This window comes from Vibrio sp. MMH1-50 (genome assembly GCF_022347645.1).
Lineage (GTDB): Bacteria > Pseudomonadota > Gammaproteobacteria > Enterobacterales > Vibrionaceae > Vibrio > Vibrio harveyi.
In genome coordinates, this window is the sequence record NZ_JAKRGG010000026.1 from 1 (window position 1) to 57671 (window position 57671).

The window sequence follows — 57671 nt, forward strand, 5'->3', positions numbered from 1 at the left end:
CAAGCCAAGGCAGCTCGCCCTTTGGGAGCGTGTCATTGACCCGATTGCTGCGTCAAACAACTTGGAAAGAGCTAGCTATTACACTGCGTTGTTTTCCTTGCTCTCGAATCAATGACAACGCTCTGAATCCTGCATCTTGAAGTCACTTGGGTATATACTTTAAATAGCGTTTTCAATAAGTCCCAGTGGTAACACAAGGAGGGCTGTATGAAACAGATACGATTGTGGCTTCTTCCCCTACTCTTGTTTGCCAGCCAAGCGCTAGCGAGCACCGTTTGGGTATTGCCTGTCAAAGGCGCGATTGGTCCTGCCCTGAGTGATTATCTGTCGCGAGAGATTGAAGAAGCTCAACAAAACGGCGTTGACCTCGTCATCCTAAAAATGGACACACCGGGCGGGCTTGATAGTTCAATGAGGGACATCATTCACGCCATCACTACATCCACTGTCCCTATCGCGACTTGGGTCGGTCCTTCAGGCTCTAGGGCAGCCAGCGCTGGCACCTACATTCTGCTGGCTAGTCATGTTGCCGCGATGGCAGAAGCCACTAATTTAGGCTCAGCTACGCCCGTTTCTCTAGGGGGGGCACCGCAACAGCCTTCTAGTGCCGACGACAAAGACAATGACGAATCGAATGATGAATCATCAGGCAAAAACTCCGACGAAGTACCTGCCAAAACCGCAATGGAAAAGAAAGTCATTAATGATGCCAAAGCGTACATCAAAGGCTTAGCGCGTTTGCACGATAGAAACGCCGAGTGGGCAGAAAAAGCGGTCAGCATGGCGGCTAGTTTGGACGCCACCGAAGCATTAGAACTCAACGTCATCGACTTCATAGCCAACTCACCGGAAGATTTGGTTTCAACGATTAATGGCATCGAAGTCAAACTCAACGGCAAACCGTATAAGCTGACGTTAGATAATCCAACGTGGGTGGAACGCGTCCCCGACTGGCGTGCAGAAATGTTGGCGGTGATCACCAATCCCAACGTGGCTTATATCCTGATGCTGATTGGTATTTACGGTCTGTTATTAGAGTTCTACAACCCTGGCATCGGCTTACCAGGTGTGCTCGGTGGGATATGCTTGTTACTCGCCATGTATGCTCTACAAATGATGCCCGTGAATTACGTTGGTTTAGGGTTACTGTTGCTCGGTATTGCTCTGATGATTGCAGAAGCCTTTAACCCGAGCTTTGGCATACTCGGGTTAGGTGGCGTCGTTGCGTTTGTTCTCGGCTCGATCTTCCTAATGGACAGCGACATCCCCGGCTTCCAAATCGCTCTGCCATTGATCATTGGTATCGCTATTTTCTCTGTTGGGTTAATCGTGATTACCGTTGGCTTGCTGCTTAAAATTCGCAGCAAAAAAGCCACTACTGGACTAGAAACCTACCCGGGCAAGCTCGCAGTTGTGAGCGATGATTTTGTTGATGGAACGGGGCTTGTCCAGCTGGATGGTGCTTTGTGGCAAGCCAAGGCTGACGCCCAGCTCAAACAAGGAGACCACGTCACCGTGGTAACAATTAAAGGGTTGACCTTAACCGTGAAACCCAGTGACCGCCCTAAGGAATAGGAGGCGCTTATGATGCTCTACACTGTTGCCGTTATCATTGTTTTATTGGTTGCACTGGCAACGCAAATGTTCAAGGTGCTGCGTGAGTACGAGCGCGGCGTGGTGTTCTTCCTCGGTCGCTTCCAAGAAGTAAAAGGACCGGGCTTGATCATCTTGATCCCTTTCATTCAACAAATGGTTCGTGTTGACTTACGTACCATTGTGCTAGATGTCCCAACCCAAGATCTAATCACCCGTGACAACGTATCGGTCCGAGTCAACGCCGTGGTTTACTTCCGAGTTGTGGACCCACAAATGGCAATCAACAATATTGAAAGCTACAGCGATGCCACCAGCCAGCTTGCGCAGACAACGCTGCGTTCTGTGCTTGGTCAGCATGAACTGGATGAGTTGCTTTCTGAACGTGAACGCCTCAACAAAGATCTGCAATCCATACTCGACCAACAGACCGACGATTGGGGTATCAAGATCGCAACGGTTGAAGTGAAACATGTCGATCTTAACGACAGCATGGTGCGCGCCCTTGCCCGCCAAGCCGAAGCAGAGCGTAACCGCCGTGCGAAGATCATCCACGCAACCGGTGAATTAGAAGCTTCCAACAAGCTAAAAGAAGCGGCAGAAATGCTTAACGAAGCACCCAATGCGTTGCAACTTCGATACATGCAGACGCTCACTGAAATCACCACAGACAAGACATCGACCATCATCTTCCCGATGCCGATTAATCTCGTCGAAGCGGTCTCTGATATCGCCAAAGCTGTGAAGAACAATCAAGGCGAAAAAGAGGAAGGAAAAGAGTAAACTTGAGCAACAAAATGAAAGGGAGTAGCCGCCGTCTACTCCCTTTGTTATCTCTTTAAGCGTTAGCACACTCTTTTTTCATTATGGCTAATCCCGTCTCAAAGCAGTGACGCCACGCGTACTCCACCCTTTCATCAAAGTCAGAATCACATTGGGCGACGGTTTCTAACAGGCTTTCAAACCAGACATCGATATCTTCAGGGGCGACGCCAATATTGTTGTGTCCGTGCTTATTACCATATTTCCTCATCATGTCACGAGCATCTACAGAGGTATCCGCCATCATCACAAACACGATAGACCCTTTAAGCATCCGGATTTGCTTCTTCATATCTACGCCATCGAACTTCTGTCTGAAGTTTTCGCCTTTCGACCAAAAGTTCTCATAGAACAAATCAAAGAAGTCCTCATGGGTAACACAGCGTTCATAGCTGTCGTTAAAAACTTCGATTACGTTCATCCCCTAGCCTCCAACCAACTTATCTATTTTCATTATGAATGTAATTTGATAATCCTACCAAGCTCGTTGGGACGGTTTTGTGGTTTCTGAACGTCGGCATACGAAGAATGCCAACCTGCCCTTCAGCCGTTCAAATTCGATTTTCAATAAAAAATAGAAAGTGATTTAAACGAAACACGTATTATCAATTCGATAAAAGTCGATATTATGGACTCACTTTCGAGGTACGCATGGTTGTCGATGCTAAGCGCATCCTCATTTGTCTAATAATATTAAGAGGATATAAACGTGTCTCATCAAATCATTACAGACCTAAACAACCGTTACACAGCTAAAAAATACGACGAAGAGAAACGCATCTCTCAAGAAGATATGGCAATCATCAAAGAAGCAATCCGCCTATCTGCGTCTTCTATCAACTCTCAGCCTTGGAAATTCATCGTAATTGAGAGCGACGAAGCGAAACAGCGTTTCCATGACACGTTTGCTAACATGCACCAGTTCAACCAACCGCACGCGAAAGCAGCATCCCACACTATTCTGCTAGCGTACGATCCAAAATTCACTAAAGAGAAATTTGCGAAGCGTGTTGATGCTGAAGTAACTTCTGGTCACCTACCAGCAGACATGTACGACATGTTCATGGGTGCTTACGCATTTGCTGAAGCAAACACAGATGAAAACGGCTACAACGGCGGCTGGACGAAAGCGCAAGTTTACATCGCGCTTGGTAACCTACTGCACACACTAGCGCGTCTAGGTATCGACTCTACTCCAATGGAAGGTGTTGACCCAACACTGATCGGCGAAGAGTTCAAAGCAGAACTAGACGGTCACGTATGTGAAGTTGCATTAGCAATCGGCTACCACAAAGACGGCGAAGATTACAACCACGGCCTACCTAAGGCGCGTCTAAACATGGATGACGTAATTACTACTCTTTAATGAGTATCGTCTCCTAGCTCCTTGGTTCCTAGCTTAGAGCCTAGCTATCTAAATCATTGTTCAAATTGAAAGAGCCGTACTTCTTAGTGTCTTAGTCTAAGAGTACGGCTCTTTTTTGTTTTGCTGAGGGGGAATCAACAAACGTTTGAGATAAGAAACAGCTACGCCACTTGCTTGGACTTAAAATTACCAAGCAGCGCATCGTACAACTCGTTATCACTCAATACGCCCACTAACTTGTTCTCTTCTACTAGCAAGATAGGTTGATTGCTGCGTTGCTTCAGTTCAATCGCCTCACGCATGCTGATATCTGGATTGGCTTGAACGACGGTGCTTTCGCCGATGTCGTCGAGCGTGGTTGAATCGCTTTCCCAATTCACCAATGACTTATCGGAATCCACCAGCGTTAAGCCTTTCGGCTCTTGCTCGACCCAAATCTGTTTATCTGCACACACCAACACGCGGTCATTCTGCTGCTTAAGCTCGGCACTAGCTTGCATCAATGAACGACCTTTCAACACGTTGAGCGGATTCGTGTGAGCCACAAAATCTGCTACATATTCGTTTTCTGGTGCAAGGATGATTTGCTCAGGCTTGCCGTGTTGAATCAGTTTGCCCGACTCCATAATGGCAATGTTGTTACCGATTTTCAGCGCTTCATCTAAATCGTGGCTCACAAACAAAATCGTCTTGTTGAGCTTCTCTTGCAGTTGAATCAATTCATCTTGAAGCTGAGCGCGAATCAGTGGATCGAGCGCAGAGAACGGTTCATCCATTAGTAGGATGTCGGTATCCATAGCAAAGGCGCGAGCCAAGCCAACACGCTGCTGCATACCGCCAGAAAGCTCATGCGGGAATTTACTCTCCCACTCGCTTAGCCCAACCATTTCAAGTTGTTCACGCGCTTTTTTACGACGTTCCGCTTTGCCAATGCCCTGCATCTCAAGACCAAATGCCACGTTATCCAATACCGTTAACCACGGCATCAGCGCAAACTTTTGGAACACCATCGATACACGGTGAGTACGCAAGTTACGCAGAGTCTGCTCGTCACAATTGGCAAGCTCTACCATGTCTTCACCATCTTTGATTTTGAGTGAGCCGCGAGAGATCTCATTCAAACCATTAACGGCACGAAGGAGGCTGGATTTACCCGAACCGGAAAGCCCCATCAATACACAGATCTCACCTTGTTTGACGCTCATTGAGACCTTATCAACACCAACCACTTGCCCAGTTTCATCAATGATCTCTTGGCGAGACTTGCCTTGGTCTAATAGCGCCAATGCTTGCTCTTGCTGCTGACCAAACACAACGTCGAGGTTTTCAATCGTAATTGCGTCCATGTTATGCCTCCTTTTGGTTTGGTGCTTTGCATAGGCGATCGAGAATAATCGCGACCAAAACAATCGCTAAACCCGCTTCAAAGCCTTGAGAAATGTTCACGGTGTTCAATGCCCGTACGACGGGTTTACCCAGACCATCAGCACCGACTAGCGCAGCAATCACCACCATAGAAAGCGATAACATAATGCACTGAGTAACACCTGCCATAATGCTTGGCAATGCTGCTGGGAGTTCGACTTTGAATAGCAATTTCATGCGGCTTGCACCAAAGGCTTTACCCGCTTCAATCAACTCTTCTGGCACTTTGGTGATGCCAAGGTAAGTCAGACGAATTGGCGCGGCGATGGCAAAGATAATGGTGGAAATCAGCCCCGGAACGATGCCCAAACCAAACAGTACCAATGTTGGGATCAGATACACAAACGTTGGTACGGTCTGCATTAAATCGAGTATCGGGCGCAATAAGGTATACAACCACGGGCGATGCGCCGCCATGATGCCAAGCGGCACGCCAATTAATACGGAAATCGTTGTCGCAGCGAAGACGAGAACAAAGGTTTCCAGCATTTCTTGCCAGTAGCCGAGGTTAAGGATAGTCAGCAACGCCAGCACGATAAACACGACTAAAGGTATGCTGCGGTGTAGGAACCACGCAATCGCTGCGGTCATGATGATTGGTGCTGCCGGTGGCATCCATTTGAAAATATCCACCACGAATAGAATGATGGTTTCGAGAAAAATAGAGATAGCATCAAAGAAACCCGACGCGTTCATGGTTAACCAATCCACGCCCGTTTCCATCCATTCGCCCAACGGAAGTTTGTTGTCCGTAATAAAATTCACAATAAAACCTTTGTGTTAAAAGGCGGGCATCTCTACCCACCTTTTCCTAAAGAGAGGAATGATTAAGCGTTTGTTTTTAGGTAAGAAGTAATCGCTTGTTTTGCGTCTTTGCCGTCCAGCGTCTTCACGCCCTCTAGCCACGCTTCAAATTGTTGTGGGTTGGCATTCAACCATTCTTGTGCTGCTTTCGCTGGCTTCTGCTTTTGGTTTAGAATCGCTTCCATCAACTGGTTTTCCATCTCTAGGCTGAACTCTAGATTCTTAAGCAGTTGACCCACGTTTTGACACTCAGATAGGTAATCTTGGCGCACGTTGGTGTAAACATTTGCACCACCATAGTTAGGTCCAAAGAAGTCGTCACCACCAGATAGGTACTCCATCTCAACATTGCTGTTCATTGGGTGTGGTGCCCAACCTAGGTAAACGATCCATTGGTTACGACGCACAGCACGAGACACTTGAGACACCATGCCCGCTTCGCTTGATTCCACGAGGCTGAAGTCTTTCAAGCCGAATGCATCGCTGTCAATCATATCTTGGATAAGGCGGTTGCCATCGTTACCCGGCTCAATGCCGTAGATGCGATCTTTAAATTTATCAGCATGTTTTGCCAAATCAGCAAAGCTTTTCACGCCTGCGTCATATACGTACTTTGGTACAGCTAGTGTGTATTTTGCGCCTTCTAGGTTTGCGCGAACTGTTTCCACTGTGCCAGCTTCACGGTATTTGGCGATATCGCCTTCCATGGTTGGCATCCAGTTACCTAGGAATACGTCAATGTCACCGTTTGCCATTGAAGAGTACGTCACAGGTACAGACAGAAGATCGGTCTTGGTTTTGTAGCCCAAGCCTTTTAGCAATTCAGAGGTAACAGCAGTAGTTGCAGTAATGTCTGTCCAGCCTACATCGGCAAATCGAACAGTTTCACATTGGTTAGCGTAAGCACCTGTCGCCACTGCACTCAGCGCGATAGATGAAAAGATTTTTGTCATCGTAGACATGTTTAAATTCCTTGTAATTACTGACTTTATGAGATTGAGCTTAAGTCTCTTTTTGGCGGACGCATTCGTTGCGTCTCTTGCCAGTTCGGAGCAATCCAAACCGGTGTGTTATTCGATTCTTCGAGTACGTTCCCCAAGATCATGTCCGCAGCACGCTCTGCGACCATGATGGTTGGTGCGTTTAAGTTGCCATTCGGAATGGTTGGGAAGATGGATGAATCCACCACGCGCAAGCCTTCAATGCCGCGCACTTGGCAGGCTTCATTCAGAACTGCCATTGGGTCATCATCTGCGCCCATTTTGCAGCTACACGATGGGTGGTAAGCACTTTCCACGTTTTGCTTTACCCATTCATCAATCGCGTCATCGCTGGTGATGTTCAGACCCGGTTGAATCTCTTCACCACGGAACGCATCCATTGCTGGTTGGTTGAGGATTTCACGCGTTAGACGAATACAGTCTCGCCAATCCTGCTTATCTTGTTCCGTCGAGATGTAGTTGAACTCGATTTTTGGTTTGTCATTTGGGTTGGCAGAAACCACTTCGACACTGCCGCGACTCTCCGGCTTATTTGGACCAACATGCACTTGGAAGCCATGACCATCAAACGCAGCACGACCATCATAACGCATTGCCGCAGGCAGAAAGTGATATTGAATGTTTGGCGATTTCAAGCCTTCACGAGAACGGATGAACGCACACGATTCAAAGTGGTTGGTTGCGCCCAGACCTTTGCGCGTCAGAATCCACTCGGTACCAATCAAACCTTTGCTGATCAAACCTAACTTGCTGTTGAGCGTGATCGGCTGTTTGCAGTGATATTGAAAGTACACTTCAAGGTGGTCTTGCAGGTTCTTACCCACGCCTTCTAGTGCGTGTTTCACTTCGATACCTGCTTTCTCAAGTACAGACTTGGGACCAATACCCGAAAGTTGCAGCAGTTGTACCGAGCCGATGGAGCCTGCGCTCGACACCACTTCTTTGTTAGCAAAGCACTGTTTGATCTTGCCGGATTGCTCAAACTCAATGCCGACTGCTTTCTTGCCTTCAAGCAAAATGCGATGAGCGGTCACGCCTTTCATCAAGGTGAAATTACTGCGCTTTTTTGCACGGCTTAAGTAAGCGTTAGAGGTAGAAGCGCGCACGCCTTTATTTACCGTCATGTGCATCGGACCGAAGCCCTCTTGCTGATAACCGTTGTAATCTTGCGTTTCTGGGTAGCCCGCATCTTTACCCGCTTCGATAAACGCTTGGTAAAGTGGATTCAGCTTCATGTCGTTGCCATTGCACGTCCCTACCGGACCGCTGTCGCCACGGTATTCGTCTGCGCCGCCAGTCCACGTTTCCGCTTTACGGAAGTACGGCAGACACGCTTGGTAGTTCCAGCCTTTTGCACCTTCCGCTTCCCATTCGTCAAAATCACAAGCATGACCACGAACATAAACCATGCCGTTGATCGAAGAGCTTCCACCCAGAACTTTGCCGCGTGGACAATGCAGTTGGCGTCCGTCTAGTCCATCTTCCGCAACAGTTTCGAACTGCCATGCGTACTTTTCGGTGTTCATTGGGTAAGACAGCGCCGTTGGCATTTGAATGAAGATGCTCCTGTCTGAGCCACCCGCTTCCAGCAGTAAGACTTGGTGCTGACCGCTTTCACTCAGGCGATCCGCCAAAACACAACCTGCCGAGCCAGCACCAACGATGATGTAATCGTAGCGTTGTTGCATTACAAATCCTCCTGACTGATTAGGCGTAAGGGCTGTCGAAATCACCCAAATGCACTAACACGCTCTTGGTTTGGGTGTAATGCTTAAGGGTCTCGACACCATTTTCACGTCCAATGCCAGACAGTTTGTAACCGCCAACTGGCATTTCAGCTGGGGAGTCACCCCAGGTGTTAATCCAACAAATGCCAGCTTGGATTTGATGAATGACGCGGTGTGCACGAGAGAGGTTTTGCGTGAACACGCCAGCTGCAAGTCCGTAATCGGTGTTGTTAGCGCGTGCAATCACTTCGTCTTCGTCACTGAACTTAAGCACTGACATTACGGGACCAAAGATCTCTTGCTGCACGTGCGACATGTCGTCTTCGCAATCAGTGAAAACCGTTGGCACAACAAAATTGCCGCTCGCCAAACCGTTTTCTGTGACTTTGTAGCCGCCGGTTAGTAGCGTTGCTTTGCTTGCTTTCGCTTGTTCAATTGCGGAAAGGACTTTTGATTCGTGCTCTTTGGAAATTAGCGCGCCAATTTGGGTTTGCTCATCAAGCGGATCGCCAACCACCAGCAGTTCGGTACGTTTCTTAAGTTGAGCGACAAACTCATCATAGATACCTTCATGAACGAACACGCGTGTACCGTGCGTACAAACCTCACCTTGGGTGTAGAAGTTTGCAACCATTGCAGCAGAAACCGCGTCGTCTAGCTTGGCATCATCAAAAATGATCATTGGCGATTTACCGCCAAGTTCCATAGTGACTTGCTTTAGTGTATTGGCGCTGTCACCCATCACGACTTTGCCCGTACCCGATTCACCCGTGAAAGAGACTTTAGCGATGTCAGGATGCGCGGTGAGCATTTGCCCTACTCGGTAATCACCTTGAATAACGTTGAACACGCCATCTGGCAATCCCGCTTCGCTGTAGATTTCTGCTAGTTTGAGTGCAGTTAACGGAGTTTCTTCTGATGGCTTAAAGATCATCGCATTACCCGCAGCAAGTGCAGGGGCAGATTTCCACATCGCGATTTGAATTGGGTAGTTCCACGCCCCAATGCCCGCACAAATACCCAGAGGCTCGCGGCGAGTGTAAAAAAACTGTGATTCATTCAGTGGTTGCTGTTCACCATGCATGCTAGGCGCAAGACCTGCGTAGTACTCGATCACATCTGCGCCCGTTGCTATGTCTACGCAATTCGCTTCTTGAATCGGTTTGCCCGTATCCGCGACTTCTAATGCTGCCAGTTCGTCGTTTCTTTCACGAAGTAGCGCCACCGCTTTAAGCAAAATGCGACTGCGTTCTGTCGCCGTCATGGCAGACCAAATCGCAAAGCCGCGCTTGGCAGATTCAATTGCCGCTTGCATATCTTGCTGGTTAGCCTGCTTCACATTTGCAAGCGGTTCACCATTGGCTGGATTGTATGTGGTGAAGTGTTCTTCTGAGCATCCTAGGTGCATGGCACCATCGATGTAGTGTGCTTTCATATCCATTTGAAGGTTTGACTCTTTATTTTTGTTTTGAGTAGAACGTGAGCTGTTTATCGAGATAGTCGTTGATGATGACGCGTGCTTTCTCGGCATCGATGCCTTGCGGGTTGAGCGTTCCGCGCAGCCAAATGCCATCAATCAGTGACGCAATACCATGCGCCACCAGCTCTGCTTGGTCTTGATCCAACAAAGCTTTTAATTCTTTTTTTAGATGAGAAAGGAGTCGTCGTTCATTCACTCGTTGCAGACGTTTGAGCTGTGCGTCATGCATAGAGTACGACCAGAATGCCAACCAAGTTTTTGCCACTTGGTTCTCGGCTTGGAAACCCACAAAGTTGCCGTCGATGATGGCATTAATACGTTGATGATGCGCATCAGTTGGCAGCTGGCTTAGGTTCTCTTTGATGGTGGCAGAAAGCTGGCGCAGGATTTCACGCATGGTCTCTTCTAACAAGCCGTGCTTTCCACCGAAATAGTGATTAATGATCCCTGTTGATACCCCTGCTTCTTTGCTGATCAACGAGATACTCGCGGCGTGCAAACCTACTCTGTCGATGACCGACATCGTCGCTTTGACTAGCTGCGGTTTTCTGATTTCAGGCATCCCAACCTTGGGCATTTTGCATCCTTGTTATTTTTAATTGAACGGTTAGTTAAATATAAAATGCCTTAAATTTAGTTCGAACTCAAACTAATTATCTAGAAAAAATGACAGATACAGCCGAATCATTTCGACTACAATCATTACTAAAACTTGAGAAAAGATAGAACTTACGAAGATTTAATACGTAAAAACAGAAAAATAAAAACCTTTAAAATCAATAATTAGAATTTTTATAACGCAAATTATAGATACAAAGACCCATGAAGACCCCGTTCTTATCAAAAGTACAAACAAAGACAAATACAATGAGCTCAAATATTTTCTACACATTTTATTTTTAAGTTTGTTAATTGACCAAGGAATGGCATACCACTTCACCACAGCGAATCCACAGCAACAAAATGTAAACGTTTCGTGTCAATTAAAATCGCCCAGTACAGCAAGGAAAACAACGAACCGGAATAGCTAGGTGTCTCCGAGTCGTTTGACGCCCCTATTTAGTTAACTAAGAGCGAGCTTCAGCAAAACGACTTTCATTTTCGCACTCAATATTTCTGCTGAATTTGATTCAGCAATCAAAAAGATCATTAAAAAACCCTCTAATGAGCATATTGATCACAACTCATATCAGCCTACTTTGCTCAAAAATAGCGCAATTTATATAATAATGCTGAATCGATTCAGCAATACTTAGATTTGAAAAATAAATAAGGAATAAAGGATGAAAAATTCGTACATCGCTTGTACCGCTATGCTACTCGGACTTACTACCCTACCTGTTTCTTCAGCAGAATTTGTTCTAACTAATTCTGCTTTAAATCAAGACGTTGGAGATTGGAAAGTGACTAGTCGCTCCCTCGGCTTTAATCCAGACTTGCCCTTCAGCATTGAAAAAAAACGTTTGCACGGTGGAAAACAATTTGGTGTTGATGTTCTCGTCATAGACAACGGCATTTTGGAAGTTACCCTTATCCCAACTCGTGGGATGGGCATCTTTGATGTCAAAATGGATGGAGAGCGAATTCTTGGCTGGGACTCACCTGTCAAAGAGATCGTTAACCCAGCATTCATCGAGCTGGAAAGTCGCAATGGTCTTGGCTGGCTCGATGGGTTCAATGAAATGCTTGTACGTTGTGGGTATGAATGGACAGGTCACCCGGGCGTTGATGATAACGGTCAGCTTCTAAGCCTGCATGGTCGAGTCCAAAATACACCCGCTTCTACAGTAAAAGTGATCATTGATGATAATCCCCCACACAGAATTAGGGTGCAAGGTACCGTTTCAGAACGCACTTTCAAAAAAGCAGAACTGGTGACTCATACAGAGTTATCAATACTGCCAGGTAGCAACTCATTCTCTCTACACGATAAGTTAACCAACATGTCTGACTACGATGACGAGTACCAGATTATTTACCACTCTAACTTTGGTAGACCTATTCTTGAAAAAGGGGCGAAGTTTTCCGCAGCAGTCAAGGAAGTCTCTCCATTCAACAACTATGCAAAGGCGGGCTTAGATAGTTGGCAAACCTATCAAGGACCAACAAAAAGCTATGATGAAATGGTTTTTAACTTGAAGCCAATAGGTGACGATTCCGGACAAAGTTTAGCGGTGCTTCACAACAAAAAAAGCGATAAAGGTGTGGCGCTCAGTTATAACGTAGAGCAACTGCCTGTGCTGACACTATGGAAAAATACCGATACATACAAACAGGGTTATGTGACTGGCATTGAGCCCGGAACCAGTTACGCCTACAACACGAAGTACCAACGCCCATTAGGCTTAGTTCCGACCATACGAGCAGGTGAAAGCAAATACTTTGATCTAACCTACTCAGTACTTAGAAACCAAAATGAAGTCAAACAAGCACTCACTGAAGTCGCTAAAATCCAACAGGGTCAAAAAGTGGAACTGATCAGCAAGCCACTCGTAAACCTAGATAATTAACAATGCTTCAGCAATAAAAGGAGCCGCGATGTGCGGCTCTTAATCTAATGTATGCTTTAGGAAGTCGACTATCGAGAACTAGTAGCAATCAGCGCTTCCATCTCAGAAACGTGCTTGCTTAGCGGTTCACCTTTCGCGCCACAAACACGATTTCGCCCTAAATTTTTGGCTTGATACAAAGCCTTGTCTGCTCGACGATAGGTTTGCTCAACCGAACGATTGATTGCCGTAATGCCACCACTGACCGTGATGCCCAATACACTTTTCGACTGAATGATTTCTTTCAGCCGGTAAATCGCTTCAAACGCGTTTCGAGTATTGGTCTCAGGCATAATGATGGCAAACTCTTCTCCCCCAACACGTGCAACAATATCAGTTTCACGACACTCCGACTTCATCAATCTAGCGAGGTCTTTGAGTACGACATCGCCCACATCATGACCGTGCTGGTCGTTGATTTGTTTGAAATGGTCAATATCTATGATGGCTAAGGTGGCATTAGAAAACCCATATCGACCGGCGATGTTTGCGTAGCGAGCTAATTCTTCGTCAAAACGACGACGGTTCCAGCACGCCGTTAAAGGATCTTTTTCTGCTAAGCTCTTTAATTTGCTCTCTAGTCGAGCACGATGACTAACATCTCGAAAACTCACGACATAACGATCTCGCGTACCTACCCCCACTTTATAATGTGTGATGTGCACATCTAACGTTAAGTGGTCTCCAAAACGATTGGTCACTTTGATCTCGTCTTTCCAATTCGCTTTAGCGCCCAACTTAGTAAGTGCTTCATTTAATGGACGAAAGCCAAACTGCTTTAGATTTTCACCATTTAATTGTTCACTTGTGTACCCCGTCAGCCTCAAGAAACTTTTGTTGACGTAGTCTACTCGCAAATATTGATCAAGAATCACCACACCAATGACTGAGTGAGCAGCAATACTGGCAATCTTTTCATCAATTCGTTCGCTCTCAAGATAATAATTACGAATAACCATCAATAACCCGATGGCAAAAAGCATCAGTGCCTGCCAACTGTAATCATACGTAAGTGTGTAAATACCCCAGCCGGTTATCGTCAACAGATAAACAATGGGCAGCAACTTCCGTTTATTGTCGTTAGTAAATTGTCTCGCATTCATGACGTATGCTCCGAATAATTCAATGAGCAGAGGTTATTCAATTCGGAGAATAGAAATTTACCAATTCGCGCCACTGGTTTATCGCTAACCTCGCTCTGACAAAACAGACAAAGTGATTGATTGTTCGCAAATGTCGCTTAATGGCAATTTTTGTTATCCATTTCTCCCTACCTTATTCGTCAACTTATTTGAATTAGGAAACAGAAATGAAAGCACGCAATGCCCTTTTAATCTTATTGACGAGCACAATTGGCTTTAACGCTTACGCGATTACAGACGCCAGCAAGATCGGTGCGAATGCAGGAGCAATGAGTTATTGCTACGACCACGTCGCCTCTGGCAAAGACAAATCGAAATACCGTTTGTTGAAGCTGAAAACACTGGAAGAGTATCAAGACCTAGACAGCGGTGACCGAGCAAGAGCCTTAGTAATGAAGAAAGCCGCTGAAGATGGCGAATACCTTGGTGACCCGTTAGATAAATCTCGCTGTAACAGCTTAAGAAAAATGTTGTTCGTAAAATATTAGTCGATCAAGTGCCCGACAAAGCCATCACTGTTTAGTGGTGGCTTTTTTGCATCTGTAATCCACTCATCATAAATTCACCTTGGTTATTTATAACCATTCCAAGCAATACTCATTTTCTATCTTTACGTGCGAGGTGGCGCCAAATGGTAAGTCCCTAATCTCACTTATTCCTACTATATCGCTACAGGGTATGCATTGAGCGACAGGAGTCCCCCACTTAAAAATGAGAGACCAACATGACTTACGCAGAGTTCAAACAAACTGATTTACACACGTGCCTTACTGTTGCTGGCGAATTGATGGTAACGATTGGTAAAGTTGCTTTTAAAGCCGTAAAAATTCTAAGCAAAGCCTTTGGCTGGTTGGTAATCAAAACCTATCGTTATGTGATGAAGTAAGCCCTACAAGTCCTTTCACCAAAACCTTTTTAGTCCGAACCGCGCCTTATTTAAGGCGCGTTTTTTTGTTTGCCTTGTTTGTATTTCATCAACCCTTTTATGCTTTACCCAAGTAGCCTTGAGATGCTTGGGACATCTCCTTCCCCTATCTTTTTTCTTTACGCACGCCATCTAATAACCAGCCAGTAACGATGTCGCTCTAAGAGATGAAATCTCTGCCTCTGTCTTCTCCTATACCGCTTAATTTATGGTGTTCTCCCTTCGACACTCCCGTGGTAGAACATAACTAAACTCAATGCTAGAAGAACACAAAGGCGCTCTCGATAGCCAATACGGATGAGTTTAAAATGGGCACGATGGTTTAACACGAGTAGATGTTGGCAGTAAGAACCAAATGGATGAAGCCAACAATAGATTAGCCGAGAAGGTTTTTGAAAAGTGACATACACTCTAATCCCAAAACGCAAAAAAGGCGCTCGATGAGCGCCTTTGATAACAGGATAATGTTTTTACAATGTGTTCTTATAAACCACGCCATCTTTCATGATGACTTTCTTAGTTTCGTCTTTCATTACACAATCGACACCCTCAAGTGGATTACCATCGACGATAAGTAAATCAGCATACGCACCTTCCACAATTTGACCTAATTTGCCTTCTTGATAAGGGTGCTTGTAAGTCGACAATTCAAACAAACGACCACAGTTTGAAGTTGCCATGCGCAGTGCAGTGATGGTGTCGAACGTTTTTTCAATCGCACCAAGCTCTTGCATCTGAGTTTCATGAACGTTTGCTTTACCGACACAGTCAGTACCAAACGCTAGGTTTTGAATATCGTATTTCTTGATAAGCTCAGCAGACTTAAACATTGCCTTACCTACGCGTTCTGTCTTGCGGTAAGTCTCTTCGTTTGGCAACGGGATCTTACGCTCCGCAATTAGTGATGACGTGAAGTATGACGGAACAAGCCAAATGCCTTTCTCTTTTACAATTTGAGCAATTTCATCGTCCATAATAGTAGCGTGCTCAAAGGACATTACACCCGCTTCTGCTGCACGCTTCATCGCTGGTGCTGTGTGAATGTGAGCTGCTACATAGGTACCATAATCGCTTGCCGCTTCCACCGCTGCTTTCATTTCATCTAACGTGTATTGCAACGTATCCAGCGGGTCGAAGGTCGAGGATGCACCGCCACCTGCCATCACTTTGATTTGGGAAGCACCCATGAACAGTTGCTCACGAACAGCTTTCAATACTTCTGCACGACCATCCGCGACTTTAAATGCGCCCGTCTTCATTAATGGCGAGTCTTCATGACCGCTCGCTAGACGTTCTTGCGCTTGGTTTTGGCGGTAGTCTGAGTGACCACAAGTTTGCGAAATCGCTGCCATACAAGGCAAAATTCGAGGACCTTTGGCGTAACCTTTATCAATGCTGTTTTTCAAACCTAATGTATTACCTGCCACGTCACGAATGGTCGTAAAGCCGCGCATCAACATCTCTTCTGAGATTTTCGCTGATCGAATCGCGACTTCTTCACGTGTCATAGTGTCAATCACATTAAATGGTGCTGACATCGTGATGTGTACGTGCGCATCAATCAGGCCAGGCATCACCGTTTTGCCTTCGGCATCGATGATTTGCTCAGCATTCGAGTCATCTACTTTCCCGATTTGTGTGATTAAGTTGTTTTCAATCAGAAGGTCCACATTCTTCAGAAGTTGCTCATCCACACCGTTAAACACGTTTGCATTTTTAATTACGATACTCATGGTTTCTATCTCCGAGTCAGTTGTCTCAATACAGGTGCATCATATCGAGTGACTCGGAAATAGAATTGCCATTTCACGACAAGTACACATTCTTGGTCTAAGCAGTGAATCAACAACAACCAGAAAAAGTGTCGGAGTAGAAGTGTTAAATACTAAGGAAGCGGACAAACAAAGAAACTCTGACCAAGAATTGTCAGAGTTTCTTTAGTTCACAGTAATCAGTGAGTGGCTTGGAGATGCTGCTCTACGTTGAGTTGAAGTTGATGGATTTGATCAATCGCACTAGGCGTACCTTTCGCGAAATCGAAAGGCTCATTATTCAGTGCGCACACCGTCCCAATAACTTCACCTTTAAAGGTGATTGGCACACCGTAATACACACCGAGACCAAATTTCACTAAGTCTTCATTGCCCTTCCACTCTTCATCCATACTTGCATCCGCCACCAGCAACGGCTGTGCAGTATCAACGACGCGTTCGCAGTACAGCTCATGACAGCCTTGTTGATTACTTTTAGGACCAGCATCACCAACGTGGTAAATAGGTTGCTCATTCGCCGCAAACACCACCATTTGATCCGGCTTAGATTCCATAATCAATAAGGAATGCAGTTGAAACTGATGGGCGATATTTTCGAGTTGAGCTGTCAGCTCATCACGATAATTGGCTAATTTGATAAAAGGCATCGTATTTCTTACTCCTATAGATAGCTATTCACTTAAATCCATTTTCTTATGGGCTAACTGATACTTCACGGCATTGTCGTAACCCATATATTTACCAAGCTTTTTCTCCGGCACCGAAGTCAGATCCACGACAATCAAACCATCTAGCGTAAAGTTAAACGCAGGGTCGACATTAAAGCAGACTAACTTGCCATTCATGCTCAGGTACTGTTTGAGAAGCACCGGAATTCCCATACCACGTTCAAGACGACTGAGCACTTTGGATAACAAAGGCAACTGAGAGAGTGAGCTCAACATATCCGGTCGCCAAAATTCTTGATCGTTTCTCTCTAAAGGCGTTGTTGGCGAAACCAATTTGGCTTTGTCATTATCGTAATAATGAACCGACATAACGGAGGCGATGAGCTGCCTTGCCACTGGGCTATAATCGTTGCTGATGCTTACGGGACCAAAGAGATGGGTGTACTTTGGGTTGCGCTGAACAAAAGAGGCAATGCCCTTCCACAATAAGAGCAATGAGTGCATGTTGCGTTGGTATTGCTTCGCAACCACCGAGCGCCCCAGCTCAATCGAGCAACCTAGAGTTTTGATAAACGCCTCATCATATTTGAACAAACTGGTTGAATAGAGGGCATGAATTCCGCCTTGTTCAATCAGCTCATCAACCAGACCTAAACGATAAGCACCCACAAGTTCTCGGTTGGTTTTATGCCAAACAAAGAGCTGATGGTAGTTGGGATCAAAGAGGTCGACATCACAGCTCAAGCCGCTGCCTTCTCCAACATCTCTAAAGCTTTCTTCTCGTACGCGCCCAATCTCACGCATCATTTGCGGCATTTTTGGTGTAGGCGCACAGTACACTTCAAAATCAGCCTGCTCTAATAATTTAAACTCAGACAGATCCAGAAGTTCATTTTCTAAAGTCTCTGTAAGAATAGGCGCAATTATTGGTTCTGCATGAAGAGTTTGTTGAGTGAGCTCCTTGCGACTGTCCATACTTCCCATTAAATAGGTGTTCAAACGGAAGTACTGGGTAATATCTTCATCATTTTCAAACCCTTGTATCTCGCGATAAGGGATTGGATTGCCGATTGAAACAGAAATGATCTCACCCGACTTATTGAGAAGTTCTCGTCCCAGCAGTGCCGTTCTAAGAAGCGGATGAATTCTCCCTGCTTGATAAAATAATTTGCTGTTCATACCACTTATAAACAAAGGCACAGTCGTCGCTTGAGCATGCTTAACAAATTTTGCTACTGAGTGACTCCATGTTTTATCAGTGATTTTATTTTCACTGGCTTGCCAAGAAGAGACTTCTCCAGCAGGGAAGATAATCAACACCCCACCTTCTTTGAGATGTTGGTTCGCCGCTTTAATTGCTCGTCGATTGGTTTGCTTTGCCTTTTCACCACCAAACACATCAACACCAATAAACAATTCATCCAGCTCAGGAATTCGCTTTAACAGTTCGTTAGCAAGCACTTTGACATCCTTGCGCACTTGGGAAATCAAGGAAGCTAAAATGATCCCTTCAATTCCACCAAACGGATGGTTAGCAACAACCAAAACCGAGCCATCACTGGGAATATTCTCTAAGCTGCCATGTTGAACTCGATATTGAGTACCAATTCGAGCAAGCGCTTCATGCATAAATGAATGACTATCTTCAGGCAACGGTTCTTGCTTGTACAAGGAATCTAACTTGGAAAGCCCAGTAGCCCACTCGACAACAGACTCACCTATTCCAAATGGCGTTTTTCTTGATAACCGGAAAGGACTTTCAACCATATTAGGCTCCTTTCATTAGCAAGGTGTTTGTAAAAGAGCCCTGAGCTCTAATATCGCGAATGGTTAAGAAAATAGCGGATAGCCAAACAAGGCAAGCCATACCAAATAGCAATCCACCATCATTACCTATCACTTCGCCCGTAGCGCTAAATTCAGGCATGACAACACCTAGCGGCGTAAACAAGTGGAATAAAATGGCTCCTGTCATAATCCCAACGGCCATTGTTGAACCAACACCATGGAAACGAGTAAACAGTAAAATGGCTGCAATTAACTCAGCAATCCCAATTAAATACCCGCCATAAACACCAAACCAATGAATCCTTGACCATTCTCCTAACGTGCCAAAAATATGATCGGTTTCATATGAACTAGTAAACTTAAAAAATAATGATTGAATAAAAACGAAAGCAATAAAAATCGAAGGTATATGTTTCTTTGGAATAAATGTCATGAGATGAACCTTATTATTTCTGAATCTTATTACTGCTGAATCAATGTTGGCCAGTTTTTATCGGCTGCAGCAATATGTCCTGCGCGGTCATCATCCCACCACTGCTTCACTTCTGCGTCGTAATTTAGATACAGCTTGCCATCAACAATTGCCCATTGTTTAGGATCCGCAGGGGCAAAATCATTTTTAGCGGATACCGCCCATGCACAATAGCCACCATACTGTGGCGCATAAGCTTCTGGATTTTCTATAAATTTATTTAAATTATCTTGAGAAGAAAAATACCAGTCTGCCCCTTTGTATTCAGTTTTCCAGTTACTGTTCCCTTTCACAGGCTGACCTTCTGTAAAATAGGAGACCGTGTCATAACCGCTTAATGCCTTATTACTAAAAAATCCGGTATAAATTTCATCTTCCGCAAAAGAAGAGAAGCTGATTAATACCATCAGTAATGCGAATAATTTTCTCATCATTAAATTCCTTATTCGGAAATACGTTCTATCGAGGTATTGCCCTCACTAAGAAAGCATATTCACTGTGTGATTTATTTGGTGTTAATAAAAAGACAGGGCAAATGAGATAAAAATTACAAAGAATTGAAAATTAAATAAGAAAAGTACTGAATAACTGTTTTACGGCGTGAAGTTGAATAACAGATGTCCCCATTCATCACCCGTTGTTGGGGTATCCATACCCAAATAACCTCAAGATACTTGGGTATAGATCAATGCTTTTAGTCTGTCATCGGGTACAGCTGCGTCAGGACTTTCTCTTCTCGCCATGCTTGAATGAGAGCACCCAGTGTCGGCGTTTGATGCCCTCGCAGCTTCTGCTTTGATCCGATTTGATAAAGTAATCGGTACTGCTTTAGCAATGTGGCGAAGATATGAGTTAGTGGTGTATCGCTATCCCAGATATGTGCCGCTTCACTGCTCGCACCATTAATCTCTAAGATATCAAAATGTTCACCATTCATTAGAGCATGAATATCTTTAAACTTGATATCCAATCGCCCGTAGTGGAATCCATTAAAATCCCCTAGCACTTGATCGAGCTTCTTTTCCAGCTCTTGCGTAATGAATCGGTTACCATCGCGAAAAATGGCACCACGTGAATGGCTTCCTGCAAAGGCTAGTTGAAATTCTTCACCTTTCGCGACGATCACTTCTAATTGCTCACTGTGCCTTGGTAAATAAAGGTGCTGTAATTTACCAGCCCTTGGACACTTCTCGATAAGCTGCTTAAGCGTAGACTGCCCATCACCAATCACTCGAGGGGAATATTTTAATGTCAGTGAGATGATTTTCCCTCGGGTTTCGCCTGGCTGCCTGACGTAAAATACCCCAGCTTCAGCGCTGTACTCTGATTTCTTCTGTAACAGGAAACGTCCATCAACGGGAAACGTTTTAATGTAGCTTCTTAGCTGTTCATCCGAACGCAATAACTTCACGCCAGCACCACGGCAACCAAGATCAGGTTTCGCCACCAATGGATACTCTAAACTCGATCGTTTTAACTGCTGTGTTGCGTCTTCTATAACAGTTTCAAGCTGTTCATGCGTCTTAGTTAATGTGATAAAAGGCAATATCCACTGCTTAGTTTTGTCTCCCGAAGAAGCGAAAATGTCATGCTTGGACTCCCCCACCATACCGCTTAACTTGATTGAAGGATTTGCGATCAAAGGTAATGCCCAATCTCGGTGGATAGCGCTGAGGACCGCGCTTTGAATCACCACGGGTGTATAAAAAAACCAAGCTGGTAAAAACTCAAACGGAGAGACTACTCGCTTTGGTTCTTGAAGAATGGGCATACCGGCATTAACCATTCCGTTTGGGATCATTTCAACGTGGGCGAGTTGCACCATATGTGTTCCTTAACAATGTTTTTGAAATCAGTTTGTTGAGCAGCAACATCACGACCAATCCAATCGGAATCAACAAACTGTTTATTTGATGTTGTTGAAGCCATTGCATGCTGCCTAGTTGGAAGAAAGAGCCAAAAATCAACGCAGTCCATAAACTCGTCGCGCTTAACACGGCGATGAGAAACTTCATTTTGGGCACATCCAAAAATCCGCTAAGCGTAAATCCTACGGTTCTTAATCCGGGAATAAACCGGACGATGAATAACGTAATGAAAGCTTTATGATGAAGTGTGCGTCGCACGCGCCTAGCACGTTGATATCGAAGCAAGCGATAGCGGAAAAAACGTACCTTTTGTGCCAATTTCCCCAGCCAATAAAGCCCTATGTCTCCTGTGGCGATACCTGTAAAAATCGCCAATAACGCAAGAGGTGTTGGCATCACTTGCTCTACCGCTAAAGTAGCGGCAGTAACGATAGCCAAATCTTCAAGTAAGTATGACAACAATACGACTCCGAGAAATAGCATCGACAGAGGCACATTGCCTTGATACAGCCAAGCTTCTAACGTTGCCACTTCACTCATATTCTCTGTTCCATTGCTATTCACTCGTCATTCAAGGCCTCTACGAGATGATTTTTCGATCCATATTGATGAACAGAAATAACTAGAGGCTATGGTTAAAGACAGGATCATCAGTAACAAAATTTCACTGCAATACAGAGAAAGTCGATAACGCCCAACGTTGTTGCGTCAGTCGAATTCAGGAAGTTTCCAGTAATAGGAACAAAAAGAGCCGCGAAATGCGGCTCTTAAATGTGCTTGTTTACTAATAAGATTTAAAGGGGGAACGATGTCTTAGTTCATGTTCACCATACAAATGAACTTATTTGTATCAAATGCTTGCTCCAATTCTTCATGCTTCTCCGATGAATACACTTTGCCATCTTTCGTCCAGTAATCTCCCGGAGATAGATAGGTGTAGAGGCGCAAGTATTCATAAGCGGCTTTGTTTGGCAAACGAGACGATAGACGCTCACAATATTTCTGTGCGTCAGCCTGACTTAAGAAGATGTCATGAGACTTTTTGTTACCTCTGAATCTTGGCAATAGATAAGTAAAGGCTTCATCTTTGTACAGTACCTTATTGGTGTAACGCTGAAGATCGGGCTCTTCTGCAGACTCCAGCTCAGCGACGACTTTAGGTGGTAACAAACTCTCAGTGAATCTTACTGTATCTTTAGGTTGAGCCTTTTCACTGTTCGCATCAGTCTTGTCTTCTACCGCTAAACGTGTAGGAACCGCCTTCGGAGCACTGGCTTTGCTCGCAAACGGGAAGAAGTAGTCGCCACCATTTTTAAGATTTAGCTTAAGCGACTGAGTCTTATGATTGTTCACGGCTCGCACACTATAAATACCCACATAGTTGCCCGTTACATCAACTCGCTCGCCAGAGCCGACTTCCTGGTCATTAATGTAGAAAACCGTTTGTGGTGAGTTTGAACGGAACACAAAGCGCACGTTATCAAGATCAAGTGCTTGTCTCAGTTCAACCTCTGTATTCGCACTGTAATTGTGCTTGTAGCTTGCGTCCGCAGTGAAAGAAAGGTCGCCGTTTAATTTTTGGTTTGCATCCACGACTTTAAAGCTCGTGAGTTTGATTCGAGATAAACCACCTTTGCTTAATACAAAAGCGTTCTTGATAGAAGGGAGATTTCGATTTACGCACGTTGATAAACTTTCCGCAACGTTACACTGCAATTGACCAGAATAAGTATCGTTTATCACACGTTTTGATTCATTCAAATGACGCGCTTTTATCTTTTCGTACAGAGCAAGGAGTGCGTCGTTCTTCACTCGCTCGATTTGACTTGCTTCTTGTTGGTCTTGTGACAATTGCTGCTTAGTTTCGACCAACAACTTCCCTGCGGTTTCAATTTCCTTTTTCATTGAATTCACTTTGGCAGACATATTGCGCAAAGTCAGAATTAAGGATTCGTCATATACACCATCAACCAACTTGTCTTTCAAGCGATTAGAGTCAGATTTGATCATCTCGACATTGGTCGCCAATTTGATCTTGGTGGACTCTATTTCAGCATTCAATTTATTGTAGTGCGAGATGTTTTCATCAATTCTCAGCGCACTGTACTGCTGGTCGTAAGCAGTATTAATGCTATTTAATGTATCTTGCTCGTTAAAGTTAATGAGCTCTGAGGCAGCGGTCATACCACTCCACGCTACCCCCACCATAATGGCTATTATTGTTTTAGATTTACCCACTGCCACTCCAAATTGACCCACCACGACACCATTGTTGTTAATGCTTCACCTTGCGTTTTAGGCAAGGTGAACGCTCTACGATTAAAACCTATTCCGTTGGCTTTACTTCGTCTGGTTTTATTTGATCTGGTTTTGCCTGATCATTCTTAGAAGCCCATATTTCTGAGCGTCTGTTTTGTGCTCGCCCCTCAGCGGTTGAATTCGATGCAATCGGCTGAGTTTCACCAAATGAACGAACGACAATACGGCTTTTATCCACGCCTTGCGCAATCAAACCGTTAGACGTCGTCAACGCACGTTGCAAGCCTAACGATTGGTTATAGCCTTCAGAACCCTTGCTGTCGGTATGACCATCTACCGCAATAGCACTATCGCTATTTTTAAGCGAACCTGCGAGTTGATTCAGAGCTTTGCTGCCCATTGGTGTTAAGTTGGATTTATCAAAACCAAAATGCAGACGCGCAACCAAGCCATCACCTTGATGATTGTTATTTTGATTGCTAATCCATGTCGTACAGCCTGTTTGATCCAACCCTAACTTTGATTTACCTGCCAATGCTTGTTTGAGCTCACCATTGTTAGACTTCTGCTCTATTTGCAAAAAGCCCTGTCGATGTTGAGCAATTCCGACAACGTCATCCACTTTGATACTATGTTGGTACTCGCTGAAGGTATTGTCGCAATAAACGCTAATCCCCTCTTCTGCCTTAACTATCAGGCTAAACGGCAACGTCGAGATAGCGAATGCACCAATGACTAACTTTTTCATATTTTCCTCTAGTACAACTTAGTTATTCCGCTTGTTTTTGAGCCTTTGCGGATGAGTTCTTCTATCTTTTCAATCAATTCATCTAAGTTAGATACATCAATGATGTCTTCACTTGGATTAACAACACAGTCTTGAAAACCACTTTGTTGAGATGCACGGAAATCGATACCAATAACACCGATGTATAAGCCCGGAATCTCTGCTCTGGCTTTGTCACACATACCGTTGTCTACTAGCCCCTTCAGAATGCCGTTGTTAGGGCTTTCCTGCCCGTCACTCAAAATCAGCAACATCTTGATTTTCTTGTTGTAAGCTTGCTGCTCTTCTTCATCGGTACTGTTCGGGTCTCCATCATGAAGAACCTGAGATCCTCTTAATATGCCTTGAAACGCTGCAGTACCACCGTCTGCCCACATCGACTTAATCGAGTCCAAATCTGAAAGTTTGTTCGACAACGGGATGTTATAAAATTGCGATGAATATGAAGAACCATGAGCATTAAACAGCCGGGTGCCGCTCACACCATAGAAATTAGGCTTTAATCCTGATTTATCAGTAAACATGGTCGATACTGAAGTCGGTAAATCAACATAGTTGTAGACATCAGCTACGGCGTAGCGATCTGCTTCGAGAACATCACGAATACGCTTGGCATAATTGTGATTTTCTGCCCGAGGGCTTCGACAGTTCGACTGCCAATAAGCACAATTCTTCACTTCGCTTGCTGTGTACGTGCGCCAGTAATCCCAATCGACATCGTTGTAACTATAAGGTGACAAATAAGCCTTGTACCCGTTCTTGTAACTTAGTTGGCTTGTCGCATTGGCTCTATTGCCTGCCACAATTTCTCTGGTGCGAACGTTAAACGGCACAAAACCAACTCGGTTAAGCAGTTTGTCCCCGGTGGTGTCTTCTCCAGGCTCATCACAAACGTCTTTCCACTCTCCGTCGACGAAGTCTTGACGGATTTTTTTACAAAGAATCTTGTTTGATATCTGATCGATCGCGGTTTTCAAATCGTCAATTTTTTTGCTCCGACTTGAGCCCCACTTATCATTCATCGAGCCAGAAAAGTCCGAGACGAAAACGATATCAATGTTGTTATCCCCAAGATAAGCAGGGTACTTTCTTGCCAGCGATCGTCCAGCTAATTCCTGCTGCTTATCAAACGATGGGATAAAGCTGCTTGCAAACCAAGAGTCATGCGTTGTTCTGGCGTTCACTGTGTATTGGATATACTCAAGAGCACCAGTATCCTTGTCTTCCGCTTGATAAAAACGTTGAGCAGAAAGGTTGGTTGACTTGATGTCTCTCACATAGTTTTCGACATACTTCGTTGCCAGCGCACGGGCTGCACCCGGTTGGTCTTCAATCGTTACGGCCATTGCCGCAGCTTCCGCAGAATCCCTTAATCGGCTCGACTCCTGCACATAACGGGTGCCCTCAACAGCCCAAAAAGTGACGCCCATAATAGGCACGAGCAACAAGCCCATCCATACAGCAGCGACGCCCTTTTGTTGTTGGAGACTTCGATGCTGATATTGCTGCATTCTCATTTCACTATCTCCCTGGCATTATTGAAGAAGAGCCAACTTTCACGGTTGTGCCGGTACCGCCATTAAAGAACGGTTTGAACCAAGAGCTTTGCTCCTCACAAAGGCTGACGCGGTACAATGGATACACCACGCCCTTTTCCACCGGAGCCAAATCTGCGTGTGCGAGTATTGAATCCGTTTTGCAATTTAGTCTGTTGTATTTACTGCTGGTAAATACCGCCACATTCACTTTATTGGTCAATGACTCGATTTTGATAGCCACATCGTTTGGGGGCGTGCCGAGCATTCGACTCGCGACTTTGGATAAGTCTTCTAAATCGGCATTGGTTACCGCTAGATTTTTTCCACCTAACACGTCGCCCTCAAAGTAACGCGAACGCTCTTTGATTACGTTCACCAACGCAAAGCTAGAACGATCAAGCTTGGCTCGCAAAAGCAACTGATAGCTCAAATCCGCGGCAAAAAGGTAAACACCCCATAACGCAGTAAGAATAAACACAAGCTCAACCATAAATGAGCCTTTTTGGCGTTTTGGAGAACATACACCTTGTTTACGGAGCGTCATCTTTCCACCCCTCATGCTCTAAGTTCAGTACCATTGTGCTTGAGATATCTCGATCTGCTGCACCGGCAAGTTTTATGATCGGAGAGTAACGATAAGTGACCGTTATCTCCGCTAAGTTGTAGTTGAAGTTCAAGCCCTCATCCGAATATCCTCTATTCGCAATGAAGTCATCATAGGTTTTGTAGTAACGACCTTTGATAGAAAATCGCGAGCTATCGATTAAGAAATGCCACAAGTTACCATCAGCTTCGATCAGAGATTTAAACTTGTCCTCGTACTGCTGATTTATGCCTTTGCCCTCGTAAATCTTGGTGTTTCGTATAGTTTCTCGAAGAGAATATTCCGTCATGTTCACAACATAGATTTGGTAACTCGACTCAAAGATGGCAAAAGTGGCAAAGAACAAAACGAGCGCGCCCATTACGAACTCGATCGCCGTTACCCCTTTTTGTTTAGAAAGCAATTTCATCATTAACTCCTATATTGAGTTAATTCGACGGCGATACTGTGGAGCTCTTGATCCGAAAAATCACCTTTGAGTAGTTTCTTCGCCGCATCCATCTGCTGCGCTTTCATAAGGGCAATCGCTAGGTTCGCCTTCACTACTTTATTTTCCGGGTTATCTTTTAGTACTGGCATCAGTGTTTCGATGGCTTGCTCGTATTCACCATTTGCCATATGAATCATCGCGATGTTGTTCTTGATCGCGACATCGTCATAACCACGCAAACGTGCATTGTTCAGCTCTTGGTAGGCATCTTCGTATTTACCTAACTTGGCGTACGACACACCCAGTAACACATGGATTTGTCCCGATTCATTGCCCGTTTTAATGGAAGATAAATACGCCTCTATTGCGCTATCAGTGTCATTTTTTGCATCAAACACTTGCCCTTCTAACTGGTACAAGTCAGGGCTCTCTACCCCCTCTTTTTGCAAATGCTGAACATAAAAGTTTGCCGACTCGATATCCCCTTTATGGAAATACGCCCATGCCAGCTTTTCTTTCACTTCAGGATCTTGCGAACCTTGCTCTAACTGAGATTTGTAGTGAGAGATTAAACCATCGTAGTTTTTCACTTTTTCCATGCTCGCGACGTCATCTTGTAGCTGACTCTGCTGCGAAGGTGTCGATTGACAACCTGCCAACACGCCCAGCGCTAACAAAGCGAGAGAAATGCGTTTTCCAATCACTGGTTACTCTCCTAAATATTTAATGTCATTTGCATGATTCCCGGTGCGAGAATCAGAATAACGATCGGGAACATGATGAAGAGGATCAGCGGGACACTCATCTTAGCGGAGAGTTTGCCTACCTTTTCCTCAACGGTCAGGATTTGCACTTTTCGCATGTCTTCAGCGAGATCGCTCAACACCTGAGCCACTGATGTACCGTATTGCAAGTTTTGAATGATAGTCAGCACGAAGCTTCGTATTGGCGGCGTTGGAATACGATCACTGAGGTCATTTAGCGCTTTTTCTAGCCCGTGGATTTTTGCCGAATCTGAGGTGCGTTTAATTTGATAACAAAGGTCAGAGTCAAACTCAGCCAACTCTTTGCCCAGATAAACCAATGCCGCCTCAATCGTCATACCGGTTTGCACGCAAACTGACATCATGTCCAGCAAGTACGGTAACTGAGATGATGTCTTAAAGATCAACATTTTGCGTCGCATTTGAAGCAAAGTATCCGGCAAGACAATCACAGCAATAAGCGTAAAAATAATGATGATTAGCTGATTATTTGCTGTCATATCCGACAACAACACCAATCCTGTAACAACCACGAGCACCGCTAATTTGGCAGGGAAGTAGAACTTCGCCCACTCTGTGTTGTAATAGCCGGCCTCGATGAGTTTTTGTTCCAGCTCATGTCGATGCTCTTTACCGAAACGAACAAAAAAGCGGTTAACACGGGAAGGCGCACGTACAGCATCACCGCCAATATAAAGGGCGACTTTTTTGCGTCGTTGTTCTGTGCGAAGCGAATCGAAAATCAAGAAAAGCAACGAAACAAACAGTACTATAAGGGCAATCAATAGCATCATGCGCGTACTCCTCTGACTAACAACCAAACAATGAACAAGCCAAATAACTCACTGCCAAGTACATAAAACAACACGATACGACCAGAAGGGTCATACAAGACGAAATTGACGTTGTCAGGGTTTACATAGTTAAGAATGATCATGAAAATCAACGGAATTGCCGCAACAATCTTGGCAGAAATTCGCGCTTCAGACGTCATGGCCATCTTCTTTTTCTCTAGGGTTCTTGCGTCCACCAAAACTCGAATAAGCCTTGCTAGTACGCCTTTCAGCTGACCGCCTCGCGCAATATTTGCTCTAAGGGTTACAGTGAAAAACAGAAACTCCGGGTAAGGGTAGTTTTTACACGAACGTTGAAGTACCACTTCCGGAGACTCACCCAACTTAAGTCGGTCCCCCATCAGTTTGAACTCGCGCCCAATCGAGTTATCCATCACCTCGCCAACATAACTGATGGCTTGCATTAAGCTGTCACCCGCGGTTACCGCACTCATCAGAATGTTTAGCGCATCAGGGAAAGTGTTTTCAAAATCACGTCGCCTTCTTGTCACTAGGTAGCGGTAACCCATAATGGTAAACACCAAAGACAAGCCTACGATCAACCCGGTGTTCGTCATCAACAACAGCTTAACCACGACGTACCAAGAGGCGATGAGACTCGCCGTGATATACAAAGCGATATACAGCGATGAACGTGGTCCAAGTACTTTTAGTGTTGGAGAAATAGACTCTTTGAACTTTTGCCAACTTTGTTTTCGTACCAGTGATTTTACGTTGATAGCATTGAAGTTTTCCGCTTCAGCTTCTTCAATGTTGAAAAACTGATCGACCTTTTTGACCTTTGAGTCTCTGACCAAAAGCAGTACGAACGCAAAGAGGATAAGTGAGAGCCAAAGCATGTTATATCCCCTTAAACGATGCCATCAGCTCGTCATACAGCCCGAAGAATTGGGCTTTCTTTACAAGCTCAGATCGTTGCATGATGCCGCTGGTTACGAAGTCACCTTTAACGGTTTCTCCAAAATGTGCATCGTCATAACGGAAACGGTAGATCTCTTCCATCACCACACTATCGCCTTCCAAACCGACGATTTCAGAGATACTGGTGATCTTACGAGACCCATCGCGCAGTCGGTTAACCTGGACAATCATTTGCACAGCGCTGACGATGGTTCTTCGAATCGCATCAAGCGGCTGGTTTAAGTTCGCCATCATGACCATCGATTCCACACGCGCAATCGCATCTCTCGGTGTGTTGGCGTGCAGTGTAGACATAGAACCATCGTGTCCCGTGTTCATGGCCTGCAACATTTCAAACGCTTCAGAGCCACGACACTCACCAAGAATGATTCGGTCTGGACGCATACGAAGTGCGTTAATCACCAAATCACGCTGCGTCACCGCCCCAGTCTGCTCAACGCTCGAAGTTCGCGTTTCCAATCGAACCAAGTTAGGTTGTTGCAAGCGTAATTCCGCCGCATCCTCTATGGTGACAATACGCTCATCTTCAGCGATGTATTGAGACAATGCGTTAAGCAGCGTCGTCTTACCTGAGCCCGTACCGCCAGAAATCAGCACATTCATTCGACAACGAGACGCAATCATCAGCACTCTCGCCATGTCAGGAGACATAGAACCAAAACCAATCAAATCTTCAAAGCCGATGTTCTGCTCTCTGAATTTACGTATTGAAATCGAGGTCCCATCCAACGCAATGGGTGGGATAACGATATTCACACGGCTGCCATCTTCAAGTCTGGCATCAACCGTTGGAGACAGTTCATCAACACGTCGTCCAACACGCGAAGCAATGCGTTTAGCAATTGCTAACAACTGCTCTTCGTTGACAAAAGACACCTCTGACTTTTGGACTTTACCGTGTCTTTCAAAAAAGATGTTGTTAGGTCCATTTACCATGATGTCGGAAATAGACTGATCTTCAACCAAAGGCTGCAATGGACCTAAGCCAAACAGTTCATCAATTAAGCTTTTCACCAAGCCTGACTTCATCATCGAAGTGATCGGACGTTGGTAGCTGTTTGCAAGAAGATCAACTGCGGCTTGGATTTGAGCCTCTAAGTCTCGGCGGCTCATTTTCTGAACCGCTTCAGCATCTAGTGCTTCAAATATTTGCCCGCGAAACGCGAGGTATAAGTCTTTATTCGAACTCATTTAGCACGCACCCTCTTCAACCAAGATCCCATGCCTTTTTGATCAACAGGTTGACCATTAATCAGCTTGACCAGTAGTTCCATAGAACGGTTAATATGACGATCGTGCTTATGACCTCGTTTGCCATCAATAATGATGTGCGACAACGACTTGCAGTACCCCACTTCGAGATCAACATCCGCACCTAAGTATTTGGTAAGGTCAGGATGTTGTAATACATACGCGTTTTCCGGACGGTGATAATTCACCAACGTAATCACACGAGTTCGGGACGATAATGTGAGCTGTAAATTGGAAATTTTCTCAAACAGTCGTTTGGCACTTCTTACAGAAGATACCGACGCATCCAAAACCAGCACAACCACATCAAAGTTTTCTACCAAGAGTTGAGGTTCAACTTTGAAGTCCACACCGCCCGAGAAGTCTTCAATAATGAAGTTCGTGTTTCGAGCTAAAAGATCACAGAGCGTCTGGTTATAGTTGAGAATATCGCTTTGACTCATGTCGCCATCGATAGCCAACAGACGCAGATTTTTTCGTGCGTTAAACAGGTAGCTAAGTGCTCCCTCTTCATCCATTTCATGCAAGGGAGCAGTAAACTCATCGATACCGCGCGGTTTAAAATCTTTCAGTCCCAATAAAACATCGATGTTGGTATCTGCGTATTGGTGATCAACCAAAATGGTATCGGAACCTTGAGTGGATAGTAACGAACTCAATTCAGTAGTAATGAATGATGCACCAACACCACCTTTTGAACCCACCACTGCTACACGTTTCGCCTTACGCTTCTGGCTAACACCGGAGAACGTCTTCAAGTTCTTACTAACATGGTTTAAGAAGTCTGCGAACTCTTGTTTGTTCACCGGCCAAAAGACGTAGTAAAAGCCCATGTCTTTGAGGGAACGAAGCGTCGAAATTGCATCTTCTTTACCAATGACCACGACACCTTTGTGTGTTGGTAGTTTGCTAGCGAAAGACTTAGCATCTTCAACGACGTTGTTCGATTCGTTCAGTTCAAGGATAACAATATGACTGCTATGTTGTTCCGTCAGCTTGGTTAAGCCTGCGTTAGCTCTTACACATTCAGGGTCATTCCAACCTTCGAATCGAAACACTTCCTGAACGAGGTTTAAACACTCTTGTGATTGATAAAACAACGTACATCCAGCAACACCTGTCGTCGAAGACTGTGCCGGTTTTGCTTTCGTTGTTAATGCTTTAGTTAAATCAAACATTATTATTCTCCTACTAATCTAGACTTGTAGGACACTTGTTTAAGACGCATCGATTCAACAAAACAGTCTGGTTCACCTAACTGAACTTGAATCTGTGCAGGCGAGCATTGCTGGGTTTGCAAACGCGTTAACGTCACTTGGATATTCAGATCACTTGGTAAAGCTGGCGTATAACGATATTCCACTCTTTGCGGGGCAATAATGTGTGACGGATACTGCTCAAATGTCTTCTTTAACATCGTTTTACTGCGCGCGGATTTGTAATCGATCACGTAAGTGGCTTCTTTATCCATCGATTCGATTTTTTGAATCAGTTGCTTAATCTGCTTTTCTGTTTCTGCACGATTCTTTACTGCAAACTCAAAGCTATGATGCTCTTTATACACCACGGCTTCAGCGCCATTTCCGCCAAAATATCGCTCTGTTGCGCAACCAAAGAGTGACGATGTCAATAAAGCAATAAGTACTAGCTTCTTCATTGAATAAACCCTCCTTCAGATAGCAGACGAATCGTCGCATCCGATGACGTGTTAGAATTATCGTCAGAATCAATATTCAACCAACGCGCTAACGTTGAGGTTTTCTTGATGTGTGGCAGCTGAATATCTTTCGGTTTGATTGGTTCCACGAGGTTTACTGTTGCCACGATGATCAACTCAGTTCGCTTTCTTTCTGTCGTTGCTTTACGAAATGCAGCACCAAGTACAGGAATGTCTCCAATGAAAGGAATCTTTTGCATTTTCTCTAAATCAGCACTGCTCATTAACCCGCCAAGGATGAAGCTGTCTCCGTCTGCCAGTTCAACGGTTGTCATTGCACGTCGTGATGACAACTGTGGCACTTTAATGCCTGCAGCTTCGACGTAGCTTTCTACTTCGCTCACTTCCGGAGCTAGCTGCATTCGGATTTTGTCTTGACTAAGTACTTTCGCTGTAAGGTCGAGCTTAATACCAAACTCTTTAAACGAAATATTCACGTTGTTGTTGTTCGACACAATAACGGGCACTTCGCCACCGACAAGGAAGCTCGCCGATTCACCGGAAAGTACCGTCAGGTTTGGCTCCGCCAAGACTTCTGCAACCTGATCGTCACCCAATGCAGTGATCAAGGTACTTAGGTTTGCCGCATCAAATTGGTCAAATACGAACTCACCCGCTTTAGAACCAATAGAACTCCAATCGACCCCAACTGTTTTACTAAAAGATTCATTAACTTGAGCGACTGAGATTTTGACGTTTACCTGTTGTGTCGTTGCAACCTTAATGCGTTCAATGATTCCTTTCCAAGTCATATTGCGAGCGAAAACCATGCTCTCTGGCTCTTCATAATCTGAATAGTCAGATTTGAACTCCAGCTTTTCGACTTTCTCCCACTTCTCGGTTTTTTCTCGTCCGAGTAAGGTTGCCACCATGCGATAAATGTCATCACGAGTTTCTTCAGAATCAACAACACCACTCACTGCGACTTGCTCGCCCACCGATTGAACCTTGACTTTGGCATCAGGAAAATGGAACTTGAGTTGACGTCTAACCTCGCTTAGATCCAAATCAACGATGATGCGGTCAGAAAGCAACACATCATCGTCTGTTCCATAGACAATCAAGCGAGACTGACCAATGCCATTGGCAAAAACCACTAGCGTATTGTCATTAATGATTTTGTAGTCGGCGATATCAGGGTTACTGATAAACACCTTTCCAATCGGCATCTTTAATTGAATGTGCTGACCGTCATTAAGTGTGATAGATCGGTCAGCAGCAAAAGTGTTTGTTATAGAAAGCAAGCCAATCAAAAGAGAGGTAAAGGAGACGCACAGTACTTGCTTAATTCGATGGTGTATCATCATTACAAAGCCTCTCTAGGATCATTAACGTTACCGCGTAACTCTTCGATTCCGGTATAATTGTCGATAACATTGCGTACTTCCGCGTATTCCGGCTGCGTATAAGTTTGGCTTCGATAAATTTCGATATGCATAGTTCGTTGAGCCAACGCTAGTTTTGCCAACTCATCTGGCTTCACTTCGATAACCACCGTCGTCATACCGTCTTCTTTATTTGGTGTTCGAGCGGTAATGTTGCTGTTTTCACCCTCGCCATCACCAATATTGAGTACTTTGACATGTTTTAGGAACATGGACGCTTTTACACCTCGAAAGCGCTTCGGCTTATCCATATTTTCAGCAAGATTAGCGTTTGGAGAGCTCACGGTAAGAATGTCGATATATGAGCCAGGACGAATGTAATCTTTGATTAAATTCTGATCACTTACTTTCAGTGGATACAAGGTCATGCCTTCCGTTACCAGTAGATCGATATACCCTGGTTGACCGGGAGAAACTTGGTACTCTGGTAACACAACATCGCCTGGATTTAGGCTTCGGTTTAATAAAACGGATGGTGAAAAACTGATTTGTGCGTCTTCTCTGACGCCAAGCGTTAGTGCTTCACTAAGTGGGAGCTGTTGTTTGATAACTCCTTGTGCACTAATCGCATGTCCTTTTTCATAAGCTTCGGTGGTCATCCATACAGCAACATGCTGTTCATCTTTGTTATCGACCACTTCAGCGACAGCTTCGGGTTGAGGTTGACTCTTGAACAAGTCGACAACGCCAAGCGCGCCTACGATCAAGGCAACAATAGCAACAAGTAAAACCAGTCGAGATCTCATAATGTGCCCATTCTTGGAGGTTTAAATATGTGGCGTATTTTGAGTTAAAATTATTAAATAAAATCCAACACTAATTGCTATCCCATACGGAATGCCTTCTTGGCTACTCGACGTGTTGCTTATTAATTTTCTAGTAATTAAATAAATAATCGCTAAAAAACCACCAGTAAACGCCGTCATAATATAGGCCCATGGTAGGTCATTGAGAGGGATTGTCAGTGACAACACTGCGGCATATTTAATATCACCAGCTCCAATCCAAATCAGAGCATAAAGTATTAACCCTATCCCTAGCACCAGCAAAAAGGTTGTAATCTGAAGATCTAATGGTGAAAGAAAACTCTGCAACAAGAGGAGTAAAAGCAAAGCGTTATTTTGTATTTTACGATGAAGAAAATCGGTAATAGATACATACAAACACGCGATTGCCAATACTAATAAATACAATTCATGACTCAAAATTAAGACTCTTGCCTGAATTTATCGAGATTAGCTTCAAATAACATTTATTAGATATTCTAAATTAACTGAGCCAGACCAATGAAAACAGAGGTCTGGCACAAATATCTAGCGATATTATCTACATAAACCAGTAAGGTAATTACTTGGCTTATTTGCTCGCAGTATCGATAGCAGTCGCAACTTGAGCGAATGCACCTTCTAGCTTGCCGATGAAACCGTCTGAGCCTACTGCTGTAGTTACTAATACAGCCATTGCAACAGCAATTAGACCGTATTCGATTGCAGTTACACCGCGCTCGTCGTTTTTAAATTGTGACAAAAACAGGCTTGTTTTTACGTACAGTTTAGTAATCATGTTTAGTTCCTATGAAGTTGATTTACAAAAGCTTTGCCATTCTATTGAATACCAAAAGGTATGGAAAAATAGCCCCTATCGATAGAATCGATAGATTTGGCAAAGACCGGCACATCAAGTTATGCTGAAAAAATCATAAAGAACCAACAAGTACTTAAATTACAATAGCTTACAGACATATATCGAGTATTCTTTACAATACTCGCTATAAGGTAATTAATTCACACGGTGAGACATAGATCATCAATAGAGTCATTACTTTATTATTTTCAAAAATTATTTTTATCAAAAAGATAGATAAATGTGATGATTGTTTATGCAATGTAGGAATATACTTACGTTGAATTTAGCACCAATAATTAATTTTGCTTTATAAAACGAGTTGAAATACGAGTTTCATCACGCTATTGTGTTGCAAATATACAAATTACAAATCAAAAACCTATAATTTGCTTGCTTTTAAAAGGTTGGTCGAATCATGAAACTACAATTCGAAAATATTGTTTCGTTCGTAGCTGTAGTTGAGGAAGGTTCATTTAGCTCCGCTGCTCGTAAGCTTGGAAAATCCCAATCTACTGTTAGCACTGCTGTTCAGAATCTTGAGTCAGACTTAGGCTTCAATTTATTTAATAGGCAAAATTCAAAAGTCTGGTTGACTGAGAAAGGGAAGCGTCTATTTCATTTATCCGCACCCGTTGTATCAAGGTACCGAGAATTGATTACAACAGCGATACAAATGAATATTTCAGAACAAATTGTTTACCGTGTCGGGATCGATCCATTGGTATTCAATAAAGATGTAAAAAAAACACTGTTGGATTTCTCGGAAGCCTTTCCAAATGTCGATTTGGTAGTAGTCACCAAGCCAAGCTTTATTTTGGGAAATTACATCAACGAGGGAAAAATAGATCTTGCCTTGGGGAACCCATACCACAAAACAAACAACGACTTTAACATTGACGAATTGTTTCACGTTAACTGTTGGTGGGTTGCACATGAAGATTTAGCCTCAGTGACCAGTAACCCTTCTCAGCGTGTTCTTCTTATGGATGGATGTGAAGAGTTGCTCAACTTATCGAACATTGCCTCATATAACTTGTGGAGATTGGACGATTTAGGCACGATTCTCGATTTATGCAAAGCTCAAAGAGGCATGGCATTTTTGCCAGAATTTCTTATTGAGAAGAACATGAAAGAGAATAAGCTAAAGATCATTACCGACCATCCCGACTTTTTTGGCAAGAGAGTTGTCGCCTCCCTTTTCTGGTCGGTGCATTCTGACTTTGGTTTGTTTAACCAATGGATCAAAGGTGAACTGCAGACTTGCGTAAGCAAAAAACAGACTTTTATTGCTGACTTAGCGCAGTAGTAAAAGCGACCTCATTGTACAAGCTGCTGTTCTAAAAACAGGATAAAAAAAGAGCCGCTCATCGCGGCTCTTAGTCTTTTTAATCTCTTAAAAACAAAGAGTTAATTTTTACTAAAGACTGTCTTCTCTTATTCGTTGATGATCATCTACAAACGTGATGTCCACTCGCCTCTATAAAAGCATCAAGTAAGTTATAGCAACGTTGTTGAGAAGAACTTATCAAGCTTAATGACAGCTTGATCAACATACTTGGTTTGATCATATAAGTCGAAATGTTGCGCACCTTCAATCTTAAACAATTCAGCGTCAATACCAGCATCTTTGCCACGTTTTACTGCAACTTTGCTGAAGTATGCTGATAGCGCCTCTGTACCAACAATGGCTAAGAAAGGTGTATCTCCCAGTAATGCCATATTTTCTGATGGATTATAGGCATAGCGCGTATCTAGTGACATTGCAGCGCGCATAGGTGAGTAGTTTTCCGCACCACCGCCACGTGCAGGGTTACGATAGTAATCTGCAGCACGCACCCAAAACTCATTCATCGATTTGGCTTTTTCTGCCGATGGGATTCCATCAACAAGCACAACCTCGCCGGTTTCGTAATACTTCTGGCGCGCATCACTAGCCATTTGAATTTGTTGGCGATATTGTTCAACAGGATCACCGGTAAGTTGGTCCATATATTGTGTTGCACCACCCATGCCGTAGTCAGTAAAGTCAACAAAACCGCTAACTGTCGCGACTGAATCTAAGCGGGTATCCTGCATCGCAACTTGCAAGCTGTAACCAGCACCTGAACAGATCCCCAGTTCACCGATACGCTGAGAGTCAACACCTGGGAAATGACTCAAAAATGTAATGGCATTTTTGATATCTTCAACTTTCATTGGCGCATTTTCCATACCACGTGGATAGCCGCCACTTTCACCATAAGTACGATGGTCAAAAGCTAAGGTAATGTAACCTTTCTTTGCCATTTTTTCGGCATAAATACCTGCCGTTTGCTCTTTCACACCGCTAGCTGGCGTAATGACCACTAATGCTGGATAGTTTTTGCTCTTATCATAATTTGGCGGTAGAAACACATTGCCAGCAATACGAACATTTTCGCTAAGGAAAGCAACTTTATTCTTACCATCATGATAGTCAGCCCCTAAGAAGGTTTCTGCTGCTACAGATGTTGTACCTAAAACAGCACTAGCAACTAATGAAAGGGCAATTAACTTTGTAGTTTTCATATCTTACTCCATTGATTTCTGAGGTTTACAACGTTCCCCGTTGCAACAGAGGTATGTTATGAAAAAGCACTGGTGTTGATATATAGCAATTAAATCAAATCACTGTTGCTATTCAACAACAATATAAGGATATATACAGAAGTAGTCACCATAAGACCCTAAGTAAGGTGTGACTTGATAAGTTAGAGAGATAACTTAAAGCATGGCGAGAAAGTTTGGTTAGGTGCTAACCGCCGCCCTCACCCCTCATCTTAATGAAGTCAATAAATGCGTCGAGGTGCAACAGCGAGCAAACTATAAGTTTCACCACTAACCAAATTTTGATGAAAAGAACTCAATTAAAATAGTCAGTTAACTCGGAAGAGAATACGATGCCATCGAGCTGGTTTTGTTCGCATAAAGACTTGAGATGATCGGTACAGTATAAATTTGCCACACCTTCCAATCTCGACTTAAATACGGCTTTGTCTTTGACATCATCATCAATAAAAACAAGAGTATCTAACCCTTCAATGCTTCCATAAGAGATCTTTTCGACACACTTTTGTCTGTCTTCTTGTCCAAATGTCATCGACGTATATAAATGCCATTGTTCGCCTTGGTAGTAAGTGGGTAAAAACTCTCCGCTTTTGGATAGGTAACTATGTAAAATTCCAAATGCTTTGGGGGATAAAACAAGATATGTTCGCAACCATAAGCTAATATCAGGCAACACAGAATTGTTGGCAAAAACATCCTCAAACTCTAGCTCTACTGGCTTCCAGATATCTTTCAGAGACTGATTTTCAGTAGCCTGCGATAAGATCCTCACAAAGTAGTCGAAATCACCTAACTGGATAGCGATTTCATCGGGAGTCGTACATATCGTCTGAAAATCATTTAAATTATCTGTAATCCTATAAACCGTCATCATCTTTTCCAAATTTCATTCTTAGCTTCCAATGCATCTTGAAATATGCGCTGCTCTTTAACTCGATTTTTACCCGAAGTAGGTTAACCTAGAAATCCTGTTTAGTTGGAATGCCCTTCGAACATTTCGAGTGAATCCAAGTTTCACTGCTAAATACATGGACTAGAATCTCCATTGCCATGCACCTAGCGCTCACCTCCCCCATATAATGAAAACTAGTATGCACGTTAGTCGGACCAATCTCGTGAGGTTACCAACTTTGACCACTTCCCCCCGAAAACGTGTCGTTATGCTCTTCTCTAGTCTCTTTATCAACATCAACTTGGACAGCATGATCTTCAAACCACCAGTTCTGTTACTTCTTTGTTTAACAACACAATTTACGCAAAAAAAGAGCCGCTATTAGCTAGCGGCTCTTAACTATTAGAAATTTCCGATATTCAGTCGACTTACTCTTTACCGAATACGTTGTTTTCTTGCTCTTGCACGCGGATGAACGTAGTTCGCTTGGTTAGCTCTTTAAGCTTTGCTGCACCTACGTAAGTACATGTTGAGCGAACACCACCAAGGATGTCTTGGATAGTGCCGTGAACACTGCCACGGTATGGCAATAATACGGTTTTACCTTCAGCTGCACGGTAGCCAGCAACACCTCCAGAGTGCTTGTCCATCGCGCTCTTCGACGACATACCGTAGAACTTCATGAACTTCTCGCCGTCTTTCTCGATGACTTCGCCGCCTGACTCTTCGTGACCAGCAAGCATACCACCTAGCATGACAAAATCAGCACCGCCACCGAATGCTTTCGCTACATCACCCGCACATGAACAGCCACCATCACCGATGATCATACCGCCAAGACCGTGAGCTGCGTCGCCACATTCGATGATTGCAGAAAGTTGTGGGTAACCAACACCGGTTTTGACGCGAGTTGTACATACAGAACCAGGACCGATACCTACTTTCACGATGTCTGCACCAGCAAGAATCAACTCTTCACACATGTCACCAGTTACGACGTTACCAGCAGAAATAACCTTGTCTGGGAATTCAGCACGAACACGTTGTACGTACTCCACCAAATGCTCTGAGTAGCCGTTCGCGATGTCGATACAGATGAAGATGAACTCATCAGAAATCGCCATGATGTCTTTAGTTTTTTGGAAGTCTGCATCAGACGTGCCCGTTGACACCATCACGTTGTTTAGCGTTGTTTTGTCTGCTGTTTTCGCAAACTCTGCCCAGTCTTCAACTGTGTAGTGTTTGTGAACAGCGGTCATTACACCATGCTCTGCTAGCGCTTTAGCCATTGCAAAGCTACCAACCGAATCCATGTTAGCCGCAATTACTGGTACGCCAGACCATTGACGACCACTATGCTTGAATGTAAAATCGCGGGTTAAATTTACTTGAGAACGGCTCTTAAGGGTAGAACGTTTCGGGCGAAACAGTACATCTTTAAAACCTAACTTAAGTTCTTGTTCGATACGCATTGTGTAATTCCTTGATTCATAAGTATATGTGTCATCTCAGAGTGCGTAGTGAAATCGTTGGCAGACGAGTTCACTGTTCTTCGGACACAAAAAAACCGGAGCGTTGGCAGACGCTCCGGTTTTCAGCATTATAGGCTGTGATTTATTTCCTACAAGTCTGATATTTGATTTTTTTTTGTGATACCATCTTGGAAATCGCATATCAAAAACACCTCCCCTCTTCCCAAAATCGCAACTTAATTAACAATATCAAACAGTTAAAACGCTCGATTATTTTATCCTTTGCGCAAACCTTTGCGTCATTTCCATCGTAGGTTACCGTTTAACTTCTCATAAACGCTCAAAATAACGCCAAACGAACCAAGTTAGTGCGACTCTTCAAAAAATATTTCTTCAAATTTTTCATGCCCAACATCACTTTTTGCCTCTTCTTGAAAGCGAATGAGCTAAAAAAGCTCTGTTCAGTTCTTTGGTGTGTTGATGGCACATCGAAGAGATTCGATAACGTCACTCGCCAACAAGCCAACTTCACCACTTTGCTGGACATTAATATCGGCTGCATGACTATGAAGTATCACGCCTAAACGAGCCGCCACAGCAATAGGAAGTCCTTTTGCAAGTAACGCAGCAATCACACCAGACAAGACGTCTCCCATTCCCCCACTCGCCATCCCAGGGTTACCCGCGAGACAAACATACATTCTGACACCGTCATAGATAAGAGTGCCCGCGCCTTTGAGTACAACAACCCCACCGTAGCGTTCATGAAGCTGCCTCGCCGCTGCAAAACGATCCTGCTCTACCTCTTTTGTTGAAACAAGGAGCAAGCGTGCAGCTTCTCCGGGGTGCGGTGTCATAACGCGTTGCTCGTCTCGTAAAAACACGACATCATTTCTCTGATTGAGCATAGCAAGGATGTTTAGTCCGTCAGCGTCCACCACTTTGAGTTTGTTTTTCTGAGATAAGAATTGATATGCCTGATGTGCCCATTCATCTTGCCCAAAACCAGGACCAAAGACGAGAACATCAGCCCAACGACTACGCTTAACCAGCTCGTTATCGGTGTCTTTGAGCTCATCAAGTGTAATACCTCGACTCATTATTTCTGGAGCTCCCACTTGTAACGGTAGTAGCGAGCTTGGATAGGTAATCGCTGCGGTTAAACCCGCCCCTGTTCTCGCTGCGGCAGAAGCACATAATCGAATCGCGCCTGCCATACCTTGATTACCTCCTACACAGAGGAGTTTCCCGTTATCGCCTTTATGGGCAGTGGCTTTCCTTTCCGGTAGCAGTCTACCGATAATCTGATGATCAATACCTAACGCGCTTTCTTCTTCAATCGACTCGAACTCGACGTTCACACCTAAGCCGGAAAAATGTAGGTCTCCAACGTAATCTCTTGCTTGCCCCGTGCACAAACCTTGCTTTACACCAATAAATGTCACGGTATGGTCTGCACGAATAGCCTCTCCCAAAACGGCGCCAGTATCAGCACTTAGACCCGATGGCACATCAATAGCGATTACAGGACAATGGACTTGATTGATTTGCTCTATATAACGGCGAGAGTCGGCTCTGACTTCTCCCACTAACCCTGTCCCTAACATGCCATCGATAATCACATCAGCTTCTAACAATGCAGTATGCCAATCATCCCAAGCACTGTTCTCTCCATCGCTAGCTTGCCAATCTTCGAACGCTCTCAGAGCATCACCTTTCAAGGTTAAAGGGTCACCCAATTGAAACACGCGTACATTCAGCTGTGCCTGCTTTGCTAGAGTGGCAAACACATAACCATCACCACCATTATTGCCTTTACCGCACACCACCAACACATTTCGTGCTCTGGGATAAAGATGAAGAAAACGCTCATACACAGCCATTCCAGCGCGTTGCATAAGGCTATACATTGATACCCCCGCCAATTGAGCTGCCATTACTTCTCCATTTCTGACTTGTTCAGCGGTGTAGAGCTTGAGAGCGAGATTAAAGTCCATATGATTATTCTGCGCATTTGAAGACACGATTTAAGTATACAAAAAAGCCGAGGCGAACCTCGGCTTTTAATATCGTTATTTAATCAACCTTTAGTTGTGTTGCTGAGACATCAACGCTTCAGCCGTCGCATCTTGGATAGACAAGAACAAGGAATTGATTTTTCCTGTAGGTGTACGCATTGGGTTCAGCGTTACGTTCTGGTACATAAACTCTGCTTGTTGTGTCACAGGACGCACGTTACGGCAGCGGAACAAATACGGACGCTGACGCCAAGTAATAAAGCTTCGGCAGCCCAAATCATAAACCGGCTTGGTTTTTAGCTTGAACCACTCTTGTGGGATCTCTGGGAAAATATCAAAAATGGAGCGACCAATTGCCTCGTGAGATTGCAAGCCACTGTGGTGGGTCATAAACCCATTCCATACTTGTACGTTGTAATCTTTATCGATCACAACCAAACCCATGTCGACATTCTGAACCATGTCGACCATCCAATGGAATTGTTCAAATTCTGCAGGTAGATTCAGCATTAGAAGTCCTCCATTAGGTATGACAATTTGTTGTCTAGCAAAGGCAGCGACTCGTCAACGAACATAAACAGAAGATCACAACGAATTGATGTGCCTTCAATGTTGTAGCTCACTTCAAATGTCATGGTTCGACTAAATGCCCCCGTGGTTGATTCAATAATTGAATCGATGGAGATATGCTGCCCGAGCAATACAGGAGAACTTTGGAAGAATCGCACCTCAGATTGCTCACCTAAACCATTCAAGAATGCGCCTACCAAGATGTTAGAGATATCCATCAACAGTTCGAGCTCTTCTAACTCTTCGCTATCTGCTGGCACCTTCATTAGCTTTTTCAAGTCAGAGACACTTGAGTCACTTAGGATAACCAGTGCTTCGCCCGCAATGCCTTCTCCACAAAACCCCTGACAAACACCTGAGACGTTGTCATGAGATGCTAAATCTCTCAATGCCATATGAAGCTCACTGACTTCGAAGATATTTACGTTTGGAAGTGGAAGCTGAACAAAAACATCAAAGTGACGCGCCAAGGCATCTGCCGCTCGACCAATCGACACGTTAGCCACTTCCATGTAAATATCACGACGACGCAGAATAGGCAGCTCAATCGTTGTAGGAGTGATGACCTGTGGACGATCATTAGGCTCAATCAGCTCTTTTAACGTCGCTTTAAGCTCGTCTTTACCAATTGGCTTTTGAATAAACGCTTTCGCACCGAGTGCAAATACACGCTCTTTTGCTTTGGGTTGAATATCACCAGACACAACCACAACTGGGGTTTGAATGCCTAAGCGTTTCATGTTTTCCAATGTTTCAAAACCATCCATCTCTGGCATGGTCAAATCAAGAAACATCAGTTTAAATTCTTTCTGCGCTAGTTCTTCTAGCGCGTTTTTACCATGAATGGCAAATGTCACGTCTGCATTTAATGTTGCCGGCAGTGATCTTGCCATCTGTTTGCGTGCTAACGCAGAGTCATCACAGATGAGTACAGGAAAAGACATTCTACCACCTTTATATATTCAACAATCTGCGCAGGAGTCTAACAGATTGTTGCAGCACAAAGTACGAGAAAACTGACGAGGAGTTTTTATTATTTCTTGTTTACCGAACTAGCATACGCAATATGAATAGATGAGTGAACCAGTGAACCAATAAAAAACGCAATTCCCTATACATTTAGTGATGTTGCGCAAGTGTGATTAAAACTTCGACAAAGCCTGATACGCAAAGGGTTGCTCTTAGCAATTAGAATGAAAAAGATAATCTAGAAGGCAAAAAGGCACCCTATTTATCCTTTAACCTCGAAATGCGTGGTTACTTGGATATCAAGAGTGCCTAAGAAGATAAAACTTTTCGGTCTTTCTATGGCACACCGTGACCTTTTGAAGCGACCCAAACTCGGTACCACTGCTCACGCGTCAATTCAATATTCAGTGCATTAACCGCCGAGTGAACTCGCTCAATCTTACCCGAACCAATAATAGGCATTGGCTTCGATGGTAAACGACGAACCCAAGCGTAAATCACTTCATCAATACTGTTCGCACCGACTTCTTCACGAATCATTTCTAACTCGTTGCGAACACGAACCGCTTGCTCCGTATCACCCGTAAAGATTGAACCACCACCTAGACACGACCATGCCATCGGGCGCACTCGTAAAGTTTGCATCTGGTCTAACGTACCATCGTGTGCAACTTCAAAGTTAAGGGGGTTGATTTCCACTTGGTTAGTCACAAGTGGCTTGCTTAAGCGCGATTGCAAAAGTTCAAATTGACGAGGTGTGAAGTTAGAAACACCAAAGTGCTTCACCTTACCGACTTTATGAAGCTCCGAAAACGCTTCTGCCACTTCATCTGCATCCATCAAAACGTCAGGACGATGAATCAAGAGCACGTCAATCTCATCAACATTTAAACGCTCAAGTGAGTTGTTGACGGATTGGTAGATATGCGCCGCGCTAGTATCATAATGATTGATCTTACGCTCAGGTGTTTTATCACCACACAAGTTAATGTCGCATTTGGTCACGATCTGGATTTGCTCACGAACACTTTTATCCAACGCCAATGCTTCACCAAACAGCGCTTCACATTCGTAGTTACCGTAGATGTCGGCATGGTCGACAGTCGTAATACCTAACTCAATATGTTGCTTTAGGAATGACAAACGTTCTTGCGCTGTCATGCCCCAATCTACTGCACGCCAATATCCTTGAACCAGCTCAGAAAACTCTGGACCGTTTGGTGCAGTCACTACTTTTGCAACCATGGGTTTCTCTCCTTTTCTTAATCTGCTTTCATCCTAGTCTTGTTTTACCGCTCGCTCAACGGGTAAACTTTCGCAATTCGAACTGGAGTACGAAATATGTCTTTTGCCCAACGACTCGCCACCCTTATAGGCGAAGAAAGTGTCAGCGGCTTCGCTCGACGCGTCGATGTATCTGAAGCTTTGATCAGGAAATATCTCAAAGGAAGTGAGCCAAGTTTAACCAAAGCGAACCAAATAGCGATGCGAGCAAACTGCTCACTAGAATGGCTAGCTACGGGTTGTGGTTACTTATATCGCCAAGCCGAAGTAGTGGATATGGAGGCTTACAAACTCGCCTATCAACATGTCATGAATGGTGTAATTTCTGGGGAAGAAGAAGCGCAGCACCGCAAATTGGTTGCGGGTTATCAGTATCTACGCGCGCATAAAAAGTCGGATGGATTTTTGGATGAATCTGCGATGGCGACATTTTTGGCTCTCCATCACGAAAACAAAACTGAGGCTTCAGACGTCTAAAGCATAACACTTTAGAAACGGATCACCTTTAGTTCAATCATCTCGCCATCGCTGTTTAACATGACGTTTAATCTTGGCGTTGGCGTGCCAAACTCTTGTGCTAACACCCAATCAATACTTCGTGGCGCTTGCTGTGGATAGCGATTAATGAAGACAATCAGCTCTTTATCTACCTCTTCAGGCGTGGCGTGCCTCATCGCTTCAGAAATATCATATTGTTGCCCATCAATCTCCACCTTCTGCATCACCAGCCCATCTTTCCTCAAATTTAAAATCAGTTCGCTCAAACTCTGGGGTTGGTACTCGGTAAGAAAAGACAAATAGACCTCACGATCTTCTATTGTTGACTCTCCGTAGAGATGCTGATGGTAGTAGTGAAAATCATCCAAACAAAACGCTTCGGTACTATCCTGTGTCTCACATCGATACCAAGCTCCACCTGTCGTTATCGCTTGTTGAATTTGTTCAACAGGAGCACTCGATAATATCGCCTGCCACCATAGATCTTGAGCCGATGTAGTTTGAGAAAATAACCCTGAGAAGATGAGCAAACAAAGAGAAAAGCGCGACATGGTATTACTTGACGATTGAATTTGATGTTATCGAAAACGCTATCTTTGCCCCTATACCTAAGATAAGCAAGTACTCAGCTCGAATTTCAGACACAAAAAAGCGGACCTTCTAGCCCGCATCAATCTTTGTATAAAGCCTAAACCGCGTAATCCATCACGCTGAGAACCATTACGAGAAAACAGAATGCCATACCAAGCTGGAATTATCAACACTTCGTACGGTTATTTAAAATAAGTAAAGGGGAAGATTATAGGCATTAAAAAGGCGCACCTATGCGTGCGCCTCTACCTCGTGACTCAATCGTGAGTATGCGAATCGGGAAGTCTATTGATGCATCCCGAACAAATAACGAGGAATTTCTGTAGGGTTTGAATCCATCCAAATTGTGTGTAAAACCTCACATCCCTCCTTCTGAAGCAGTCATGTTGCTTTACACTTAAAGCATGGTTCATTTTGCTCAGAAAACAAGTTTTACCGATAAAAAAATAGTGCCATATATGGGATCAATAGCACAAAGTTTATCAATATTTAGACAATCGACACTTGAACCGCTCAATAGTGGAAAGCTAAATTGCATCTTTATTGATTAGGTCTAGACTCTCCTGAGCGTATAATTTCTTCCGTCCCTTCCAATCTGTAGTCAGGAGAATCTGTTAATGACCAAACGCGAGAGAATTGTGAAATCTGTGTTAGCGCACGTACCTAAAGATGCGATTAACCAGTTTGTCTCTCGAGGGTCAACGCCAACTTCATTTTCCGTCCTCTTTATGGCGGCCATCGTTGGTACGCTAGCAGGTCTTGTCGGCACTTACTTTGAGATTGCTGTTCACTTTGTTTCTGAAACCCGTACTGAGTGGTTAAAAAGCGAAATCGGTAGCGTGCTGCCTTTGTGGCTGGCCGCAATCTTAATCAGTGGTGCATTAGCATTCATCGGTTACTACCTTGTGCACCGTTTCGCACCAGAAGCCTCTGGCTCCGGCATTCCTGAGATAGAAGGTGCAATGGACAATATTCGCCCGGTACGTTGGTGGCGTGTCATCCCGGTGAAGTTCTTTGGCGGTATGGGCGCACTTGGCTCAGGTATGGTTTTAGGTCGTGAAGGTCCAACTGTACAAATGGGTGGCGCGGTTGGTCGCATGGTTACCGATATCTTTCGTATTAAAGACGATGATACTCGCCACTCTCTATTAGCATCCGGTGCTGCCGGTGGTTTAGCCGCGGCGTTTAATGCACCGTTAGCAGGCATCATGTTTGTTGTTGAGGAAATGCGCCCTCAATTTCGCTACTCTTTAATTTCTATTCGAGCAGTGATCATTTCGGCGATCATGGCAAACATTGTGTTTCGCGCGATTAACGGTCAAGAAGCGGTAATCACCATGCCGCAATACCAATCACCGGAATTACAATCATTATGGTTGTTCTTGCTACTCGGTTCTTTGTTTGGCGTATTTGGTGTGATTTTCAATAAGCTAATCACCATCGCGCAAGACAGCTTTGTTGCCCTACATAAAAACGACCGTAAACGTTACTTGATCACAGGTACTATTTTGGGCGGTGTGTTTGGCTTGCTACTGCTTTATGTTCCTCAGCTAACCGGCGGCGGTATTGGTTTGATTCCAGACATTACCAACGGCAACTACTCAATTTCTATTTTAGTTATGCTGTTCGTTGGTCGTGTGATCACTACCCTACTTTGTTTTGGTTCTGGTGCACCTGGTGGTATCTTCGCTCCAATGCTGGCTTTGGGCACATTGTTTGGCTATGCATTTGGAGCAAGTGCAGACATGCTGTTACCTTCATTGGCTATCGAACCAGGTGTCTTCGCAATTGCTGGCATGGGGGCTCTATTTGCCGCAACAGTACGTGCACCAATCACAGGTATCTTACTGGTTATCGAGATGACCAATAACTACTACCTGATCCTACCACTTATTATTACCAGCTTAGGCGCAGTAATAGTGGCGCAATTACTTGGTGGACAACCAATTTACAGCCAGTTGTTACATCGTACGCTTAAGAATGACAAGCTACGTCAACAAGACCTGCCTGAAAACCAAGCTTAACCAAATATACCCAAGGTACTTGGGTGTACCGGCTCCAAATTATCTTTCACCATTAAGATTCTTTTGGAGCCAGTAATTCTACTTTTTTGCAAGTCTCTACATAAATCTCCTACCAAACTCACAAAATTCCCATTCTCTGGAATTTACCTATCATAATGAAAGGTAAGAAGACGTTAAACTTGTTAGTATTTGCGCCTCAAATTAGAGCAATTAACCCATTTCTGGAGTCGTTTTGAACTGGAAAAGACTTGTGCAGTTTTATAGTGTTCCTCCGTCACAAGCGGCGTTAGCACTAGGCATGATAGGGCTTGGACAAGCTTGGGCTTTGTACATTCCACAAATTGGAGAACCAATAAGACCATTTCTTGCTGCACTCGGAGCTCTTCTTCTTACCCCGGTTCTACTTAAATACGCCACCAGCCCTCGACTGTTTATGGCGGACATCAAGCACCCACTGAGCGGTAGTTTAATGGCGCCAATGAGCATGGCGTTACTCATGTTGTGTGACTATCTTGCCGTGGTAACACCAATCATTGCCTACCCGCTGTGGTTTATGGCGGTGTTACTGCATTTCACGATGATGGTGCTGTTCTTTGGTTTTCAGATCATGAACTTCAAGATGTCGAACATAGTGCCAAGCTGGTTTCTTTACCCTGTGGGCTTGATCAGCTCTTCTCTTGCTGGCTCTCAGTTTGGACACAACGTGTTTTCTGAAACTTTGGCGATGATGTGTATCGGCATTTACTTCTTCATGTTGCCTTTGGTGTTGTATCGCTTGGTATTCTTTGGCTCTCTGCCGCGTCGAGCACGACCAACACTCGCGATCATGGCTGCGCCTGTGAATCTTTCTCTGGCTGCGTACCTAGTCAACTTTGCGCAACCAGATCCGATCCTGACGGGCGCACTGGCAGGCATCGCCATTACGATGACCTTGTTAATTTATCTGTGTTATTTCCGTTTGATGCGTTTGAAGTTTCAACCATCTATCGCAGCGGTCACCTTTCCTTCCGTGATCAGTGCGATTGCAATGCATCGTCTCACCACATTCTTCGCGGAATCTCACCCACATTGGCATTGGTTACACGATTTTGGATTTCTAGAACTAAGCATCGCAACCGTGCTCGTGGTTTGGGTGTCTGCTGGTTATGTCAAAATGTACTGGCCAGAGCTTGTTAAGACACCATCGAAACAAACATAAAAAACGGTCTCATTGTGAGGCCGTTTTCTTTTGTCTTCAACGAGCAACGTTACCCGATGAACTTCGACACAAAATTGCTGATGTTGGTCATACTTGATGCCGCCATTACCACCACAATCGCAATACCCGTAAAGGTTAAATAGACCGGATGCTTGTAGTCACCCACAATATCTTTTCTGCGTGTCGCTACCAACATCATGCCTAGTACAATTGGCAAAATAATGCTGTTAACCAAACCCGCAAGCATAAGAAGTAGAATCGGCATGTTCATGGTCACTGTGCCAAGTGATGTGATAATGATAAAGCCAACGCACCACACTTTCTCGTTACGAGCCACGATTGGGAATAGAGTTTTGATCAGGGAGATGGCCATGTACGAGTTCCCCACAACCGAGGTAATCGACGCGACAAATAATACCAAGCCAAAAATGAAGTAACCCACTTCACCAGCACCTTGACGGAAGGCATCAGCAGCTGGGTTTGCAGAATCCAACGTTGCGCCTGTCGCAATCACACCAAATACGGCTAAGAACAGCAGAATACGAATCACCACTGCAATAGAAATGCCCGCCCAAGCCGCGGTTTTAATCGCCGGAACCTTGTCTTTTCCTTGTAAGCCGATATCAACCAAGCGTTGTGCGCCCGTATAGTAACCACCGACGGCACCACCCACAATGGTCAGTGTTGGGAGCAGTAAGCTACCAATATCTGTCGGCATCACCGCTGCGTTCATGGTTTCACCCATTGGTGGCAAACTGGTCATTGCAACGTAAGCAATCAGAATGATCATAAACAGACCAAGATAGCGCGCCATCTGATCCATACGTTTAGATGCATTGTGGACCACAAACAGCAGGCATCCCACAACCCCGGTAAACAAAGCCCCCCAGGTAGTATCAACCCCTGTTAGCACATTGATGCCAAGTGCAGCTCCACTCACGTTGCCAAAGTTGAACGCTACCGCACCAAGAGCAAGGAGAATACCCACCACGTAGCCCATGCCCGGAGCTACTTTATTAGCAATGTCTTGAATACGCATGCCAGATACACCCACAATGCGCCATAAGTTCATCACGATACCGAAAGTAATGAACATGGATGCAAAGACTGGAAACGCCATGTCAATTTTGTAGATATTGGTGAAGACTGCTGTCTGAGTTAAAAAGCCAGGACCAACAGAGGTAGTCGCCATTAGGAACGCGACACTAAGAATAGCTTTCTTTTGCCAGCTAATTTCCGAGGCTTGTGCAGAAGTCGAAATAGAAGAGTGAACGGTAGTTTGTGTGGTCATGCCAAATCTCAATATTGTTGCCTTTCTATTATTAGAAAAAAGAAAGACAACTGACCGAGATCAGCTGAACTTGAAGAATCAGATAAGCAAATCAAATAAGAGAGAAAACCCTCGCAACCGTTTGCTGGGCGCGGATATTAAGGGCAACTCAAATAACTGTCAACACGAAGTTCGATAAATGATTTTTGTCGTCTCAAATCCATCTTATCTATGACTTTCAGATAGATAAAAAAAAGGATGGCATTTACCATCCTCTTAGAAACTTGCTTGATTACTTAGCGTAAACCGTGGAGAAACTCGGCACGTGTCGCTGGGTTGCTTTTGAAAATACCACCCAATGCTGTTGTCGTCGTTTCGCTGGTTGCATCCATAACACCACGAGATTTCACGCAGTAGTGCGTTGCATCAATAGTCACCGCCACATCATCTGAACCTAGCAACGTTTGAAGTGCTACAAGAATTTGCTGTGTCATACGCTCTTGAACTTGAGGGCGCTGTGCAAAGAAGCGGACAATACGGTTGATCTTAGACAGACCAATGATTTTGCCACGTGGGATGTAAGCAACGGCAGCTTTGCCATCGATCGTAACAAGGTGGTGCTCACAAGTACTGGTCACTGTGATGTCTTTCACGCGAACCATCTCACTTACATTCATCTTGTTTTCAATCACAGTGATTTTCGGGAAATTGGCGTAATCCAGACCGGAGAAGATTTCGTCCACGTACATCTTAGCGATACGATGCGGCGTTTCCTCTAGACTATCGTCAGTTAGGTCAAGTTGAAGCAAACTTAAGATCTCACGCATGTGGTGTTCGATCTTCTCTTTCTTCTCTTCACGGCTTACGTTGTTTGGGCACATTGGCGTTTCCAAACCACGTTGCTCTAGCGCTTCTTTTACTAACTTCGCTGACTCGCTAAGACCTGACATTCCACTTCCTCTTTTGTTACTTCAGCCGCTTGTACAAATCCAACCAAAATTGCATTCATACTTTTCGCTTTGAGTTGCTCAGTTCGTGTCTTTACACCAAGTCACATCAAATGAAGGTACTGAGCTGATTTTCTTGAGCTCCGCAGGTTTTTTACCCCTTTCGGATGGCTGACAAGGATACTCGGATTTTTGAATAATTACACCCATATTTTATAGGTGGACATTCTTAGGGTCTGTTGATCTTTCGAGCTGATTTTTGCAGCGAATTGTGGGGCATTTATACTAGGCAGAGACTTTGATGTGTAGTTAGCCTACATGAGAAGTCGATAACGAAGTAGAAATGACCAGCAAACGCTGCCCAAAGGGTTCGTCTAGGCGCCCCCGTCCGAACAAAATTTAACCATGAAAGATTAACAGACCCTACTCAGTCCCCTTTTTATGGTAAAGTTGCCACAAAACAAAAGAACACAGGATTTTCTCAATGGGCTGCTGCGACGCACCTGGCTTGATGCCAATTGAAGAAGCGATGGATAAAATGCTATCGCGAATCAAACCTATCCAAACCACTCTTTCTCTTCCACTTGCTGATGCTCTTGGCTTTGTACTGGCAGAAGACATCTTGTCTCCTATCCATGTACCACCATTCGATAACTCAGCAATGGACGGTTACGCAATTCGCATTCAAGATCTTGAGTCGTCTTCGGTACTGCCTTTGGCGGGCAAATCATTCGCAGGGCAACCTTTTGAAGGTGAATGGCCTCAAGGTACCTGTGTTCGCATTATGACTGGCGCAAAAATCCCTGAGGGTTGTGACGCTGTTATCATGCAAGAGAACACCGAAGTAACGGATGCAGGTGTTCAGTTCAACCAAACGGACGTGAAGCCACAAAACAACATCCGCCCAACAGGTGACGACATCAAGCAAGGCGACATTGTACTTGCGCAAGGTGCTCGTTTAACGCCGCGTGATATTCCAATGATTGCGTCTCTTGGCGTCAGCCATGTGACCGTCGTTCGTAAACCAAAAGTGGCATTTTTCTCTACTGGTGATGAGCTAAAACCACTGGGTGAATCGCTAGAAGAAGGTCAAATCTACGACAGCAACCGTTACGGCATCAAACCGTTGATTGAAAACTTTGGTTGTGAAGCCGTCGATTTAGGCATCATCCCCGACTGCCCAGAAACACTCAAAGCGACCTTTGAAAAAGCACAAACGTTGGCTGATGTCGTTGTTACCTCTGGTGGCGTCAGCGTTGGTGAAGCGGATTACACAAAAGACATTCTTGAAGAACTTGGTGAGATCGGTTTCTGGAAGCTGGCAATCAAGCCAGGTAAGCCTTTCGCCTTTGGTAAGCTAAGTACTGCTTGGTTCTGTGGTTTGCCGGGCAACCCTGTTTCTGCGGTGCTAACCATGTACGTGCTTGTTCAACCGATGTTGGCAAAACTCGCAGGACATACAGAGTGGAAGGCTCCGGAGTCTATTCCAGCGACAACCAAAACAGCATTTAAGAAAGCACCGGGGCGTACCGATTACCAACGTGGCATCTATACCTTAGAAGATGGCAAGTTTGTGGTTGAAACAACAGGTAACCAAAGCTCTGGTGCATTCCGATCAATGAGCCTAGCGAACTGTTTTGTTGTATTGGAGCGTGAACGCGGCCGCGTCGAAGTAGGCGAAACGGTTCAGATTCAACTATTCAACTCAACCCTTTACTAGGAAGTCGTTGTGGATATTCTTTCCGATCAGGAAATGTTGCGTTACAACCGCCAAATCATTCTTCGTCAATTTGACTTTGATGGGCAAGAAGCACTTAAGCAAGCATCGGTATTGATGCTTGGTGCTGGCGGTTTAGGCTGCGCCTCAAGCCAATACTTAGCGACTGCCGGTGTAGGTAAAATCACATTGATTGATGATGATATCGTTGAGCTATCTAACCTACAGCGTCAAGTGCTGCACCACGATGCGGATATTGGTCGTAAGAAGGTCGCGTCAGCGGCTGAGGCACTAAGGGAGCTAAACCCGCATATTGCCGTGGACACCATTGCAAAACGCCTTGGTGATACTGAGCTCAAAGAACTCATCGAACAACACACTATCGTTGTAGATGCATCAGATAACGTAGATACACGCAACCAACTCAACCGCTTGTGTTTTGAAACAAAAACACCATTGGTTTCGGGTGCCGCTATTCGCATGGAAGGGCAAGTAAGCGTATTCACTTACGATGATCCTACTCAACCATGTTACCAGTGCTTAAGTGCCCTCTTCGGCAGCGGTGCGTTAAGCTGTGTTGAAGCCGGTGTAATGGCACCTGTCGTCGGTATTGTCGGTGCAGTCCAAGCAATGGAAGCCATCAAGGTGATTGCTAACTACGGGCAGCCAAAGAAAGGAAAAATTCTTATTTTGGATGCGCTAAGCATGTCTTGGCGAGAAATGAATCTGATGAAAATGCCAACCTGTCCGGTTTGCAACTAACCACCTTATATCAATAAGCCCGCTTTTGCGGGTTTATTTTTAACTTCTACAGAACAAAAAACCGCCCGATAAGGGCGGAAAGTCAGCTAGGCGACTGAACAAAGGAACTTTAAATACTAAGACCAACTCACTTCACGCACTAAGCCACTCTTATATTCATTTCTCAGGTCGATACCCGTTCGATAATCGACGATATCTTCAATAGTGAGCACTGGCATTCCATGACGTCTTGCAAACTCAATGGTCTCTGGCAGTTTCGCCATGGTTCCATCAGGGTTAGTCAGTTCACAAAGGATCCCTGATGGGACTAAGTTTGCTAGATACATCAAATCGATCGTACCTTCGGTATGACCTCTACGAGCCAACACGCCATTTGTTTTCGCAACCAGTGGAAAGACATGGCCTGGTCTTGCTAAATCTTCTGGTTGAGCATCAAAATAAGTGGCCGTTTTAACCGTTGTAACACGGTCTTTCGCAGAGACCCCCGTGGTCACTCCTTCTTTCGCTTCAATCGAAACCGTAAAAGCGGTCTGGTTTTTACTGCGATTATCTTTCACCATAGGAGGAAGCTCCAACCAATTGGCGCGTTCTTCCGTTAAACACAAACACACGATGCCACTGCATTCACGAATCATGAGTGCCATTTGCGCTTCGGTAAGATGCTGTGCAGAGAAAATAAGGTCGCCTTCGTTCTCACGATCCTCATCATCCATTAATAGAACACCAAGGCCATTTTGTAGAGCCTCAATCGCTCTTTCTACTCTTTGTACTGGAGTACCAAACTCATCTAGTAGTGACGTTGAGCTCATAGTTTCTTCTCCTTGATACTGATTACAAATAAGCGAACGCATCCGCGTAAAGTTGCTCTGGTTCTGCCCCTCTTTTGTCACAGAACCAATCACGAGCCACTTCAACCATTTTGTAAGGACCACACAAGTAGATATCGAACTCAGCTAAGTTACGGAAATCACTCATCACACACTCCAACACCTTTCCTTGCTTAGCGTATTGCGGACAGGTTGATATTTCAGTGACTGGCACGTAACTGATATTTTTGTTTTCAAGCGCAATATCCACCAGTTCGTCATGCACATACAGGTTATCCATATCCTTGGCACCCCAATAGACGTAAATCGGCTGGGTAAACCCTTGCTCCAAGCTATTTTTCAAAATACTTAGGGTGTACGACATTCCGGTCCCGCCTGCGACCAATAACAAGGGTTTGACACTCTCATCACGCAGCCAAGCCTCGCCTCGCGCCTCACTTACTTCAACCATGTTACCGCAGACCCACGAATTGGTGAGTTCTTCCATCACAAGCGTATTTTTCTTGCTGATATCTGAGCCACCAATATGGAGTTCTAAAAACGCACAATTTGAGGGACATGAGGCTATAGAAAAAGGTAAGCTGCCAAAGCTTAAGCTAACGTTAATGTACTGCCCTGCCCTAAACTCAAAAGGCTGACTCGGCTTGAGCAACACTCGGAATATGAAGCTAGTTAACGGCTCAATTTTTTCTATCGAACATAACATCTCAGTTGCCCCCTTCACTCTTAGCAGTAAACGCTTGAGACATACTGAGAGCGCACCCCTTCATACCCCGCGTCTTAACTCTTCTAACGATCTCAACGGTGGTTCCCGGGCGATCGCCTTCTTCTTCTCGCACGATGCCTATATCATCCGTCACTAGAAAGCATGGATAGCTGACCGCCGAGGCATCCATATAGCTCATCAGTCCTTGCTGACCATGCGGAAGCGGCTTTAATGTTTTAGGATCCAGAGCTCTTGCAAAGACCCAGGGCGGTACACGCTTTTTGTGTTCTGTATCCTCAAAAAAGCAGGTGTTCAGTTCAACTTGATTAAATGTGTCTCGAATCTGCTCTGGGCTTTCTAAGGTAAAAGTCTCACACAAAAGTTGGTTGAACTCGTCTCTATCGAGCGATTGATCCTGATGTTTTTTCCAGCCGCCGCCAGTGATGATGTAAAGATCGCGACCACCATTGAAAGTTTGACCTTGCTCGCGCATAAAACAACACAGTAGATAGATAAAATAAGGAGGACCGATAAGACAAATGGTTTTACCAGACTGCTTGATACGATTCATATTAGCTAGCGTCGCCTCAAAGTCGATCTCATCCTCAGTGACAGTAAATGCGGTCGGGTAGAGGAGCTCGACTAAGCTCATGACGTACTTGAACCAAATATTGTTGGCATTAAAACGATCTGGGCCTAAGTTCACCAACTCCATCTGATGGTCAAACCAATCACCTACGTAATTCATACCGAAATTTACTGAGCCAAGAAGCCGCTCAATACTGAGTCTATCTCGTGCAACAATACTTTTGATGCCACTAGTGCCACTGCTAGTAAAGCGATTCTCGACCTCGTCATCGTCAAGTGTTAATAGGGTCTTCAACTTAAAAATAGAAGTAGGGAAAACGGGGATATCGTTGAGATCTTCCACCACCTCTCCGACTCCCAGCCTCTCGCAGAACTGACGATAATCATCATTATTGTGGTAATGGTATTGATATGCCCCTTTAACAAGGCGAGATGTCAGCTGTTTTTGTTCCTGCAATGACCATTGCTGAGGAGTTCCCATGAAAATCAAGTCATCGATTTCTGTGCTCGCTGCGATATTTTCCTGCTTAACCGCTGAAAGTACGTCCATATAAATGCCTCTATTAGTTAGCGCTATCGCGCGAAAAGAATGGTGATATAAGGGGCATCGCTGCCCCTTCAGCATCAGTTAAACGTTACGAGTGGTATTTGACGATGTTGGCGTTTACCACATCGATAACCGCTCTTTGCTGCGCTTTATCTTCCATCGACTCAAAAGACATCAATAGGTCCGCGGCACCACAACACTCAATCGCAACTCGCGCTGCCTGAGTACTTTCTTCATAAGTACCGATGGCATTTTCTGACAACAGCTCTCCCATTTTTTGCTCAAAGTCGGTATTTGAGTAAGATTCACGGACAAACTCTTCCAAATACACGCGAGCTTCTGCCCTTGCTGCTTCACCATCTACATTTTGGTTGACCAGCAGCGTCAGCTTGTGTCGAACCTGACTAACATCGACACCATGTGCCTGAGCAACTTCGTGGTACAAACCGGCGTATTCTTTTCTTTGAGCGTTTGAGTCGTCCCATCTAAACACGAGTGGAAGCCCTAACTTAGCCGCCCATTCAACCACTTCTTTGCTCGTCGCATTCACAAATTGCGCAGGACCGCCTTCAGTGAACGCGTGTGGGTTAACGGAGATTTTAGGAAAACTATAAAAATCATTGTTTGGATGGCAGTACCCAGTAGTGAATGCATCATTGATGATCTT

Annotated in this window: 56 protein-coding genes (1 of these 56 running past the window's edge); 12 read left to right on the forward strand and 44 right to left on the reverse strand. The window is 44.5% G+C overall.

All coding sequences use genetic code 11. From position 1 onward, the window contains the following. The first annotated feature begins 207 nt into the window (after window positions 1-207). Together MHO32_RS17415 and MHO32_RS17420 are read left to right on the forward strand one after the other, a co-directional pair. Complete coding sequence (locus MHO32_RS17415) at window positions 208-1575, forward strand: NfeD family protein (protein ID WP_239213230.1); 1368 nt, start codon at window positions 208-210, stop codon at window positions 1573-1575. A gap of 9 nt (window positions 1576-1584) precedes the next feature. Then, entirely contained in the window at window positions 1585-2376 is a 792-nt protein-coding gene (locus MHO32_RS17420) for a slipin family protein (protein ID WP_045408932.1), read from the forward strand. 55 nt (window positions 2377-2431) lie between these two features. Here MHO32_RS17420 and MHO32_RS17425 read toward each other — a convergent pair whose 3' ends face one another. Then, window positions 2432-2836: a hypothetical protein gene (locus MHO32_RS17425; protein ID WP_069687686.1), complete on the reverse strand. Its 405-nt coding sequence runs from the start codon at window positions 2834-2836 to the stop codon at window positions 2432-2434. 288 nt (window positions 2837-3124) lie between these two features. Between MHO32_RS17425 and MHO32_RS17430 the strand changes: the two genes are divergently transcribed. Continuing rightward, window positions 3125-3781 (forward strand): NAD(P)H-dependent oxidoreductase, encoded by a 657-nt coding sequence (locus MHO32_RS17430; RefSeq protein ID WP_005435698.1) that lies wholly within the window; start codon window positions 3125-3127, stop codon window positions 3779-3781. A 161-nt stretch (window positions 3782-3942) separates the two neighbouring features. Here MHO32_RS17430 and choV read toward each other — a convergent pair whose 3' ends face one another. The 6 genes from choV to betI all read right to left on the reverse strand — a co-directional run bounded on the left by choV (window position 3943) and on the right by betI (window position 10795). Continuing rightward, on the reverse strand, window positions 3943-5127 hold the full coding sequence (gene choV / locus MHO32_RS17435; protein WP_239213232.1) for a choline ABC transporter ATP-binding protein: 1185 nt from the start codon (window positions 5125-5127) through the stop codon (window positions 3943-3945). Between the two features lies 1 nt (window position 5128). Further along, on the reverse strand, window positions 5129-5971 hold the full coding sequence (choW, locus tag MHO32_RS17440; RefSeq protein WP_005425967.1) for a choline ABC transporter permease subunit: 843 nt from the start codon (window positions 5969-5971) through the stop codon (window positions 5129-5131). Window positions 5972-6033: 62 nt separating this feature from the next. Then, window positions 6034-6972, reverse strand: a complete 939-nt coding sequence (locus tag MHO32_RS17445; protein WP_005425881.1) for a choline ABC transporter substrate-binding protein — start codon at window positions 6970-6972, stop codon at window positions 6034-6036. 26 nt (window positions 6973-6998) lie between these two features. After that, window positions 6999-8699, reverse strand: coding sequence for a choline dehydrogenase (gene betA, locus MHO32_RS17450; protein ID WP_239213234.1), 1701 nt, complete (start codon window positions 8697-8699; stop codon window positions 6999-7001). Between the two features lie 19 nt (window positions 8700-8718). Then, entirely contained in the window at window positions 8719-10179 is a 1461-nt protein-coding gene (betB, locus tag MHO32_RS17455; RefSeq protein ID WP_069687688.1) for a betaine-aldehyde dehydrogenase, read from the reverse strand. 16 nt (window positions 10180-10195) lie between these two features. Further along, complete coding sequence (gene betI / locus MHO32_RS17460; protein WP_239213236.1) at window positions 10196-10795, reverse strand: transcriptional regulator BetI; 600 nt, start codon at window positions 10793-10795, stop codon at window positions 10196-10198. 706 nt (window positions 10796-11501) lie between these two features. Here betI and MHO32_RS17465 point away from each other — a divergent pair. Continuing rightward, window positions 11502-12728, forward strand: a complete 1227-nt coding sequence (locus MHO32_RS17465) for an aldose 1-epimerase family protein (RefSeq protein ID WP_145924716.1) — start codon at window positions 11502-11504, stop codon at window positions 12726-12728. A 68-nt stretch (window positions 12729-12796) separates the two neighbouring features. Here the strand turns inward: MHO32_RS17465 and MHO32_RS17470 are convergent, their stop codons facing one another. Continuing rightward, window positions 12797-13870, reverse strand: a complete 1074-nt coding sequence (locus MHO32_RS17470; protein ID WP_050907113.1) for a sensor domain-containing diguanylate cyclase — start codon at window positions 13868-13870, stop codon at window positions 12797-12799. Between the two features lie 206 nt (window positions 13871-14076). On the opposite strand from MHO32_RS17470, the gene MHO32_RS17475 reads away from it, so the two are divergent. Both MHO32_RS17475 and MHO32_RS17480 read left to right on the forward strand, forming a co-directional pair. Continuing rightward, window positions 14077-14397, forward strand: coding sequence for a hypothetical protein (locus tag MHO32_RS17475; RefSeq protein WP_005452298.1), 321 nt, complete (start codon window positions 14077-14079; stop codon window positions 14395-14397). 236 nt (window positions 14398-14633) lie between these two features. Further along, on the forward strand, window positions 14634-14795 hold the full coding sequence (locus MHO32_RS17480) for a hypothetical protein (protein ID WP_009697120.1): 162 nt from the start codon (window positions 14634-14636) through the stop codon (window positions 14793-14795). 509 nt (window positions 14796-15304) lie between these two features. Here the strand turns inward: MHO32_RS17480 and MHO32_RS17485 are convergent. From MHO32_RS17485 to MHO32_RS17590, 22 genes are all read right to left on the reverse strand, one after another. Next, complete coding sequence (locus MHO32_RS17485) at window positions 15305-16567, reverse strand: metal-dependent hydrolase family protein (RefSeq protein ID WP_050907112.1); 1263 nt, start codon at window positions 16565-16567, stop codon at window positions 15305-15307. 218 nt (window positions 16568-16785) lie between these two features. Next, window positions 16786-17253 carry a GAF domain-containing protein gene (locus tag MHO32_RS17490; RefSeq protein ID WP_005452302.1) on the reverse strand — a complete coding sequence of 156 codons (468 nt, stop codon included), beginning with the start codon at window positions 17251-17253 and terminating at the stop codon, window positions 16786-16788. A gap of 24 nt (window positions 17254-17277) precedes the next feature. Then, window positions 17278-19041, reverse strand: coding sequence for a lysophospholipid acyltransferase family protein (locus MHO32_RS17495; protein WP_050907111.1), 1764 nt, complete (start codon window positions 19039-19041; stop codon window positions 17278-17280). Window position 19042: 1 nt separating this feature from the next. Then, window positions 19043-19495: a hypothetical protein gene (locus MHO32_RS17500; RefSeq protein ID WP_050907110.1), complete on the reverse strand. Its 453-nt coding sequence runs from the start codon at window positions 19493-19495 to the stop codon at window positions 19043-19045. Between the two features lie 29 nt (window positions 19496-19524). Beyond that, complete coding sequence (locus MHO32_RS17505) at window positions 19525-19965, reverse strand: YHS domain-containing (seleno)protein (RefSeq protein WP_005452306.1); 441 nt, start codon at window positions 19963-19965, stop codon at window positions 19525-19527. A gap of 263 nt (window positions 19966-20228) precedes the next feature. Further along, on the reverse strand, window positions 20229-21359 hold the full coding sequence (locus MHO32_RS17510; RefSeq protein ID WP_050907109.1) for a hypothetical protein: 1131 nt from the start codon (window positions 21357-21359) through the stop codon (window positions 20229-20231). Then, window positions 21337-21942, reverse strand: a complete 606-nt coding sequence (locus MHO32_RS17515; protein WP_029788542.1) for a DedA family protein — start codon at window positions 21940-21942, stop codon at window positions 21337-21339. Before MHO32_RS17515 ends, MHO32_RS17510 begins: the two co-directional genes overlap by 23 nt. A 273-nt stretch (window positions 21943-22215) precedes the next feature. Next, window positions 22216-23610, reverse strand: a complete 1395-nt coding sequence (locus tag MHO32_RS17520) for a hypothetical protein (RefSeq protein WP_239213276.1) — start codon at window positions 23608-23610, stop codon at window positions 22216-22218. Between the two features lie 118 nt (window positions 23611-23728). After that, window positions 23729-24409 carry an OmpA family protein gene (locus tag MHO32_RS17525; protein WP_005452313.1) on the reverse strand — a complete coding sequence of 227 codons (681 nt, stop codon included), beginning with the start codon at window positions 24407-24409 and terminating at the stop codon, window positions 23729-23731. 8 nt (window positions 24410-24417) lie between these two features. After that, a complete protein-coding gene (locus MHO32_RS17530; RefSeq protein WP_239213238.1) occupies window positions 24418-25965 on the reverse strand; it encodes a TadE/TadG family type IV pilus assembly protein in 1548 nt (515 codons plus the stop codon). A gap of 4 nt (window positions 25966-25969) precedes the next feature. Then, window positions 25970-26530, reverse strand: coding sequence for a tight adherence pilus pseudopilin TadF (gene tadF, locus MHO32_RS17535; protein WP_009700149.1), 561 nt, complete (start codon window positions 26528-26530; stop codon window positions 25970-25972). Continuing rightward, window positions 26517-26999, reverse strand: coding sequence for a TadE/TadG family type IV pilus assembly protein (locus MHO32_RS17540; protein ID WP_009697305.1), 483 nt, complete (start codon window positions 26997-26999; stop codon window positions 26517-26519). Before MHO32_RS17540 ends, tadF begins: the two co-directional genes overlap by 14 nt. A 2-nt stretch (window positions 27000-27001) precedes the next feature. Then, a complete protein-coding gene (locus MHO32_RS17545) occupies window positions 27002-27724 on the reverse strand; it encodes a tetratricopeptide repeat protein (RefSeq protein ID WP_239213240.1) in 723 nt (240 codons plus the stop codon). Between the two features lie 11 nt (window positions 27725-27735). After that, entirely contained in the window at window positions 27736-28578 is an 843-nt protein-coding gene (locus MHO32_RS17550) for a type II secretion system F family protein (protein WP_005452324.1), read from the reverse strand. Then, the gene (locus MHO32_RS17555; RefSeq protein ID WP_005452326.1) at window positions 28575-29477 is read right to left on the reverse strand and encodes a type II secretion system F family protein; all 903 of its coding nucleotides are present in this window, start codon (window positions 29475-29477) and stop codon (window positions 28575-28577) included. Before MHO32_RS17555 ends, MHO32_RS17550 begins: the two co-directional genes overlap by 4 nt. Window position 29478: 1 nt before the next feature. Beyond that, the gene (locus MHO32_RS17560; protein ID WP_005452328.1) at window positions 29479-30750 is read right to left on the reverse strand and encodes a CpaF family protein; all 1272 of its coding nucleotides are present in this window, start codon (window positions 30748-30750) and stop codon (window positions 29479-29481) included. After that, window positions 30747-31988: an AAA family ATPase gene (locus MHO32_RS17565; protein ID WP_050907103.1), complete on the reverse strand. Its 1242-nt coding sequence runs from the start codon at window positions 31986-31988 to the stop codon at window positions 30747-30749. Before MHO32_RS17565 ends, MHO32_RS17560 begins: the two co-directional genes overlap by 4 nt. 2 nt (window positions 31989-31990) lie before the next feature. Then, a complete protein-coding gene (locus MHO32_RS17570) occupies window positions 31991-32467 on the reverse strand; it encodes a hypothetical protein (protein ID WP_017190738.1) in 477 nt (158 codons plus the stop codon). Next, window positions 32464-33834 (reverse strand): type II and III secretion system protein family protein, encoded by a 1371-nt coding sequence (locus tag MHO32_RS17575; RefSeq protein WP_029788546.1) that lies wholly within the window; start codon window positions 33832-33834, stop codon window positions 32464-32466. The genes MHO32_RS17570 and MHO32_RS17575 overlap by 4 nt, the downstream gene beginning before the upstream one ends. After that, window positions 33834-34658 carry a Flp pilus assembly protein CpaB gene (gene cpaB / locus MHO32_RS17580; RefSeq protein WP_009697301.1) on the reverse strand — a complete coding sequence of 275 codons (825 nt, stop codon included), beginning with the start codon at window positions 34656-34658 and terminating at the stop codon, window positions 33834-33836. Before cpaB ends, MHO32_RS17575 begins: the two co-directional genes overlap by 1 nt. A gap of 21 nt (window positions 34659-34679) precedes the next feature. After that, complete coding sequence (locus MHO32_RS17585) at window positions 34680-35117, reverse strand: A24 family peptidase (protein ID WP_050926255.1); 438 nt, start codon at window positions 35115-35117, stop codon at window positions 34680-34682. 151 nt (window positions 35118-35268) lie between these two features. Further along, complete coding sequence (locus MHO32_RS17590; RefSeq protein ID WP_005452340.1) at window positions 35269-35475, reverse strand: Flp family type IVb pilin; 207 nt, start codon at window positions 35473-35475, stop codon at window positions 35269-35271. 478 nt (window positions 35476-35953) lie between these two features. Here MHO32_RS17590 and MHO32_RS17595 point away from each other — a divergent pair, with 478 nt between their 5' ends. Continuing rightward, a complete protein-coding gene (locus MHO32_RS17595; protein ID WP_239213242.1) occupies window positions 35954-36844 on the forward strand; it encodes a LysR family transcriptional regulator in 891 nt (296 codons plus the stop codon). A gap of 191 nt (window positions 36845-37035) precedes the next feature. Here MHO32_RS17595 and MHO32_RS17600 read toward each other — a convergent pair whose 3' ends face one another. The 7 genes from MHO32_RS17600 to MHO32_RS17630 form a co-directional block, all read right to left on the reverse strand. After that, window positions 37036-38085: an alpha/beta hydrolase gene (locus MHO32_RS17600; protein ID WP_239213244.1), complete on the reverse strand. Its 1050-nt coding sequence runs from the start codon at window positions 38083-38085 to the stop codon at window positions 37036-37038. 334 nt (window positions 38086-38419) lie between these two features. Further along, entirely contained in the window at window positions 38420-38998 is a 579-nt protein-coding gene (locus tag MHO32_RS17605; protein WP_306305196.1) for a hypothetical protein, read from the reverse strand. A 446-nt stretch (window positions 38999-39444) separates the two neighbouring features. Beyond that, the gene (locus MHO32_RS17610; RefSeq protein WP_005452348.1) at window positions 39445-40488 is read right to left on the reverse strand and encodes a GMP reductase; all 1044 of its coding nucleotides are present in this window, start codon (window positions 40486-40488) and stop codon (window positions 39445-39447) included. Between the two features lie 461 nt (window positions 40489-40949). Next, window positions 40950-42485 carry an NAD(P)H-hydrate dehydratase gene (locus tag MHO32_RS17615; protein WP_239213246.1) on the reverse strand — a complete coding sequence of 512 codons (1536 nt, stop codon included), beginning with the start codon at window positions 42483-42485 and terminating at the stop codon, window positions 40950-40952. Window positions 42486-42575: 90 nt separating this feature from the next. Beyond that, complete coding sequence (locus tag MHO32_RS17620; protein ID WP_005452351.1) at window positions 42576-43016, reverse strand: PAS domain-containing protein; 441 nt, start codon at window positions 43014-43016, stop codon at window positions 42576-42578. Beyond that, on the reverse strand, window positions 43016-44020 hold the full coding sequence (locus tag MHO32_RS17625; protein WP_009697299.1) for a response regulator: 1005 nt from the start codon (window positions 44018-44020) through the stop codon (window positions 43016-43018). The genes MHO32_RS17620 and MHO32_RS17625 overlap by 1 nt, the downstream gene beginning before the upstream one ends. 361 nt (window positions 44021-44381) lie before the next feature. Beyond that, a complete protein-coding gene (locus MHO32_RS17630; protein WP_005452353.1) occupies window positions 44382-45290 on the reverse strand; it encodes an aldo/keto reductase in 909 nt (302 codons plus the stop codon). Between the two features lie 96 nt (window positions 45291-45386). Between MHO32_RS17630 and MHO32_RS17635 the strand changes: the two genes are divergently transcribed. Then, window positions 45387-45806 (forward strand): helix-turn-helix domain-containing protein, encoded by a 420-nt coding sequence (locus MHO32_RS17635; RefSeq protein WP_005452354.1) that lies wholly within the window; start codon window positions 45387-45389, stop codon window positions 45804-45806. Between the two features lie 11 nt (window positions 45807-45817). On the opposite strand, the gene MHO32_RS17640 is transcribed toward MHO32_RS17635, so the two are convergent. Further along, a complete protein-coding gene (locus MHO32_RS17640; RefSeq protein WP_005452356.1) occupies window positions 45818-46378 on the reverse strand; it encodes a hypothetical protein in 561 nt (186 codons plus the stop codon). A gap of 657 nt (window positions 46379-47035) precedes the next feature. Between MHO32_RS17640 and clcA the strand changes: the two genes are divergently transcribed. Continuing rightward, window positions 47036-48442, forward strand: coding sequence for a H(+)/Cl(-) exchange transporter ClcA (clcA, locus tag MHO32_RS17645; RefSeq protein WP_239213248.1), 1407 nt, complete (start codon window positions 47036-47038; stop codon window positions 48440-48442). A 250-nt stretch (window positions 48443-48692) separates the two neighbouring features. Next, on the forward strand, window positions 48693-49640 hold the full coding sequence (locus MHO32_RS17650) for a TDT family transporter (RefSeq protein ID WP_239213250.1): 948 nt from the start codon (window positions 48693-48695) through the stop codon (window positions 49638-49640). A 49-nt stretch (window positions 49641-49689) separates the two neighbouring features. Here the strand turns inward: MHO32_RS17650 and MHO32_RS17655 are convergent, their stop codons facing one another. Both MHO32_RS17655 and folE read right to left on the reverse strand, forming a co-directional pair. Further along, window positions 49690-50931, reverse strand: a complete 1242-nt coding sequence (locus tag MHO32_RS17655) for an NRAMP family divalent metal transporter (RefSeq protein WP_239213252.1) — start codon at window positions 50929-50931, stop codon at window positions 49690-49692. A 275-nt stretch (window positions 50932-51206) separates the two neighbouring features. Then, window positions 51207-51860, reverse strand: a complete 654-nt coding sequence (folE, locus tag MHO32_RS17660; protein WP_005452362.1) for a GTP cyclohydrolase I FolE — start codon at window positions 51858-51860, stop codon at window positions 51207-51209. Window positions 51861-52341: 481 nt separating this feature from the next. On the opposite strand from folE, the gene moeA reads away from it, so the two are divergent. Together moeA and moeB are read left to right on the forward strand one after the other, a co-directional pair. After that, on the forward strand, window positions 52342-53577 hold the full coding sequence (moeA, locus tag MHO32_RS17665) for a molybdopterin molybdotransferase MoeA (protein ID WP_005452364.1): 1236 nt from the start codon (window positions 52342-52344) through the stop codon (window positions 53575-53577). A gap of 9 nt (window positions 53578-53586) precedes the next feature. After that, window positions 53587-54336: a molybdopterin-synthase adenylyltransferase MoeB gene (gene moeB, locus MHO32_RS17670; protein WP_239213254.1), complete on the forward strand. Its 750-nt coding sequence runs from the start codon at window positions 53587-53589 to the stop codon at window positions 54334-54336. A gap of 116 nt (window positions 54337-54452) precedes the next feature. Here moeB and ribB read toward each other — a convergent pair whose 3' ends face one another. The 4 genes from ribB to luxB all read right to left on the reverse strand — a co-directional run. Then, on the reverse strand, window positions 54453-55145 hold the full coding sequence (gene ribB, locus MHO32_RS17675; protein WP_239213256.1) for a 3,4-dihydroxy-2-butanone-4-phosphate synthase: 693 nt from the start codon (window positions 55143-55145) through the stop codon (window positions 54453-54455). Window positions 55146-55167: 22 nt separating this feature from the next. Further along, window positions 55168-55869, reverse strand: coding sequence for a flavin mononucleotide reductase LuxG (gene luxG, locus MHO32_RS17680; protein WP_239213266.1), 702 nt, complete (start codon window positions 55867-55869; stop codon window positions 55168-55170). A 1-nt stretch (window position 55870) separates the two neighbouring features. Then, complete coding sequence (gene luxE, locus MHO32_RS17685) at window positions 55871-57007, reverse strand: long-chain-fatty-acid--protein ligase LuxE (protein ID WP_239213268.1); 1137 nt, start codon at window positions 57005-57007, stop codon at window positions 55871-55873. An 85-nt stretch (window positions 57008-57092) separates the two neighbouring features. Continuing rightward, window positions 57093-57671, reverse strand: the 3' portion of a protein-coding gene (luxB, locus tag MHO32_RS17690; RefSeq protein ID WP_010991820.1) for a luciferase subunit beta. Its footprint extends 396 nt past the window's final position; only the last 579 of its 975 coding nucleotides appear in the window; its start codon lies beyond the right edge, outside the window; it ends in the stop codon at window positions 57093-57095.

Excerpts from the sequence above, each read along its gene's own strand:
- MHO32_RS17415 (WP_239213230.1), top strand. The coding sequence starts at position 208 with ATGAAACAGATACGATTGTGGCTTCTTCCCCTACTCTTGTTTGCCAGC.
- MHO32_RS17420 (WP_045408932.1), top strand. The coding sequence starts at position 1,585 with ATGATGCTCTACACTGTTGCCGTTATCATTGTTTTATTGGTTGCACTG.
- MHO32_RS17425 (WP_069687686.1), bottom strand. The coding sequence starts at position 2,836 with ATGAACGTAATCGAAGTTTTTAACGACAGCTATGAACGCTGTGTTACC.
- choV (WP_239213232.1), bottom strand. The coding sequence starts at position 5,127 with ATGGACGCAATTACGATTGAAAACCTCGACGTTGTGTTTGGTCAGCAG.
- MHO32_RS17445 (WP_005425881.1), bottom strand. The coding sequence starts at position 6,972 with ATGTCTACGATGACAAAAATCTTTTCATCTATCGCGCTGAGTGCAGTG.
- betA (WP_239213234.1), bottom strand. The coding sequence starts at position 8,699 with ATGCAACAACGCTACGATTACATCATCGTTGGTGCTGGCTCGGCAGGT.
- betB (WP_069687688.1), bottom strand. The coding sequence starts at position 10,179 with ATGGATATGAAAGCACACTACATCGATGGTGCCATGCACCTAGGATGC.
- betI (WP_239213236.1), bottom strand. The coding sequence starts at position 10,795 with ATGCCCAAGGTTGGGATGCCTGAAATCAGAAAACCGCAGCTAGTCAAA.
- MHO32_RS17465 (WP_145924716.1), top strand. The coding sequence starts at position 11,502 with ATGAAAAATTCGTACATCGCTTGTACCGCTATGCTACTCGGACTTACT.
- MHO32_RS17470 (WP_050907113.1), bottom strand. The coding sequence starts at position 13,870 with ATGAATGCGAGACAATTTACTAACGACAATAAACGGAAGTTGCTGCCC.
- MHO32_RS17475 (WP_005452298.1), top strand. The coding sequence starts at position 14,077 with ATGAAAGCACGCAATGCCCTTTTAATCTTATTGACGAGCACAATTGGC.
- MHO32_RS17480 (WP_009697120.1), top strand. The coding sequence starts at position 14,634 with ATGACTTACGCAGAGTTCAAACAAACTGATTTACACACGTGCCTTACT.
- MHO32_RS17485 (WP_050907112.1), bottom strand. The coding sequence starts at position 16,567 with ATGAGTATCGTAATTAAAAATGCAAACGTGTTTAACGGTGTGGATGAG.
- MHO32_RS17490 (WP_005452302.1), bottom strand. The coding sequence starts at position 17,253 with ATGCCTTTTATCAAATTAGCCAATTATCGTGATGAGCTGACAGCTCAA.
- MHO32_RS17495 (WP_050907111.1), bottom strand. The coding sequence starts at position 19,041 with ATGGTTGAAAGTCCTTTCCGGTTATCAAGAAAAACGCCATTTGGAATA.
- MHO32_RS17500 (WP_050907110.1), bottom strand. The coding sequence starts at position 19,495 with ATGACATTTATTCCAAAGAAACATATACCTTCGATTTTTATTGCTTTC.
- MHO32_RS17505 (WP_005452306.1), bottom strand. The coding sequence starts at position 19,965 with ATGAGAAAATTATTCGCATTACTGATGGTATTAATCAGCTTCTCTTCT.
- MHO32_RS17510 (WP_050907109.1), bottom strand. The coding sequence starts at position 21,359 with ATGGTGCAACTCGCCCACGTTGAAATGATCCCAAACGGAATGGTTAAT.
- MHO32_RS17515 (WP_029788542.1), bottom strand. The coding sequence starts at position 21,942 with ATGAGTGAAGTGGCAACGTTAGAAGCTTGGCTGTATCAAGGCAATGTG.
- MHO32_RS17520 (WP_239213276.1), bottom strand. The coding sequence starts at position 23,610 with ATGGTGGGGGTAGCGTGGAGTGGTATGACCGCTGCCTCAGAGCTCATT.
- MHO32_RS17525 (WP_005452313.1), bottom strand. The coding sequence starts at position 24,409 with ATGAAAAAGTTAGTCATTGGTGCATTCGCTATCTCGACGTTGCCGTTT.
- MHO32_RS17530 (WP_239213238.1), bottom strand. The coding sequence starts at position 25,965 with ATGAGAATGCAGCAATATCAGCATCGAAGTCTCCAACAACAAAAGGGC.
- tadF (WP_009700149.1), bottom strand. The coding sequence starts at position 26,530 with ATGACGCTCCGTAAACAAGGTGTATGTTCTCCAAAACGCCAAAAAGGC.
- MHO32_RS17540 (WP_009697305.1), bottom strand. The coding sequence starts at position 26,999 with ATGAAATTGCTTTCTAAACAAAAAGGGGTAACGGCGATCGAGTTCGTA.
- MHO32_RS17550 (WP_005452324.1), bottom strand. The coding sequence starts at position 28,578 with ATGATGCTATTGATTGCCCTTATAGTACTGTTTGTTTCGTTGCTTTTC.
- MHO32_RS17555 (WP_005452326.1), bottom strand. The coding sequence starts at position 29,477 with ATGCTTTGGCTCTCACTTATCCTCTTTGCGTTCGTACTGCTTTTGGTC.
- MHO32_RS17560 (WP_005452328.1), bottom strand. The coding sequence starts at position 30,750 with ATGAGTTCGAATAAAGACTTATACCTCGCGTTTCGCGGGCAAATATTT.
- MHO32_RS17565 (WP_050907103.1), bottom strand. The coding sequence starts at position 31,988 with ATGTTTGATTTAACTAAAGCATTAACAACGAAAGCAAAACCGGCACAG.
- MHO32_RS17570 (WP_017190738.1), bottom strand. The coding sequence starts at position 32,467 with ATGAAGAAGCTAGTACTTATTGCTTTATTGACATCGTCACTCTTTGGT.
- MHO32_RS17575 (WP_029788546.1), bottom strand. The coding sequence starts at position 33,834 with ATGATGATACACCATCGAATTAAGCAAGTACTGTGCGTCTCCTTTACC.
- cpaB (WP_009697301.1), bottom strand. The coding sequence starts at position 34,658 with ATGAGATCTCGACTGGTTTTACTTGTTGCTATTGTTGCCTTGATCGTA.
- MHO32_RS17590 (WP_005452340.1), bottom strand. The coding sequence starts at position 35,475 with ATGATTACTAAACTGTACGTAAAAACAAGCCTGTTTTTGTCACAATTT.
- MHO32_RS17595 (WP_239213242.1), top strand. The coding sequence starts at position 35,954 with ATGAAACTACAATTCGAAAATATTGTTTCGTTCGTAGCTGTAGTTGAG.
- MHO32_RS17600 (WP_239213244.1), bottom strand. The coding sequence starts at position 38,085 with ATGAAAACTACAAAGTTAATTGCCCTTTCATTAGTTGCTAGTGCTGTT.
- MHO32_RS17605 (WP_306305196.1), bottom strand. The coding sequence starts at position 38,998 with ATGATGACGGTTTATAGGATTACAGATAATTTAAATGATTTTCAGACG.
- MHO32_RS17610 (WP_005452348.1), bottom strand. The coding sequence starts at position 40,488 with ATGCGTATCGAACAAGAACTTAAGTTAGGTTTTAAAGATGTACTGTTT.
- MHO32_RS17615 (WP_239213246.1), bottom strand. The coding sequence starts at position 42,485 with ATGGACTTTAATCTCGCTCTCAAGCTCTACACCGCTGAACAAGTCAGA.
- MHO32_RS17620 (WP_005452351.1), bottom strand. The coding sequence starts at position 43,016 with ATGCTGAATCTACCTGCAGAATTTGAACAATTCCATTGGATGGTCGAC.
- MHO32_RS17625 (WP_009697299.1), bottom strand. The coding sequence starts at position 44,020 with ATGTCTTTTCCTGTACTCATCTGTGATGACTCTGCGTTAGCACGCAAA.
- MHO32_RS17630 (WP_005452353.1), bottom strand. The coding sequence starts at position 45,290 with ATGGTTGCAAAAGTAGTGACTGCACCAAACGGTCCAGAGTTTTCTGAG.
- MHO32_RS17635 (WP_005452354.1), top strand. The coding sequence starts at position 45,387 with ATGTCTTTTGCCCAACGACTCGCCACCCTTATAGGCGAAGAAAGTGTC.
- MHO32_RS17640 (WP_005452356.1), bottom strand. The coding sequence starts at position 46,378 with ATGTCGCGCTTTTCTCTTTGTTTGCTCATCTTCTCAGGGTTATTTTCT.
- clcA (WP_239213248.1), top strand. The coding sequence starts at position 47,036 with ATGACCAAACGCGAGAGAATTGTGAAATCTGTGTTAGCGCACGTACCT.
- MHO32_RS17655 (WP_239213252.1), bottom strand. The coding sequence starts at position 50,931 with ATGACCACACAAACTACCGTTCACTCTTCTATTTCGACTTCTGCACAA.
- folE (WP_005452362.1), bottom strand. The coding sequence starts at position 51,860 with ATGTCAGGTCTTAGCGAGTCAGCGAAGTTAGTAAAAGAAGCGCTAGAG.
- moeA (WP_005452364.1), top strand. The coding sequence starts at position 52,342 with ATGGGCTGCTGCGACGCACCTGGCTTGATGCCAATTGAAGAAGCGATG.
- ribB (WP_239213256.1), bottom strand. The coding sequence starts at position 55,145 with ATGAGCTCAACGTCACTACTAGATGAGTTTGGTACTCCAGTACAAAGA.
- luxG (WP_239213266.1), bottom strand. The coding sequence starts at position 55,869 with ATGTTATGTTCGATAGAAAAAATTGAGCCGTTAACTAGCTTCATATTC.
- luxE (WP_239213268.1), bottom strand. The coding sequence starts at position 57,007 with ATGGACGTACTTTCAGCGGTTAAGCAGGAAAATATCGCAGCGAGCACA.